Source organism: Citrobacter sp. GW821-FHT02E08, from assembly GCF_059421685.1.
In genome coordinates, this window is the sequence record NZ_JBWKVL010000010.1 from 1 (window position 1) to 57671 (window position 57671).

General features: G+C 53.6%; 55 protein-coding genes and 1 tRNA gene (1 of these 56 running past the window's edge). 41 read left to right on the plus strand and 15 right to left on the minus strand.

The genetic code is table 11. The annotated features are described in order from the left end of the window. The first annotated feature begins 89 nt into the window (after positions 1–89). Positions 90–165 (plus strand) — tRNA-Gly (locus tag AC07UY_RS13695). 269 nt (positions 166–434) lie between these two features. Here AC07UY_RS13695 and queG read toward each other — a convergent pair. Further along, complete coding sequence (gene queG, locus AC07UY_RS13700; protein WP_494701441.1) at positions 435–1574, minus strand: tRNA epoxyqueuosine(34) reductase QueG; 1140 nt, start codon at positions 1572–1574, stop codon at positions 435–437. Here queG and nnr point away from each other — a divergent pair. From nnr to AC07UY_RS13790, 18 genes are all read left to right on the plus strand, one after another. Next, complete coding sequence (gene nnr / locus AC07UY_RS13705) at positions 1573–3120, plus strand: bifunctional ADP-dependent NAD(P)H-hydrate dehydratase/NAD(P)H-hydrate epimerase (RefSeq protein ID WP_494661242.1); 1548 nt, start codon at positions 1573–1575, stop codon at positions 3118–3120. The genes queG and nnr overlap by 2 nt on opposite strands. Then, a complete protein-coding gene (gene tsaE, locus AC07UY_RS13710; RefSeq protein ID WP_192610818.1) occupies positions 3092–3553 on the plus strand; it encodes a tRNA (adenosine(37)-N6)-threonylcarbamoyltransferase complex ATPase subunit type 1 TsaE in 462 nt (153 codons plus the stop codon). The genes nnr and tsaE overlap by 29 nt, the downstream gene beginning before the upstream one ends. A 16-nt stretch (positions 3554–3569) precedes the next feature. Further along, the gene (gene amiB, locus AC07UY_RS13715; RefSeq protein ID WP_494701440.1) at positions 3570–4901 is read left to right on the plus strand and encodes an N-acetylmuramoyl-L-alanine amidase AmiB; all 1332 of its coding nucleotides are present in this window, start codon (positions 3570–3572) and stop codon (positions 4899–4901) included. 9 nt (positions 4902–4910) lie between these two features. Continuing rightward, positions 4911–6770 carry a DNA mismatch repair endonuclease MutL gene (gene mutL / locus AC07UY_RS13720; protein ID WP_494701439.1) on the plus strand — a complete coding sequence of 620 codons (1860 nt, stop codon included), beginning with the start codon at positions 4911–4913 and terminating at the stop codon, positions 6768–6770. Next, positions 6763–7713, plus strand: coding sequence for a tRNA (adenosine(37)-N6)-dimethylallyltransferase MiaA (gene miaA, locus AC07UY_RS13725; protein WP_494701438.1), 951 nt, complete (start codon positions 6763–6765; stop codon positions 7711–7713). The genes mutL and miaA overlap by 8 nt, the downstream gene beginning before the upstream one ends. 83 nt (positions 7714–7796) lie before the next feature. Further along, entirely contained in the window at positions 7797–8105 is a 309-nt protein-coding gene (gene hfq, locus AC07UY_RS13730; protein ID WP_162383027.1) for an RNA chaperone Hfq, read from the plus strand. Between the two features lie 73 nt (positions 8106–8178). After that, positions 8179–9459 carry a ribosome rescue GTPase HflX gene (hflX, locus tag AC07UY_RS13735; protein ID WP_203359174.1) on the plus strand — a complete coding sequence of 427 codons (1281 nt, stop codon included), beginning with the start codon at positions 8179–8181 and terminating at the stop codon, positions 9457–9459. Between the two features lie 125 nt (positions 9460–9584). Then, positions 9585–10847 carry an FtsH protease activity modulator HflK gene (gene hflK, locus AC07UY_RS13740; protein WP_203359173.1) on the plus strand — a complete coding sequence of 421 codons (1263 nt, stop codon included), beginning with the start codon at positions 9585–9587 and terminating at the stop codon, positions 10845–10847. Between the two features lie 2 nt (positions 10848–10849). Continuing rightward, positions 10850–11854: a protease modulator HflC gene (gene hflC / locus AC07UY_RS13745; RefSeq protein WP_192610824.1), complete on the plus strand. Its 1005-nt coding sequence runs from the start codon at positions 10850–10852 to the stop codon at positions 11852–11854. Positions 11855–11932: 78 nt separating this feature from the next. Beyond that, positions 11933–12130 (plus strand): DUF2065 domain-containing protein, encoded by a 198-nt coding sequence (locus AC07UY_RS13750; protein ID WP_192610825.1) that lies wholly within the window; start codon positions 11933–11935, stop codon positions 12128–12130. Positions 12131–12232: 102 nt separating this feature from the next. Further along, positions 12233–13531 (plus strand): adenylosuccinate synthase, encoded by a 1299-nt coding sequence (gene purA, locus AC07UY_RS13755; protein ID WP_162383032.1) that lies wholly within the window; start codon positions 12233–12235, stop codon positions 13529–13531. A 227-nt stretch (positions 13532–13758) separates the two neighbouring features. Next, entirely contained in the window at positions 13759–14184 is a 426-nt protein-coding gene (gene nsrR / locus AC07UY_RS13760; RefSeq protein ID WP_192610827.1) for a nitric oxide-sensing transcriptional repressor NsrR, read from the plus strand. Positions 14185–14222: 38 nt separating this feature from the next. Next, complete coding sequence (gene rnr / locus AC07UY_RS13765) at positions 14223–16673, plus strand: ribonuclease R (protein WP_490468867.1); 2451 nt, start codon at positions 14223–14225, stop codon at positions 16671–16673. An 87-nt stretch (positions 16674–16760) separates the two neighbouring features. Continuing rightward, positions 16761–17492 (plus strand): 23S rRNA (guanosine(2251)-2'-O)-methyltransferase RlmB, encoded by a 732-nt coding sequence (rlmB, locus tag AC07UY_RS13770; RefSeq protein WP_203359170.1) that lies wholly within the window; start codon positions 16761–16763, stop codon positions 17490–17492. Positions 17493–17851: 359 nt separating this feature from the next. Next, positions 17852–18250 (plus strand): DUF350 domain-containing protein, encoded by a 399-nt coding sequence (locus AC07UY_RS13775; RefSeq protein ID WP_192614280.1) that lies wholly within the window; start codon positions 17852–17854, stop codon positions 18248–18250. Positions 18251–18259: 9 nt separating this feature from the next. Further along, positions 18260–18904 (plus strand): DUF1190 domain-containing protein, encoded by a 645-nt coding sequence (locus AC07UY_RS13780; RefSeq protein WP_494701437.1) that lies wholly within the window; start codon positions 18260–18262, stop codon positions 18902–18904. A 2-nt stretch (positions 18905–18906) separates the two neighbouring features. Next, on the plus strand, positions 18907–20073 hold the full coding sequence (locus AC07UY_RS13785) for a glutathionylspermidine synthase family protein (protein WP_494701436.1): 1167 nt from the start codon (positions 18907–18909) through the stop codon (positions 20071–20073). A gap of 84 nt (positions 20074–20157) precedes the next feature. Next, positions 20158–21780, plus strand: a complete 1623-nt coding sequence (locus AC07UY_RS13790) for an isovaleryl-CoA dehydrogenase (protein WP_494701435.1) — start codon at positions 20158–20160, stop codon at positions 21778–21780. Between the two features lie 58 nt (positions 21781–21838). Here AC07UY_RS13790 and yjfN read toward each other — a convergent pair whose 3' ends face one another. Further along, complete coding sequence (gene yjfN, locus AC07UY_RS13795) at positions 21839–22114, minus strand: DUF1471 family protease activator YjfN (protein WP_203359165.1); 276 nt, start codon at positions 22112–22114, stop codon at positions 21839–21841. 146 nt (positions 22115–22260) lie between these two features. After that, the gene (gene bsmA / locus AC07UY_RS13800) at positions 22261–22590 is read right to left on the minus strand and encodes a biofilm peroxide resistance protein BsmA (protein ID WP_192610834.1); all 330 of its coding nucleotides are present in this window, start codon (positions 22588–22590) and stop codon (positions 22261–22263) included. A 183-nt stretch (positions 22591–22773) separates the two neighbouring features. On the opposite strand from bsmA, the gene yjfP reads away from it, so the two are divergent. Then, complete coding sequence (gene yjfP, locus AC07UY_RS13805; protein WP_494661235.1) at positions 22774–23523, plus strand: esterase; 750 nt, start codon at positions 22774–22776, stop codon at positions 23521–23523. A gap of 132 nt (positions 23524–23655) precedes the next feature. Here the strand turns inward: yjfP and yjfY are convergent, their stop codons facing one another. Next, entirely contained in the window at positions 23656–23931 is a 276-nt protein-coding gene (yjfY, locus tag AC07UY_RS13810; protein ID WP_494661234.1) for a DUF1471 family protein YjfY, read from the minus strand. A gap of 303 nt (positions 23932–24234) precedes the next feature. Here yjfY and AC07UY_RS13815 point away from each other — a divergent pair, with 303 nt between their 5' ends. From AC07UY_RS13815 to AC07UY_RS13840, 6 genes are all read left to right on the plus strand, one after another. After that, entirely contained in the window at positions 24235–24999 is a 765-nt protein-coding gene (locus AC07UY_RS13815) for a TSUP family transporter (protein ID WP_494661233.1), read from the plus strand. 169 nt (positions 25000–25168) lie between these two features. Next, on the plus strand, positions 25169–25564 hold the full coding sequence (rpsF, locus tag AC07UY_RS13820; RefSeq protein WP_096758559.1) for a 30S ribosomal protein S6: 396 nt from the start codon (positions 25169–25171) through the stop codon (positions 25562–25564). A gap of 6 nt (positions 25565–25570) precedes the next feature. Continuing rightward, positions 25571–25885, plus strand: coding sequence for a primosomal replication protein N (gene priB, locus AC07UY_RS13825; protein ID WP_096758558.1), 315 nt, complete (start codon positions 25571–25573; stop codon positions 25883–25885). A 4-nt stretch (positions 25886–25889) separates the two neighbouring features. Then, the gene (gene rpsR / locus AC07UY_RS13830; RefSeq protein ID WP_002210155.1) at positions 25890–26117 is read left to right on the plus strand and encodes a 30S ribosomal protein S18; all 228 of its coding nucleotides are present in this window, start codon (positions 25890–25892) and stop codon (positions 26115–26117) included. 39 nt (positions 26118–26156) lie between these two features. Beyond that, a complete protein-coding gene (gene rplI, locus AC07UY_RS13835) occupies positions 26157–26606 on the plus strand; it encodes a 50S ribosomal protein L9 (RefSeq protein WP_192610838.1) in 450 nt (149 codons plus the stop codon). Between the two features lie 141 nt (positions 26607–26747). After that, entirely contained in the window at positions 26748–27680 is a 933-nt protein-coding gene (locus AC07UY_RS13840; RefSeq protein ID WP_494701434.1) for a DMT family transporter, read from the plus strand. 42 nt (positions 27681–27722) lie between these two features. Here the strand turns inward: AC07UY_RS13840 and AC07UY_RS13845 are convergent, their stop codons facing one another. Further along, entirely contained in the window at positions 27723–28376 is a 654-nt protein-coding gene (locus tag AC07UY_RS13845) for an OapA family protein (protein WP_494701433.1), read from the minus strand. Between the two features lie 219 nt (positions 28377–28595). Between AC07UY_RS13845 and bamJ the strand changes: the two genes are divergently transcribed. Together bamJ and cycA are read left to right on the plus strand one after the other, a co-directional pair. Beyond that, positions 28596–29216 carry a BamJ family beta-barrel-assembly machinery protein gene (gene bamJ / locus AC07UY_RS13850; RefSeq protein ID WP_192610841.1) on the plus strand — a complete coding sequence of 207 codons (621 nt, stop codon included), beginning with the start codon at positions 28596–28598 and terminating at the stop codon, positions 29214–29216. A 319-nt stretch (positions 29217–29535) separates the two neighbouring features. Further along, the gene (gene cycA, locus AC07UY_RS13855; RefSeq protein WP_203359160.1) at positions 29536–30945 is read left to right on the plus strand and encodes a D-serine/D-alanine/glycine transporter; all 1410 of its coding nucleotides are present in this window, start codon (positions 29536–29538) and stop codon (positions 30943–30945) included. Positions 30946–31033: 88 nt separating this feature from the next. Here cycA and ytfE read toward each other — a convergent pair whose 3' ends face one another. Next, entirely contained in the window at positions 31034–31696 is a 663-nt protein-coding gene (ytfE, locus tag AC07UY_RS13860; RefSeq protein ID WP_494661229.1) for an iron-sulfur cluster repair protein YtfE, read from the minus strand. 245 nt (positions 31697–31941) lie between these two features. Here ytfE and AC07UY_RS13865 point away from each other — a divergent pair, with 245 nt between their 5' ends. After that, a complete protein-coding gene (locus tag AC07UY_RS13865; RefSeq protein ID WP_494701432.1) occupies positions 31942–33513 on the plus strand; it encodes a methyl-accepting chemotaxis protein in 1572 nt (523 codons plus the stop codon). Positions 33514–33579: 66 nt separating this feature from the next. On the opposite strand, the gene AC07UY_RS13870 is transcribed toward AC07UY_RS13865, so the two are convergent. From AC07UY_RS13870 to AC07UY_RS13880, 3 genes are all read right to left on the minus strand, one after another. Next, complete coding sequence (locus tag AC07UY_RS13870) at positions 33580–34545, minus strand: DMT family transporter (RefSeq protein ID WP_494701431.1); 966 nt, start codon at positions 34543–34545, stop codon at positions 33580–33582. Positions 34546–34620: 75 nt separating this feature from the next. Then, positions 34621–35445: an AraC family transcriptional regulator gene (locus AC07UY_RS13875; RefSeq protein ID WP_494661226.1), complete on the minus strand. Its 825-nt coding sequence runs from the start codon at positions 35443–35445 to the stop codon at positions 34621–34623. Between the two features lie 81 nt (positions 35446–35526). Continuing rightward, positions 35527–36375, minus strand: coding sequence for an SDR family oxidoreductase (locus AC07UY_RS13880; protein ID WP_494701430.1), 849 nt, complete (start codon positions 36373–36375; stop codon positions 35527–35529). Between the two features lie 89 nt (positions 36376–36464). Here AC07UY_RS13880 and AC07UY_RS13885 point away from each other — a divergent pair, with 89 nt between their 5' ends. After that, a complete protein-coding gene (locus tag AC07UY_RS13885; RefSeq protein WP_494661224.1) occupies positions 36465–36845 on the plus strand; it encodes a winged helix-turn-helix transcriptional regulator in 381 nt (126 codons plus the stop codon). A 103-nt stretch (positions 36846–36948) separates the two neighbouring features. On the opposite strand, the gene AC07UY_RS13890 is transcribed toward AC07UY_RS13885, so the two are convergent. After that, complete coding sequence (locus AC07UY_RS13890) at positions 36949–38892, minus strand: bifunctional 2',3'-cyclic-nucleotide 2'-phosphodiesterase/3'-nucleotidase (protein WP_494701429.1); 1944 nt, start codon at positions 38890–38892, stop codon at positions 36949–36951. A gap of 188 nt (positions 38893–39080) precedes the next feature. Between AC07UY_RS13890 and cysQ the strand changes: the two genes are divergently transcribed. Next, entirely contained in the window at positions 39081–39821 is a 741-nt protein-coding gene (cysQ, locus tag AC07UY_RS13895) for a 3'(2'),5'-bisphosphate nucleotidase CysQ (RefSeq protein ID WP_494661222.1), read from the plus strand. Here the strand turns inward: cysQ and AC07UY_RS13900 are convergent. Continuing rightward, on the minus strand, positions 39811–40368 hold the full coding sequence (locus AC07UY_RS13900) for a YtfJ family protein (protein ID WP_494661221.1): 558 nt from the start codon (positions 40366–40368) through the stop codon (positions 39811–39813). The two genes, cysQ and AC07UY_RS13900, sit on opposite strands and share 11 nt — an antisense overlap. Positions 40369–40689: 321 nt before the next feature. Here AC07UY_RS13900 and AC07UY_RS13905 point away from each other — a divergent pair, with 321 nt between their 5' ends. Then, positions 40690–40896 carry a DUF1107 domain-containing protein gene (locus AC07UY_RS13905; protein ID WP_192610851.1) on the plus strand — a complete coding sequence of 69 codons (207 nt, stop codon included), beginning with the start codon at positions 40690–40692 and terminating at the stop codon, positions 40894–40896. A gap of 82 nt (positions 40897–40978) precedes the next feature. On the opposite strand, the gene paeA is transcribed toward AC07UY_RS13905, so the two are convergent. Both paeA and msrA read right to left on the minus strand, forming a co-directional pair. Then, the gene (paeA, locus tag AC07UY_RS13910) at positions 40979–42316 is read right to left on the minus strand and encodes a polyamine export protein PaeA (protein WP_192610852.1); all 1338 of its coding nucleotides are present in this window, start codon (positions 42314–42316) and stop codon (positions 40979–40981) included. A 231-nt stretch (positions 42317–42547) separates the two neighbouring features. Continuing rightward, positions 42548–43186: a peptide-methionine (S)-S-oxide reductase MsrA gene (gene msrA, locus AC07UY_RS13915; protein WP_494701428.1), complete on the minus strand. Its 639-nt coding sequence runs from the start codon at positions 43184–43186 to the stop codon at positions 42548–42550. Between the two features lie 215 nt (positions 43187–43401). Here msrA and tamA point away from each other — a divergent pair, with 215 nt between their 5' ends. Genes tamA through AC07UY_RS13930 form a run of 3 tightly spaced genes read left to right on the plus strand, consistent with a single transcriptional unit; the run spans position 43402 to position 49258 of the window. Continuing rightward, positions 43402–45135, plus strand: coding sequence for an autotransporter assembly complex protein TamA (tamA, locus tag AC07UY_RS13920; protein ID WP_494661219.1), 1734 nt, complete (start codon positions 43402–43404; stop codon positions 45133–45135). Then, positions 45132–48911: an autotransporter assembly complex protein TamB gene (gene tamB / locus AC07UY_RS13925; protein WP_494661218.1), complete on the plus strand. Its 3780-nt coding sequence runs from the start codon at positions 45132–45134 to the stop codon at positions 48909–48911. Before tamA ends, tamB begins: the two co-directional genes overlap by 4 nt. Positions 48912–48913: 2 nt before the next feature. Continuing rightward, positions 48914–49258, plus strand: coding sequence for a gamma-glutamylcyclotransferase family protein (locus AC07UY_RS13930; RefSeq protein WP_203359149.1), 345 nt, complete (start codon positions 48914–48916; stop codon positions 49256–49258). Positions 49259–49360: 102 nt separating this feature from the next. Here the strand turns inward: AC07UY_RS13930 and ppa are convergent, their stop codons facing one another. Then, positions 49361–49891 (minus strand): inorganic diphosphatase, encoded by a 531-nt coding sequence (gene ppa / locus AC07UY_RS13935; protein WP_203359148.1) that lies wholly within the window; start codon positions 49889–49891, stop codon positions 49361–49363. Positions 49892–50199: 308 nt separating this feature from the next. On the opposite strand from ppa, the gene ytfQ reads away from it, so the two are divergent. The 4 genes from ytfQ (at position 50200) to yjfF (ending at position 54794) form a co-directional block, all read left to right on the plus strand. Beyond that, on the plus strand, positions 50200–51156 hold the full coding sequence (gene ytfQ, locus AC07UY_RS13940) for a galactofuranose ABC transporter substrate-binding protein YtfQ (protein ID WP_494701427.1): 957 nt from the start codon (positions 50200–50202) through the stop codon (positions 51154–51156). A 120-nt stretch (positions 51157–51276) separates the two neighbouring features. Continuing rightward, entirely contained in the window at positions 51277–52779 is a 1503-nt protein-coding gene (gene ytfR / locus AC07UY_RS13945) for a galactofuranose ABC transporter, ATP-binding protein YtfR (RefSeq protein WP_494701426.1), read from the plus strand. Positions 52780–52792: 13 nt separating this feature from the next. After that, complete coding sequence (gene ytfT, locus AC07UY_RS13950) at positions 52793–53815, plus strand: galactofuranose ABC transporter, ATP-binding protein YtfT (RefSeq protein ID WP_301702021.1); 1023 nt, start codon at positions 52793–52795, stop codon at positions 53813–53815. Further along, positions 53802–54794, plus strand: a complete 993-nt coding sequence (yjfF, locus tag AC07UY_RS13955; protein ID WP_494661216.1) for a galactofuranose ABC transporter, permease protein YjfF — start codon at positions 53802–53804, stop codon at positions 54792–54794. The genes ytfT and yjfF overlap by 14 nt, the downstream gene beginning before the upstream one ends. 96 nt (positions 54795–54890) lie before the next feature. On the opposite strand, the gene fbp is transcribed toward yjfF, so the two are convergent. After that, the gene (gene fbp, locus AC07UY_RS13960) at positions 54891–55889 is read right to left on the minus strand and encodes a class 1 fructose-bisphosphatase (protein WP_192610863.1); all 999 of its coding nucleotides are present in this window, start codon (positions 55887–55889) and stop codon (positions 54891–54893) included. A gap of 175 nt (positions 55890–56064) precedes the next feature. Here fbp and mpl point away from each other — a divergent pair, with 175 nt between their 5' ends. Both mpl and AC07UY_RS13970 read left to right on the plus strand, forming a co-directional pair. After that, positions 56065–57432, plus strand: a complete 1368-nt coding sequence (gene mpl, locus AC07UY_RS13965; protein WP_494701425.1) for a UDP-N-acetylmuramate:L-alanyl-gamma-D-glutamyl-meso-diaminopimelate ligase — start codon at positions 56065–56067, stop codon at positions 57430–57432. 123 nt (positions 57433–57555) lie between these two features. Then, on the plus strand, positions 57556–57671 hold the 5' end (the start) of the coding sequence (locus AC07UY_RS13970; protein WP_494701424.1) for an amidohydrolase. Its footprint extends 1615 nt past the window's final position; the window shows 116 of its 1731 coding nt (coding positions 1–116); it begins with the start codon at positions 57556–57558; the stop codon falls past the right edge of the window.

A 57671-nucleotide genomic window follows, 5' to 3' on the forward strand; every position in this document is an offset into this window, starting at 1 on the left:
AGCACGACCTTGCCAAGGTCGGGGTCGCGAGTTCGAGTCTCGTTTCCCGCTCCAAAATTTGAAAGTATCGCAAGATACGCACCACCCAAGCGGGAATAGCTCAGTTGGTAGAGCACGACCTTGCCAAGGTCGGGGTCGCGAGTTCGAGTCTCGTTTCCCGCTCCAAATTCTTATCTCAATAAAATTATCCACAACGCGTTATCACGTTGGGGACGATTTCTTTTGCTTCTGACACACTCTTGTAAACAGACTTATCCACAGGCTAGGGCATTATTCCTGGAGTGCGAAAAACTTCGCTGGGTGAATAGTAACTTTGCAATCTGTTGAAAATATTGGATTAATTATCATTTTGAATTGTTAGTGCGATCACTTGACGATTTTTTCCCTCTTGAATCACAATGCATTTTTATTTTTATACACAAGCTGTGGATGATTCAGGCGTCGCGTGGCAGACCTTTTTCAACCACTCTGATCAGTCGCTGTTTCTTCGGTAATTGCACCTCTACCACACAGGCATTGCGCCTCTCAATTTGCTGGGCGACCGCCCATTCTATGTGCTCATCAAGAAGTGGGTGCTCACCTCGGCGACTTTCCAGCGCCTGAATCACCACGTCATCCCACGGCGCATTTCCGAGTGCGACAGCAATATTTCGCAGCCAGCGTAAGTGACCAATACGCCGGATTGCTGAACCCTCTGTAACTTTCAGGAATCTTGCTTCGCTCCAGTTGAACAGTTCAATCAGTTCCGGGGCGTGTAGCGGTTTGCGCGGACTGAAATCATCCTCGGTGGTTAGCTGCGAATAGCGATTCCACGGGCAGATAAGCTGACAGTCATCACAACCATAGATGCGGTTTCCTATCAGCGGGCGAAGTTCTTCAGGGATCGCGCCTTCCAGCTCAATGGTGAGATACGAGATACAGCGGCGGGCATCGACAGTGTAAGGTTCCACAATCGCACCGGTCGGACAAATTGTCAGGCAGGCCACGCATTTTCCACATCCCTCTTCCTGAGGGGCGTCGATGGGCAGGGGTAAATCGATCAGTAGCTCGCCAAGGAAAAAGAACGAACCTGCCTCGCGATTAAGGGTAAGTGAGTGCTTACCTGTCCAGCCGAGACCGGCTTTTTCAGCCAGCGGACGTTCAAGAATGGGCGCAGAGTCGACAAACGGTCTAAAATTCAGCGAGCCACAATGTTGCTGAATCATCTCGCCCAGTTTTTTGAGGCGGTTACGTAAGAGTTTGTGGTAATCGCGGCCCAAAGCATAACGGCTGACGTAGCCCAACCGGGGATTTTTCAGCGTGCTGGCGAAGGCGGCGTTAGCGGGCAGATAGTTCATGCGTACGCTGATCACGCGCAGAGTACCGGGCAATAATTCGTGTGGCCTGGCGCGCATCATGCCGTGGCGGGCCATCCAGTCCATCTCGCCGTGGTATTGTTTGTCCAGCCATGCCTGCAGTTTGGGTTCGGCTTCGCTGAGGTCGGTATCGGTAATACCAACCTGCTGAAAGCCCAGTTCCAGCCCCCACTGTTTGATATTTTGCGCTAACTGATTGAGATCGAGGGGCTCTGACATGACGGACCATACAATGAAGAAATACCCCACAAGTATACCACACTCCATTTGGCCCGCCGATGACATCCAGAGAGTGGAGCGCGAAGCGGCAGACGCTTTTGGATTGACGCTGTACGAACTGATGTTGCGTGCGGGCGAGGCGGCGTTTCAGGTCACCCGCAGTGCGTACCCCGAGTCCCGCCACTGGCTGGTGCTCTGTGGGCACGGCAATAACGGCGGTGATGGCTATGTACTGGCAAGGCTTGCGAAAGCCGCAGGCATGAATGTCACCCTGTTGGCGCAAGAAAGCGATAAACCGCTCCCCGATGAGGCCGTGCAGGCTCGCGAGTCCTGGTTGAATGCGGGAGGCGTTACCCATGCGCCAGATATCGTCTGGCCTGGGGGAATTGACGTCATTATTGATGCGCTGTCAGGTACTGGCCTTAAGCAGGCCCCGCGCCAGTCTCTTGCCACATTGATTGAACATGCTAATGCGCATCCCGCTCCCGTGGTGGCGGTGGATATTCCTTCCGGCCTGCTGGCGCAGACGGGTGCGACGCCCGGCGCGGTGATTAACGCCGCGCATACGGTCACGTTTATTGCGCTGAAACCCGGTTTGCTGACGGGAAAAGCGCGGGATTTCACCGGGCATTTGCATTTTGATGCGTTGGGTCTGGAGAACTGGCTGGCGAGGCAGGAGAGGCAAATCCAACGCCTTGATGCTTCGCAACTCAGGGGCTGGTTGACGCCGCGTCGCCCGACGTCGCACAAAGGCGATCACGGTCGGCTGGCGATTATTGGCGGGGATTATGGTACTGCCGGGGCGATTCGCCTTGCGGGCGAGGCAGCGCTACGAAGCGGCGCCGGGTTAGTCAGAGTGCTGACGCGCGGTGAAAACATCGCGCCACTGCTGACGGCCCGGCCAGAGTTGATGGTTCATGAACTGACCCTGCAATCTCTTGAGGAAAGCCTGTCATGGGCAGATGTGGTGGTGATTGGCCCCGGGCTTGGACAACAGGACTGGGGTAAAAAGGCGCTGCAGAAAGTTGAGAATTTTCGCAAACCAATGCTCTGGGATGCGGATGCGCTCAACCTGCTGGCAATCAATCCCGATAAACGTCACAATCGCGTGATCACCCCGCATCCGGGGGAAGCTGCCCGGCTGCTGGGCTGTTCTGTTGCAGAAATAGAAAGTGATCGCTTACTTTCAGCACGCCGTCTGGTAAAACGGTACGGTGGTGTTGTGGTGCTAAAAGGCGCGGGAACGGTCGTCGACGCAGAGTCAGCTGTGCCAGCTATTATTGATGCCGGTAATGCGGGAATGGCCAGCGGCGGTATGGGCGATGTGCTCTCCGGGATGATTGGCGCATTGCTCGGACAGAAGCTTACCCCGTATGATGCAGCGTGTGCGGGATGTGTTGCCCACGGCGCGGCAGCGGATGTGCTTGCTGCGCGTTTCGGCACTCGCGGCATGCTGGCGTCCGATCTCTTTTCCACGCTCCAGCGTATTGTTAACCCTGATGTGATTGACGTAAACCATGATGAATCGAGTAATTCCGCTACCTGATGAGCAGGCAACATTAGACCTGGGACTGCGGGTAGCTAAAGCCTGTACGGGTTCGACTGTAATCTATTTGTACGGTGATTTAGGTGCGGGTAAAACCACCTTTAGCCGTGGGTTCCTGCAGGCGTTAGGCCATAAAGGCAACGTGAAAAGTCCAACCTACACGCTGGTGGAACCTTATTCACTCGATAACCTAATGGTATATCACTTTGATTTATATCGCCTTGCGGACCCTGAGGAGCTGGAATTTATGGGGATCCGTGATTATTTTGCCAATGATGCCATCTGCCTGGTGGAATGGCCGCAACAAGGTAAAGGTGTACTGCCTGACCCGGATGTCGAAATACACATAGATTACCAGGCGCAAGGTCGTGAGGCGCGCATTAGCGCGGTCTCCTCATCAGGTAATTTGTTGCTGGCGCGTTTAGCCGGTTAACCTTAAGGGTGGCGGGATGATTTTTCGCATCAGAAATTGGTGGGTGGCTACACTGGTCCTGCTGTGCGCGCAGGTCGGGGCTGCCAGCCTCTCCGATATTCAAGTTTCCAACGGTGAACAACAGGCACGGATTACGCTGAGTTTTATTGGCGATCCGGATTATACCTTTTCGCAGGACAGTAAACGTACCGTTGCGCTGGACATCAAACAGAGCGGCGTGATTCAGGGATTACCGTTGCTGTTTAGCGGAAATAACCTGGTGAAGGCGATCCGCTCGGGAACGCCGAAGGATGCTCAGTCACTGCGGCTGGTCGTGGATTTAACCGAGAACGGGAAAACCGACGCCGTGAAGCGGCAAAACGGTGGTAATTATACCGTCGTCTTTACGATTAACGCCGATGCCCCGCCACCACCACCTCCGCCGCCGGTGGTGGTGAAACGCGTTGAGACGCCGGAGATCGCGCCGCGCCCGAGTGAACCTGCACGTAACCCGTTTAAATCCAGTAACGATCGCACGACGGCAGTGGTTAGCAGCAACACGGCGACGCGCCCTGCGGCACGGACTCCGGTGAGTAATAGCGACAAAGTCGTTATTGCCATTGATGCCGGTCATGGTGGTCAGGACCCAGGGGCTATTGGACCTGGTGGTATTCGTGAGAAGAATGTCACTATCGCCGTCGCCCGTAAACTGCGTACGCTGCTCAACGATGATCCGATGTTCAAAGGCGTCTTAACGCGTGACGGAGACTACTTCATCTCGGTGATGGGGCGGTCGGACGTCGCGCGTAAGCAAAATGCCAATTTCCTGGTATCGATCCATGCGGATGCCGCGCCGAATCGTGATGCGACAGGGGCGTCGGTGTGGGTATTGTCAAACCGACGCGCCAACACAGAAATGGCCGGCTGGCTGGAGCAGCATGAGAAGCAATCCGAACTGTTAGGCGGTGCGGGCGATGTACTGGCAAACAGCCAGTCTGACCCATACCTGAGTCAGGCGGTGCTGGATTTGCAATTCGGTCATTCACAACGCGTAGGGTATGATGTGGCGACCAACATGATCAGTCAGTTACAGCGTATTGGTTCGATGCATAAGCGTCGTCCTGAACACGCCAGCCTCGGTGTATTGCGCTCGCCAGACATCCCATCGGTGCTGGTTGAGACGGGCTTTATCAGCAATCACAGCGAAGAGCGTTTGCTGGCAAGCGATGATTATCAGCAGCAGCTGGCTGATGCCATCTATAAGGGACTGCGCAACTACTTCCTGGCGCATCCGGTGCAATCCGGACCGCAGGGGACGCCTGCGCAAACGGCCAGCGCGACTGCGCCGGGCGAGACGCTAACAAACTAAGGAATAGCCATGCCGATTCAGGTTCTTCCGCCGCAACTGGCGAACCAAATTGCCGCAGGTGAAGTGGTGGAACGACCTGCGTCGGTGGTTAAAGAGCTGGTAGAAAACAGCCTTGATGCTGGCGCGACGCGAATTGATATCGATATTGAACGCGGCGGCGCAAAGCTTATCCGCATTCGCGATAACGGCAGTGGCATTAAAAAGGACGAACTGGCGCTGGCGTTAGCGCGTCACGCGACCAGTAAAATCGCCACGCTTGACGATCTTGAGGCGATTATCAGCCTCGGGTTTCGCGGCGAAGCGCTGGCGAGTATCAGCTCGGTGTCGCGGTTAACGCTTACCTCACGCACCTCAGAACAGCCCGAAGCCTGGCAGGCGTATGCTGAAGGGCGTGACATGGACGTGACGGTTAAACCCGCCGCGCATCCGGTGGGCACGACGCTGGAAGTGCTGGATCTGTTCTACAATACCCCGGCGCGGCGCAAGTTCATGCGCACCGAGAAAACCGAATTTAACCATATTGATGAGATTATCCGGCGCATTGCGCTGGCGCGTTTTGACGTCACGATCAATTTGTCGCACAACGGCAAAATGGTGCGTCAGTATCGCGCGGTGGCGCAGGATGGGCAGAAAGAGCGTCGGCTGGGCGCAATCTGCGGCACTCCATTTCTGGAGCAGGCGCTGGCGATTGAGTGGCAACATGGCGATTTGCTGCTGCACGGTTGGGTGGCTGACCCTCATCATACGACGGCGGCGCTGGCGGAAATTCAGTACTGCTATGTGAACGGACGTATGATGCGCGATCGGTTGATCAATCATGCTATTCGCCAGGCCTGTGAAAACAAACTCGGTACCGATCAGCAGCCTGCGTTTGTGTTGTATCTGGAAATCGACCCTCATCAGGTTGATGTCAATGTGCATCCTGCCAAACACGAGGTGCGCTTTCACCAGTCGCGCCTGGTGCATGATTTTATCTATCAGGGGGTTCTCAGTGTGCTGCAACAGCAGCTTGAGACACCGTTGCCGTTGGCAGAAGACGATGAGCCGGCGCCAAGATCTATCCCGGAAAACCGTGTGGCGGCCGGACGCAATCACTTTGCTGAACCTGCGGTCGCGCGTGAACCTGCGACACCGCGTTATTCTTCTCCTTCTCCGGTGAGTCACACTGGTCGTCAGGCAACTGCACAGTGGCCGCAGGCTCAACCGGGCTATCAAAAGCAGGAGGGGGAGGTTTATCGTCAATTGCTACAGACGCCTGCTCCGGCGCAAAAGAAACAACGTCCTGATGCTGTCGAGCCTGCGCTTGCCGGACACAGCCAGAGTTTTGGTCGCGTACTCACCATTATTGGTGCCGATTGTGCGTTACTCGAAGGCAATGGTCGCATCCAGTTACTGTCGCTGCCGGTGGCTGAACGCTGGCTGCGGCAGGCGCAACTGACGCCCGGAAAAGCGCCGGTCTGCGCCCAGCCGTTGCTGATTCCGCTACGCTTAAAAGTGGCGGTTGACGAAAAGACGGCGCTGCAAAACGCGCTCCCCTGTTTGGCGGAGTTAGGGATTGAATTTCAGCTGGATGCGCAGCATGTGACCATTCGAGCTGTGCCTTTACCCTTACGCCAACAAAATTTACAAATCTTGATTCCTGAACTGATAGGCTACCTGGCGCAGCAATCTGGCTTCGAGGCAGACAATATTGCCCAGTGGATTGCGCGTAATCTGATGAGTGAACATCCGCAGTGGACTATGGCGCAGGCCATTACCCTGTTGGCTGATGTCGAGCGGTTATGTCCGCAACTTGTGAAGGCGCCGCCGGGTGGTCTGTTACAACCTGTTGATTTACATTCGGCGATGAACGCCCTGAAACATGAGTGATATTAGTAAGGCGAGCCTGCCAAAGGCGATTTTTTTGATGGGGCCGACGGCCTCCGGCAAGACTGCATTAGCAATTGAATTGCGTAAAGTTTTGCCAGTAGAGTTGATAAGCGTTGATTCCGCCCTTATTTATCAAGGGATGGATATCGGTACGGCCAAGCCTGACGCTGAAGAGTTAAAGGCCGCTCCGCACCGACTGCTGGATATTCGCGATCCTTTGCAGGCGTATTCCGCGGCGGATTTTCGTCGTGATGCCCTGGTGGAGATGGCTGACATCACTGCGGCGGGACGTATTCCGCTGTTGGTGGGCGGTACAATGTTGTATTTCAAGGCGTTGCTTGAGGGATTGTCGCCATTACCGTCGGCGGATCCTGAGGTCAGAGCCAGAATTGAGCAGCAGGCGGCAGAGCAGGGATGGGACGCGTTGCACCGACAACTTCAGGAGATCGATCCTGTTGCGGCCGCGCGAATTCATCCAAATGATCCGCAAAGACTTTCCCGGGCACTGGAAGTTTTTTTCATTTCGGGTAAAACTTTAACGGAACTGACGCAAACGTCAGGAGACGCTCTACCGTACCAGGTGCATCAGTTCGCCATCGCCCCGGCGAGCCGTGAACTGCTCCATCAGCGAATTGAGCAGCGTTTTCATCAGATGTTGGCTTCAGGTTTTGAAGCAGAAGTGCGGGCGCTTTTTGCCCGTGGAGATTTGCATACGGATTTGCCTTCCATTCGTTGCGTGGGATACCGCCAGATGTGGTCATACATTGAAGGCGAAATTTCATACGATGAAATGGTTTATAGAGGTGTTTGCGCCACGAGGCAGTTGGCGAAGCGTCAGATGACCTGGTTACGAGGCTGGGACGGTGTGCACTGGCTTGACAGTGAAAAGCCGGACCAGGCGCGAAACGAAGTATTACAGGTTGTTGGTGCTATCGCAGACTGAATGTGTACAATTGAGACGTATCGTGCGCAATTTTCAGAATCGAAAGGTTCAAAGTACAAATAAGCATATAAGGAAAAGAGAGAATGGCTAAGGGGCAATCTTTACAAGATCCGTTCCTGAACGCATTGCGTCGGGAGCGTGTTCCGGTTTCTATTTATTTGGTGAATGGTATTAAGCTGCAAGGTCAAATCGAGTCTTTTGATCAGTTCGTGATCCTGTTGAAAAACACGGTCAGCCAGATGGTTTACAAGCACGCGATTTCTACTGTTGTCCCGTCTCGCCCGGTTTCTCATCACAGCAACAATGCCACCGGCGGCACCAGCAGTAACTATCATCACGGTAGCAGCGCGCAGGGTTCTTCTGCGCAACAGGACAGCGAAGAAACCGAATAAGGTTTGTCGCTGTTTATCCATGTCGGGGGCGCCATAATAGCGGCCCCCGCTGGTTATTTATGAGGGTTTACGCTTGTTTGACCGTTATGATGCCGGTGAGCAGGCGGTACTGGTACACATCTATTTTTCGCAAGACAAAGATATGGAAGACCTACAAGAGTTTGAATCTCTTGTCTCTTCCGCCGGTGTCGAAGCAATGCAGGTGATTACCGGGAGCCGTAAAGCACCGCACCCGAAGTATTTTGTTGGCGAAGGTAAGGCAATCGAAATTGCGGAAGCCGTGAAAGCGACTGGCGCTGCAGTGGTGATTTTTGATCATGCTTTAAGTCCTGCCCAGGAACGTAACCTGGAACAGTTGTGCCAGTGTCTTGTTATCGACAGGACCGGTCTTATTTTAGATATTTTTGCCCAACGTGCGCGTACCCATGAGGGTAAGTTGCAGGTTGAGCTGGCGCAGTTGCGTCATATGGCCACACGCCTGGTCCGTGGCTGGACCCACCTTGAAAGGCAAAAAGGCGGGATTGGTTTGCGTGGTCCGGGTGAAACCCAGCTCGAAACCGACCGTCGTTTGCTGCGTAACCGCATTTTGCAGATACAGTCGCGCCTGGAGAAAGTTGAGAAGCAACGTGAGCAGGGGCGGCAGTCGCGCAAGAAAGCGGATGTCCCAACCGTATCTCTGGTGGGATATACCAACGCCGGAAAATCCACCCTGTTCAACCAGATAACCGAGGCCCGGGTATTCGCAGCAGATCAACTGTTTGCGACCCTGGACCCGACGCTGCGCCGCATTGACGTTGCGGATGTCGGTGAAACTGTGCTGGCGGATACCGTTGGTTTTATCCGTCATTTACCGCATGACCTGGTGGCAGCCTTTAAGGCTACTTTGCAGGAGACACGTCAGGCCACCCTGTTGTTACACGTAGTGGATGCTGCTGACGTACGCGTACAGGAAAACATCGAGGCAGTGGATACGGTGCTCGAAGAGATCGATGCTCACGAGATCCCGACCCTGATGGTGATGAACAAGATCGACATGCTGGACGACTTTGCGCCGCGTATCGACAGAGATGAAGAGAATAAACCAATCCGTGTCTGGCTATCCGCACAGACCGGTGTTGGCATACCACAGCTTTTTCAGGCTTTGACTGAACGGCTTTCCGGTGAGGTGGCGCAGCACACGTTGCGTTTGCCGCCGCAGGAAGGTCGTCTGAGAAGCCGGTTTTATCAACTTCAGGCAATAGAAAAAGAGTGGATGGAGGAGGACGGCAGCGTAGGTTTGCAAGTTCGCATGCCGATCGTTGACTGGCGTCGCCTCTGTAAACAAGAACCGACCCTGGTGGATTACGTAGTCTGACCAGGAAGAAAGTCCTGAGGATTTTTGCCCAATACTTATCGGATTTTGGGGTGCAGGACGGCGGCAACGCCCCTGTAGTGCAAAAAACGGGGTATCTCACCGCATAACAAATATGGAGCACAAACATGGCGTGGAATCAGCCCGGTAATAACGGACAAGACCGCGACCCGTGGGGGAGCAGCAAACCTGGCGGCAACCCTGAGGGAAATGGAAACAAAGGTGGCCGCGATCAGGGGCCTCCTGATCTGGATGATATCTTCCGCAAACTGAGTAAAAAACTCGGTGGTCTGGGTGGCGGTAAAGGTACTGGCTCTGGCGGCGGCAGCTCATCGCAAGGCCCACGCCCGCAGTTGGGTGGTCGTGTCGTATCCATCGCAGCGGCAGCTATCGTCATTATTTGGGCGGCCAGCGGTTTCTATACCATTAAAGAAGCGGAACGCGGCGTGGTGACACGCTTCGGTAAATTCAGTCATTTGGTTGAGCCGGGTCTGAACTGGAAACCGACATTTGTCGATGTCGTCACCCCGGTGAACGTTGAAGCGGTGCGTGAACTTGCTGCGTCCGGCGTGATGCTGACGTCTGACGAAAACGTCGTACGCGTTGAGATGAACGTGCAGTACCGCGTGACCGATCCGCAGCGTTACCTGTTTAGCGTGACCAGCGCCGATGACAGTTTGCGTCAGGCAACCGACAGCGCCCTGCGTGGGGTTATCGGTAAGTACACCATGGACCGCATTCTGACCGAAGGCCGTACCGTGATTCGTAGCGATACCCAACGTGAACTGGAAGAGACGATTCGTCCTTACAACATGGGTATCACTCTGCTGGACGTCAACTTCCAGGCTGCACGTCCGCCGGAAGAGGTGAAAGCCGCGTTTGACGATGCTATCGCCGCACGTGAAAACGAGCAGCAATACATCCGTGAAGCAGAAGCGTACATCAACGAAGTTCAGCCGCGTGCAAACGGTCAGGCGCAGCGTATTCTTGAAGAAGCGCGTGCTTACAAGACCCAAACCATCCTGGAAGCGCAGGGTGAAGTGGCTCGCTTTGCCAAGCTTCTGCCGGAATATAAAGCCGCACCGCAAATTACTCGCGAGCGTCTGTATATCGAAACGATGGAAAAAGTGTTGAGCCATACCCGAAAAGTTCTGGTCAATGACAAAGGCGGTAATCTGATGGTTCTGCCATTGGATCAGATGCTGAAAGGTGGGAACACCTCCGGGGCAAAGAGCGATAACAGCGGGGCGAACAACCTGCTGCGTCTGCCGCCGGCGTCTTCCTCCAGCAACAGCGGAGCAAGCAACACCTCGTCCCCCAGCCAGGGCGATATTATGGACCAACGCCGCGCTAACGCGCAGCGTAACGACTACCAGCGTCAGGGGGAATAACGATGCGTAAGTCAGTTATTGCGATTATCATCATCGTGCTGGTAGTGCTGTACACGTCTCTCTTTGTTGTCAAAGAAGGCGAGCGCGGGATCAAATTCCAGTTCAGCAGCGTTGTGCGCGACAGCGACAAGAAACCGCTGATTTATGAGCCGGGCCTGCACTTCAAGGTTCCGTTCATTCAGTCGGTGAAAATGCTCGACGCGCGTATCCAGACCATGGACAACCAGGCCGACCGTTTTGTCACCAAAGAGAAGAAAGACCTGATCGTCGACTCTTACATCAAGTGGCGTATCAGTGATTTCAGCCGTTACTTCCTGGCAACGGGTGGTGGTGACGTTTCTCAGGCCGAAGTGCTGCTGAAACGTAAATTCTCTGACCGTCTGCGTTCTGAGATTGGTCGTCTGGACGTGAAAGATATCGTCACCGATTCTCGTGGTCGTCTGACCCTGGAAGTGCGTGATGCGCTGAACTCCGGTACTGCAGGCACCGATGACGAAGTGGCGACGCCAGCCGCGGATAACGCGATTGCCGAGGCCGCTGAGCGCGTAACCGCTGAAACTAACGGTAAAGTGCCAGTCATCAACCCGAACAGTATGGCGGCGTTGGGTATCGAAGTGGTCGATGTGCGTATCAAGCAGATCAACCTGCCTGCTGAAGTGTCTGAGGCGATTTACAACCGTATGCGCGCCGAGCGTGAAGCGGTAGCGCGTCGTCATCGTTCACAGGGCCAGGAAGAAGCGGAAAAACTGCGTGCAACAGCGGATTATGAAGTAACGAAAACGCTGGCGGAAGCCGAGCGCCAGGGCCGCATTATGCGCGGTGAAGGCGATGCCGAAGCGGCGAAACTGTTTGCGGATGCCTTTAGCCAGGATCCCGATTTCTACGCGTTCATCCGTAGCCTGCGTGCTTACGAGACGAGCTTTGAAGGAAATCAGGACGTCATGGTGATGAGTCCGGACAGCGATTTCTTCCGCTACATGAAGACACCGAGCACCACGGCACGTTAAAATAACGTCAGGTTGTAGATGAGCAAAACCACCGGCATCTCCAGGGATGCGGTGGTTTTCTTTTTTTAAGGATAACGGATGAACTCAACAATTTGGCTGGCGCTCGCCCTGGTTTTGGTGTTTGAAGGCCTGGGTCCGATGCTTTATCCCAGGGCCTGGAAGAAAATGATCTCTGCCATGACGCAATTGCCTGAAAATATTTTACGCCGTTTTGGTGGAGGTCTTGTGGTTGCGGGCATTGTTGTCTACTACATGTTGAGGAAAACGATTGGCTGATCAAAAAGTGGGCTGATTACCCGTTTTTAGCCCGCAAAAAGTGCTGTATATCTGAAAAAGCGATGGTAGAATCCATTTTTAAGCAAACGGTGATTTTGAAAAATGGGTAACAACGTCGTCGTACTGGGCACCCAATGGGGTGACGAAGGTAAAGGAAAGATCGTCGATCTTCTGACTGAACGGGCTAAATATGTTGTGCGCTACCAGGGTGGTCACAACGCAGGCCATACTCTCGTAATCAACGGTGAAAAAACCGTCCTCCATCTTATTCCATCAGGTATTCTTCGCGAAAATGTTACCAGCATCATCGGTAACGGTGTTGTGCTGTCTCCAAGCGCGTTGATGAAAGAGATGAAAGGACTGGAAGACCGTGGCATTCCTGTTCGTGAGCGCCTGCTGCTGTCTGAAGCCTGTCCGCTGATCCTGGATTATCACGTTGCGCTGGATAACGCGCGTGAGAAAGCTCGTGGTGAGAAAGCGATTGGTACTACAGGTCGCGGTATTGGGCCGGCGTATGAAGATAAAGTTGCTCGTCGCGGTCTGCGCGTTGGCGACCTGTTCGACAAAGCCACCTTCGCTGAAAAACTGAAAGAAGTGATGGAATATCACAACTTCCAGTTGGTGAATTTCTACAAAGTTGAAGCTGTTGACTACCAGAAAGTGCTGGATGATGTCATGGCGATTGCCGACATCCTGACCTCGATGGTTGTTGATGTTTCCGACCTGCTGGACCAGGCGCGCAAACGTGGCGATTTCGTCATGTTCGAAGGTGCGCAGGGTACTCTGCTGGATATCGACCACGGTACTTATCCGTACGTAACCTCCTCTAACACCACCGCTGGTGGCGTCGCGACCGGTTCCGGCCTGGGTCCGCGTTTTGTGGATTACGTTCTGGGTATCATCAAAGCTTACTCCACACGTGTGGGCGCGGGTCCGTTCCCGACAGAACTGTTTGATGAAACGGGCGAGTTCCTGTGCAAGCAGGGTAACGAATACGGTGCTACCACCGGTCGTCGTCGTCGTACTGGCTGGCTGGATTCCGTTGCGGTGCGTCGCGCTGTACAGATCAACTCCCTGTCTGGCTTCTGCCTGACCAAACTGGACGTACTGGACGGTTTGAAAGAGGTGAAAATCTGTGTGGCTTACCGTATGCCGGATGGCCGTGAAGTAACGACCACTCCGCTGGCAGCTGACGACTGGAAAGGCATTGAGCCGATCTACGAAACCATGCCTGGCTGGTCTGAAACCACGTTTGGCGTGAAGGAGCGCAGCGGTCTGCCGCAGGCAGCGCTGAACTACATCAAGCGTATCGAAGAACTGACCGGTGTGCCGATTGATATTATTTCTACCGGCCCGGATCGTACTGAAACCATGATTCTGCGCGACCCGTTCGACGCGTAATCTATGGTAATGCCCGGTAGCGCTGCGCTGACCGGGCCTACGGTTTGTCCGTTATTCCAGGCCGGATAAGGCGCAAAGCGCTGCCATCCGGCTTAATCATTCGCAAGATCCTCGTTTTTTTCCTTCCCGCACTGAAATAAATTAGCGACCTGGCTGTTGGCTGGTTTATCATCAATATAATTAATACTACCAGGTATATCCCGTTTTCCCCTTTTCCTGAGGTTGATGTGCAGTTAACGAGTTTCACCGATTACGGATTACGCGCGCTAATCTATATGGCGTCGCTACCGGATGGACGTATGACCAGTATTTCTGAGGTGACAGAAGTCTACGGCGTGTCCCGTAATCATATGGTCAAAATAATTAATCAACTTAGCCGGGCGGGCTATGTTACTGCTATTCGAGGAAAAAATGGCGGTATACGCCTGGGCAAACCCGCTGATAAAATTCGTATTGGTGATGTGGTGCGCGAGCTGGAGCCCCTGTCGCTGGTGAACTGCAGCAGCGAATTTTGCCACATAACCCCAGCCTGTCGACTCAAGCAGGCACTTTCTAAGGCAGTGCACAGTTTTCTCACGGAACTGGACAACTATACGCTTGCCGATTTGGTTGAAGAGAATCAGCCACTTTATAAATTATTGCTGGTGGAGTGACGTAAAACTCCACTGGAGCTGACTACGGAGGAACCGAGATGTCACATGATCCTTTCCAGGAACGCGAAGCTGAAAAATACGCGAACCCTATCCCGAGCCGGGAATATATCCTCGAACATTTAACGAAACGCGAAAAACCGGCCAACCGTGATGAACTGGCCGTTGAACTGAATATTGAAGGCGAAGAGCAGCTGGAAGCCCTGCGCCGTCGTCTGCGCGCCATGGAGCGTGACGGGCAACTGGTCTTCACTCGCCGCCAGTGTTATGCGCTGCCGGAACGTCTCGACTTACTGAAAGGCACCGTTATTGGCCATCGTGATGGCTACGGTTTTTTACGCGTCGAAGGTCGTAAAGATGATTTGTACCTTTCCAGCGAGCAGATGAAAACCTGCATTCATGGCGATCAGGTGCTGGCGCAGCCGTTGGGTGCCGACCGTAAAGGTCGTCGTGAAGCGCGTATCGTGCGCGTGCTGGTTCCGAAAACCAGCCAGATTGTTGGTCGTTACTTCACCGATGCTGGCGTGGGATTCGTGGTGCCGGACGACAGCCGCCTGAGCTTTGACATTCTGATCCCACCTGAAGAGGTGATGGGTGCGCGTATGGGCTTTGTGGTGGTGGTGGAACTCACCCAACGCCCGACCCGTCGCACCAAAGCCGTGGGTAAAATTGTCGAGGTCCTGGGTGATAATATGGGCACCGGCATGGCTGTTGATATGGCGCTGCGTACCCATGAAATCCCTTACATTTGGCCAGCAGCGGTTGAAAAACAGGTTGCCGGGCTGAAAGAAGAAGTGCCGGAAGAGGCAAAAGCGGGCCGCGTCGATCTGCGGGACTTGCCGTTGGTGACTATCGATGGTGAAGATGCGCGTGACTTTGACGATGCAGTCTATTGCGAGAAAAAACGCGGCGGCGGCTGGCGTTTGTGGGTCGCGATTGCTGACGTAAGCTATTACGTGCGTCCGCCAACACCGCTGGATCAGGAAGCGCGCAATCGCGGGACGTCGGTTTACTTCCCGTCGCAGGTCGTGCCAATGCTGCCGGAAGTGCTCTCGAACGGTTTGTGTTCGCTGAACCCGCAGGTTGATCGCCTGTGTATGGTCTGCGAAATGACCGTGTCTACCAAAGGGCGTCTGACCGGCTATAAATTCTATGAAGCGGTGATGAGCTCTCATGCGCGACTGACCTATACCAAGGTTTGGCATATGCTGCAGGGCGATCAGGATCTGCGTGAGCAGTATGCGCCGCTGGTGAAACACATCGAAGAGCTGCACAACCTTTACAAGGTGCTGGACAACGCGCGTGAAGAACGCGGCGGTATCTCTTTTGAGAGCGAAGAAGCGAAGTTTATCTTCAACGCCGAACGCCGTATCGAACGCATTGAGCAGACGCAGCGCAACGACGCGCACAAGCTGATTGAAGAGTGCATGATTCTGGCAAATATCTCAGCGGCACGCTTTGTTGAGAAAGCCAAAGAGCCAGCGCTGTTCCGTATCCACGACAAGCCGACGACGGAAGCGATCACCTCTTTCCGCTCGGTACTGGCGGAACTGGGGCTGGAACTGCCGGGTGGTAACAAACCAGAACCGCGTGACTACGCGGAGCTGCTGGAGTCGGTCGAAGGCAGACCCGACGCAGAAATGCTGCAAACCATGCTGCTGCGCTCAATGAAGCAGGCGATTTACGATCCAGAAAACCGCGGGCACTTTGGTCTGGCACTGCAACAATATGCGCACTTTACGTCGCCTATCCGCCGTTATCCGGACCTCTCATTGCACCGTGCAATCAAGTATTTGCTGGCGAAAGAGCAGGGTCATAAAGGTAACAGCACCGAGACGGGTGGCTACCACTACTCGATGGAAGAGATGCTACAACTGGGCCAGCACTGTTCCATGACCGAACGCCGTGCTGATGAAGCCACGCGTGACGTTTCTGACTGGCTGAAGTGCGACTTTATGCTGGATCAGGTCGGTAACGTCTTTAAGGGCGTGATTGCCAGCGTGACAGGCTTTGGGTTCTTCGTCCGTCTTGATGAACTGTTTATTGATGGTCTGGTGCACGTATCATCGCTGGATAACGACTATTATCGTTTCGATCAGGTTGGGCAACGTCTGACCGGCGAATCCAGTGGCCAGATGTATCGTCTGGGCGATCGCGTGGAAGTTAAGGTCGAAGCGGTCAATATGGATGAGCGTAAAATCGACTTTAGCCTGATCTCCAGCGAGCGCGCACCGCGCAACGTCGGGAAAACGGCGCGTGAGAAAACGAAAAAAGGCGATAACGGAAAACCCGCGGGCAAACGCCGTCAGGCTGGCAAAAAGGTGAATTTCGAGCCGGACAGCGCCTTCCGTGGTGAGAAGAAAGGCAAACCGGCTAAACCGAAAGCTGAGAAAAAAGGCGATAAAAAAGCGAAAAAGCCGTCGGCAAAAACGCTTAAAATCGCTTCTGCCACCAAGGCAAAACGCGCGGCAAAGAAGAAAGTCGCTGAATAACGACATGACACTGTAGGCCGGGCGCGTGCATCGCCGCCCGGCGTTACATGCCGATGACGGCAACATTAACCATTAACGAGTACATTCATGAGTGAAATGATTTACGGCATCCACGCGGTGCAGGCCCTGCTGGAGCGTGCTCCTGAGCGTTTTCAGGATGTCTTTATTTTGAAAGGCCGTGAAGACAAGCGCCTGCTGCCGCTGATCCATGCTCTGGAAGCGCAGGGTGTTGTCATCCAGTTGGCGAACCGCCAGTTCCTGGATGAGAAAAGTGAGGGTGCGGTACATCAGGGAATTATTGCGCGTGTGAAGCCTGGCCGTCAGTATCAGGAAAACGATTTGCCGGATCTGATTGCCTCACTCGATCAACCGTTTCTGTTAATTCTTGACGGCGTGACCGACCCGCACAACCTGGGTGCGTGTCTGCGTAGCGCTGATGCGGCTGGCGTCCATGCGGTGATTGTGCCGAAGGATCGCTCCGCGCTGTTGAATGCGACGGCCAAAAAAGTCGCCTGTGGCGCTGCCGAGAACGTGCCGCTGATCCGTGTGACCAACCTGGCGCGCACCATGCGCATGTTACAGGAAGAGAACATCTGGATCGTGGGTACGGCCGGTGAAGCTGACCATACGCTGTACCAGAGCAAAATGACCGGCCGTCTGGCGCTGGTGATGGGCGCGGAAGGCGAAGGTATGCGTCGCCTGACCCGTGAACACTGTGATGAGTTGATCAGCATCCCAATGGCGGGTAGCGTTTCGTCGCTTAACGTTTCCGTTGCGACGGGGATCTGCCTGTTTGAGGCCGTACGCCAACGCAGTTAAGGCTATTTTTGCAGAAAAACCATCCAAATTAGGGATGGTTTTTTTTTATCCGAAACGGATAATGTGAGCCGTAAATTTGAGCTTTACTGGATTCATCATTTAATAGTTAATTTATGGAAGAATGTATGGCATGGACAGCACCGGCGCGAATCGACGCGCTACTGAATTTCCCTTCTAAGAATATGGTTAAAGTAAATAATGAGCATGCTTTACTTATTAAAATACGTCATTGCGGCAACCGCCTTGCGTAGTTAACGCCCCATAACGATAGTGGAAAATCAGGTGTGAAACCTGTCTGTCTGCTGTTTTTATCTTATTGATATTAAAGCGTGTTATTGATTAATTTCAGGAAGAATATAATGCATATACTGGATTCATTAGTGGCTTTTTGCGCGTATTTTTTTATCGGTGCAGCCATGGTGATACTTTTCCTTTTTATCTATTCAAAAATTACGCCTCACAATGAATGGCAGCTGATTAAAAACAATAATACGGCAGCAGCGCTGGCGTTTAGCGGGACGTTGCTCGGCTACGTCATTCCATTATCCAGTGCGGCAATCAATTCGGTCAGCATACCGGACTATTTTGCCTGGGGTGGAATTGCTCTGGTTATCCAACTGATGGTTTACGGCGGCGTGCGTTTGTATATGCCGACACTGAGCGAAAAAATTATTAATCACAATACTGCGGCGGGAATGTTCATGGGCACTGCCGCGCTGGCAGGGGGCATTTTCAACGCCGCCTGCATGACATGGTAATGGACGATCATGGCGAAAAAACGTAAATCCAGGCAGAAAAAAACGGCAGCGGGGCGTATTGATACTCTGCAAAGCGGCAATCCGGTTAGCGCTTCCCTGCCACAACAGAATCGCTATGGGGGCAAATTTCTGACGCTGGCGATCATGGGCGGTGCCGCATTTTTCGGCCTCAAAAGCTGTGGTGATGAGGGGAGTGCGGATGATGATGGCGACGGCGTTTATTACTCTACAGTGAGCGATTGCATTGATGACGGGAATAGCGCCACCGTGTGTGCAGATGGCTGGAATAACGCAAAGGCCAACTTTTACGCGAATGTGCCCGCGAACATGAGCCAGGAACGCTGTCAGTCACTTTATTTAAACTGCTATTTTGACAGCGTTGATCATAGCTGGATCCCCGTGATCTCCGGTTTTCTGCTCAGCCGTTCGATTCGTAATGAAGGCGATGAACAGTACGTTTACAGCAGCGGCGGTTCCTCGTATGTCTCTCGCCCAGCATGGCGGGTTGCCTCGGGTAATTATGTCTGGAGCGGTAAAAGAAATGCCACCACCTATCGTGATACCTCCCACCATGCCATAGCGCCGAGGGTCCCGACGGAATCTCGTGGGGGATTTGGCCGCTTCTTTAGCTCACATGGTTCCAGGGGAGGTTAACCATGCTGCGACATGCTGTCCCTGTGCGCAGAGATCTGGACAAGATCGCCTGCGATCACGGTTTCGATTTTCATATTATCGACAACGAAATTTACTGGGATGAGAGCCGGGCATACCGGTTTACGCTGCGACAGATTGAAGAGCAGATCGAAAAACCGACCGCTGAGCTCCATCAGATGTGTCTGGAGGTGGTTGAGCGGGCGGTGAAGGACGAACACATTATGCAGCAACTGGCGATCCCGCCATTGTACTGGGATGTTATCGCAGAAAGCTGGCGCAGCCGCGATCCTTCGCTGTACGGGCGGATGGATTTCGTCTGGTGTGGTAACAACGCACCGGTCAAACTGCTGGAGTACAACGCAGATACGCCCACCTCGCTTTATGAGTCTGCCTATTTCCAGTGGCTGTGGCTGGAAGATGCCCGGCGCAACGGCATGATCCCGCGCGATGTCGATCAGTACAACGCGATTCAGGAAAGGCTGATCTCCCGCTTTGGCGAACTTTACAGTCGGGAGCCGTTCTACTTCTGCTGTTGTCAGGAAAGCGATGAGGATCGCTCCACGGTGCTGTATTTGCAGGACTGCGCACAGCAGGCGGGGCAGGAGACGCGGTTTATCTATATTGAGGATCTTGGCCTTGGTGTCGGTGGCGTGCTGACCGACCTTGACGACAACGTGATTAAACGTGCTTTTAAGCTCTACCCGCTGGAGTGGATGATGCGCGACGATTACGGTCCCTTGTTACGAAAACGCCGTGAACAGTGGATTGAGCCGCTGTGGAAGAGTGTTCTCAGTAATAAAGGGTTGATGCCGCTACTGTGGCGCTTTTTCCCCAATCATCCCAACCTGTTACCGGCCTGGTTCGACGGTGAAAAGCCGTGTATTCAGCCTGGTGAAAGCTACGTGCGCAAACCTGTCTACTCCCGTGAAGGCGGTAACGTCACTATCTTTGATGGCAAGAACAAGGTTGTTGAACACGCTGAGGGGGATTACGCGGATGAACCGATGATCTACCAGGCGTTTCAGCCGTTGCCACGTTTTGGCGAGAGCTACACGCTGATCGGCAGTTGGATTGTTGATGATGAGGCGTCAGGCATGGGAATCAGAGAAGATAATACCTTGATTACGAAAGATACTTCGCGTTTCGTCCCCCATTATATCTCGGGGTGATCCCGCTTTTGTGATCTCCCTCCGCAGTCGGCGGCGCGGTACTGACCATACTTACAGTCACTGCCATTGGAGGAGGGAGACATCATGCACTGGCAAACGCATACCGTTTTTAATCAACCCGTTCCACTCAATAACAGCAATTTATTTCTGTCGGATGGCGCGCTGTGCGAAGCCGTCGCCCGGGACGGCGCTGGCTGGGATAGCGATCTGCTCGCCAGCATTGGCCAACAGTTAGGCACCGCAGAATCGCTGGAATTGGGACGTCTGGCGAACATGTATCCCCCTGAGTTATTGCGCTACGACCCACAGGGACAGCGTCTGGATGATGTGCGTTTTCATCCTGCCTGGCACCTTCTGATGCAGGGGTTGTGCGCGAACCGCGTACATAATCTGGCCTGGGAAGACGATGCCCGCGCGGGGTCGTTTGTTGCCCGTGCGGCGCGCTTTATGCTGCATGCTCAGGTGGAAGCGGGAACGCTTTGCCCCATCACGATGACCTTTGCGGCGACGCCGCTGTTGCGACAGATGTTGCCCGCTCCCTTCCATAACTGGCTGACGCCTCTTGGTAGCGATCGCTACGACTCTCATCTTCTCCCCGGCGCGCAAAAACGTGGTCTGCTGATTGGCATGGGAATGACGGAAAAGCAGGGTGGATCTGATGTTCTGAGCAATACCACTTTCGCGGAACGTCTTGACGATGGCGCATACCGGCTGGTGGGGCACAAATGGTTCTTTTCCGTTCCGCAAAGCGATGCGCATCTTGTTTTGGCTCAGGCAAAAGGCGGACTCTCTTGCTTCTTCGTACCGCGCTTTTTACCCGATGGGCAGCGAAATGCCATCCGTTTTGAACGGCTGAAAGAGAAGTTGGGCAACCGTTCTAATGCCAGTTGCGAAGTGGAGTTTCAGGATGCGATTGGCTGGCTGCTAGGCGAAGAAGGCGAGGGGATCAGGCATATCCTGAAGATGGGCGGGATGACACGTTTTGATTGCGCGCTGGGCAGCCATGGGATGATGCGCCGGGCATTTTCTGTCGCTATCTATCACGCCCATCAACGGCAGGTATTTGGCAAACCGCTGGTTGAACAGCCAATGATGCGTCAGGTGCTGAGCCGTATGGAGTTACAACTTGAAGGCCAGACGGCGCTGTTGTTTCGACTGGCACGAGCGTGGGATCGTCGCCGCGATGAGAAAGAAGCGCTCTGGGCGCGTTTATTCACGCCTGCCGCGAAGTTCGCGGTGTGCAAAAGCGGTATTTCGTTTGTCGCCGAGGCGATGGAAGTGCTCGGTGGAATAGGTTATTGCGAAGAGAGCGAGTTGCCACGTTTGTACCGGGAAATGCCGGTGAACAGTATTTGGGAGGGTTCTGGCAACATCATGTGCCTTGACGTGCTTCGGGTGTTGAACAAACAAAGCGGCGTTTACGAGTTACTGGCCGACGCCTTTGCCGAAGTCAAAGGCCAGGATCGTTATTACGATCGCGCAGTGCGTCAACTCCAGCAGCGATTGCGCAAGCCTTCAGAGGAACAAGGGCGGGAGGTAACGCAGCAACTTTTCCTGCTCGGTTGTGGGTCGCAAATGTTACGGTATGCATCTCCGCCGGTGGCGCAGGCCTGGTGTCAGATGATGCTGGACACGCGCGGCGTGGCGCGTTTGTCCGCTCAGGTACAGAACGATTTGCTCCTGAGAGCGACAGGGGGATTACGTTAGAGGCCAGGCTCGCAGGCCGGGTTAAGCGCAAACGCTGCTACCCGGCCTACGCGAAGAATCAGGCATACAGGATGGCTTGTACGCGCCAGTTATCTGGCTGCTGATCTTCGTACATCTGAATAATGCGGTACCAGGAGGCGCCTTGCTCATCGGCTTTTAACGCCACGATACGTTCCACATCCTGCGGGTTCCCTGCAATATTGCTGACGGAAATCTGGCCAATTTCGTTCAGGCCTGTGACGCAGTCAGCACTGGCGAATTCGGCAGACTGTGCCGTGGTACTCACCAGTCCGGCAGGAACCAGCAGTGAGGATAAGGCAATAGATTGTTTCATCGTCAGCTCCATTTTACGTTTCCCCACCTGGGTAGGGCATTCCGTCGCGGTAATAAACCTCCAGCACCCTGCTCTCGGTTCATTGTGCACAGGTAAACGCATAGGCACGCAAAGCAATGTAAAACTGACTAAAAATCAATCTACTGTTATTTACGATATAAAATGGCCTGTGAATACCACTGACCTGTCACGATGGTTTCATCGACCAATACAATAACGTAATAATCTGCTTTGGCGGCGATGGCCTTTGCTCTGATTTCCGCCACGGCGTCATCCGGGGAACCCCGAACCAGGGCGCTCACCGCCCCCATTCGTTGCAACCCATGTGACTGGTCGCGGCGAATTTCCTGAGGTTGGTCAGTGACGGGTGGTGCAGGTTGCGGCGTACCCTGAAGTACACTGCAGCCGCTTAAGAATAAAACCAGCATCAAAGAGGCAAACCGGCGCATAACTCTATCTCGTTTCCTGATAGCCATAGTGTAGTGCCTTATTAATTTCCCTTTAGGGGGAATGTTCCCGAATTGTTATCTCTCACGCGATTTTCGAATGAAAATGTTGCGAAAGCGTAACCCAGTTCTCAACATTGTGAATCATTGTCGAACACATAAACTTGCGCTATGAATTTTGCCGTGGCATACCAGAATAAAAGAGGTGTAAAAATGATAGAGATTGAATCACGGTATCTGGCAGAGACTCCCGTTCTTCATGCGTTTCCGCAGGGAAAACGTGAGACTCTGCTGCCTTGTCTCATTTTTTATCATGGGTTCACCTCTTCCAGCCTCGTGTATAGCTACTTCGCTGTTGCACTGGCGCAGGCCGGGTATAGAGTTATTATGCCTGATGCGCCGGAACACGGTGTGCGATTTACCGGTGATGCACAGTGGCGAACCTGGCAATTCTGGCAAATTCTGCAGCAAAATATGCAGGAATTCGCTGCGTTACGTGCGGCAGCACAGACGGAAAACTGGATTCTGAACGAACGCCTGGCAGTAGGAGGGGCGTCGATGGGCGGCATGACTGCGTTGGGTATTATGACGCGTCATCCAGAGGTGAAATGTGTCGCCAGTCTGATGGGATCAGGGTATTTCACTCAACTGGCGCAGACGCTCTTTCCTCCGTCCTCACTGGAAACACCTTCGCAGCAGGCCGAATTCGACAAGATACTTGCCCCGTTGGCCGAGTGGGAAGTAACGGATCAACTGACCCATGTGGCAAATCGACCGCTGCTGCTGTGGCATGGGCAGGAAGATGATGTGGTTCCTGCCACAGAATCATTACGCTTGCAGCAAGCGTTGAGCCAACGGGGGCTGGATAAGAATCTGACCTGTTTATGGCAAGCGGGAGTACGTCACCGTATTACGCCAGAAGCCCTGGCAGCCACGGTCTCCTTTTTTCGCCAGCATCTTTAAATACGCCGAACGTTAACCCTTTGCGCTCCATTGTGTTGCAGGATTATGGGGGCGACAGCGCCCAAAAAAAAGCCCCCTGAAGAGGGGGCAAATCAAACTATGGCAATGTTCTCGTTGGTTGTTTCTGAATGGCTAGCGATAAATGTCTGAGCTGGCATGCATGTTACCGTTGCTACCTGGCTCCCGGATCAGGATGACGTGGTAGTACGTTGCGCCTTGCGCATCTGTTTCTTCGTTCAGAGCTTGATCTGCTTCACTTTCAGTGGCGAAGTTATGATTAATGTAAATCACGCCTAAGCTCTGCACATCATCCATATTCCTGGCTTGTTGGTTATCGATTTTAATGGCTGCCGTCGCATTTGCACTGAGCAAAAGTGCAGCCAGAAAGGTCAAAACACGGGCTCGCATACTGTACCTCCTCGACTGCTGTGTCTGGTCGGCGATATCTCCTGTGAATGGATTACTTCTGATTTAATTCTAATCGCTACTTGAGAAGGGGATAGCGACCATTTCTGATGCAGTTGTTCAAAAAATTACCGCATTACCCACTTCATCTTCATTTATAAGTCACTTGCGTATGCCGTTGCGCTCAAAAAAATACCTGTCTTTTAAGAATGAACTCTTACGCAATAATCAATTTTAATGCCGAAATTCGCCCCTTATAGTGATCGCTAACATAAAGATAACTTTATGATATTAAGGCAAAAACTAATGGATACTTCATTCATGGATTTCAGCTATTTCACGATCATGTTTATGGTTGCGCTAATAGCAGGTTTTATCAATGTGGTTTCGGGCGGCGGTGGTTTTCTCTCCATCGGTGCGCTGCTGATTTCCGGTTTGCCGCCCGCCAATGCATTAGCAACGAATAAACTTCAGGCACTGGGCAGCTCACTCACCTCTGGTATTTACTTTTTGCGTCAGGGTCATATTAATGTTCAACAACATAAATATGTGTTTTTATCCGCTTTTGCCGGTTCAGCAGTGGGGACCACGCTGATCCAATTTATCGAGCCAGAGTTACTGAAAAAGCTGTTGCCGGTGTTAATTATCGCCGTTGCCATTTATTTCATTTTTGCCCCCAACCTGAGCGAGCCGAAAAAGCGGCAGCAGGTATCGCTGTTTCTCTTTTCGTTGGTTTGCGGTGTCGGTGTCGGATTTTATGATGGGTTTCTCGGGCCGGGAGCCGGTTCGTTTTACACGCTGTGCTACATCCTGATGTGGGGATACAGCATTGATAAGGCGCAGATCCACTCTAATTTCATCAACCTTGCGTCTAACATTGCCTCCATTATGTTCTTCATCGCCGGAGGGAAAATGATTTGGTCACTTGGGTTGGTGATGTTTGTCGGGCAGTCTCTCGGTGCTCGCCTGGGTGCGACGGTTGTGCTGACGCGCGGTAAGAAAGTCATCAGGCCGATGATTGTGATTGTCTCCATCTGCATCAGCGTCAAGATGCTGCTGGACATGTACTAATGGCGCGATCATGACGCGCTGATAAATAATCGTACAATCACCTTGAGTTTACCGGCCACCGCCAGTATTATGACGCGTCATTTTTCAGCCGACCTTTAACACGTTCCTTGCCTCCATGGGCCTCGGCTGACCCAGACAGGAGGCTGAATAATCCGTAAGGAGCAATTCGATGCGTCATTACGAAATCGTTTTTATGGTCCATCCTGACCAGAGCGAACAGGTTCCGGGTATGATCGAACGCTACACTGGTGCAATCACTGCAGCAGAAGGCACGATCCACCGTCTGGAAGACTGGGGCCGCCGTCAGCTGGCTTACCCGATCAACAAACTGCACAAAGCTCACTACGTTCTGCTGAACGTTGAAGCGCCGCAGGAAGTGATCGATGAGCTGGAAACAAACTTCCGCTTCAACGATGCCGTTATCCGTAGCATGGTAATGCGTACTAAGCACGCTGTTACCGAAGCATCTCCGATGGTTAAAGCGAAAGACGAGCGTCGTGAACGTCGCGATGATTTCGCAAACGAAACCGCAGATGATGCTGAAGCTGGGGATTCTGAAGAGTAATTTCTGATGACCAACCGTTTGGTGTTGTCTGGCACAGTGTGCAGGACGCCGCTTCGCAAGGTCAGCCCATCAGGAATTCCTCATTGCCAGTTCGTGCTTGAGCATCGTTCTGTGCAGGAGGAAGCCGGTTTTCACCGGCAGGCGTGGTGTCAAATGCCCGTTATTATTAGCGGACACGAAAACCAGGCCATTACTCACAGTATAACGGTCGGTAGCGCAGTGACCGTTCAGGGGTTCATCTCTTGCCATAAGGCAAAGAACGGCCTGAGCAAAATGGTTCTGCATGCCGAGCAGATTGAATTGATAGATTCTGGAGACTAGCCATATGGCACGTTATTTCCGTCGTCGCAAGTTCTGCCGTTTCACCGCGGAAGGCGTTGTTGAGATTGATTACAAAGACATCGCAACGTTGAAAAACTACATTACCGAAAGCGGTAAAATTGTCCCGAGCCGTATCACCGGTACTCGTGCAAAATACCAGCGTCAGCTGGCTCGCTGCATCAAGCGCGCTCGCTACCTGTCCCTGCTGCCGTATACCGATCGTCATCAGTAATCGGCCGCTGTCTATTAACGACTTTAAGAGGATAAGGTAATGCAAGTTATTCTGCTTGATAAAGTAGCAAACCTGGGTAGCCTGGGTGATCAGGTTAACGTTAAAGCGGGCTACGCTCGTAACTTCCTGGTACCACAGGGTAAAGCTGTTCCTGCTACCAAGAAAAACGTTGAATTCTTCGAAGCGCGCCGCGCTGAACTGGAAGCTAAACTGGCTGACGTTCTGACCGCTGCTAACGCACGTGCTGAAGCAATCAACGCACTGGAAACCGTAACCATCGCGTCTAAAGCTGGCGACGAAGGTAAACTGTTCGGTTCCATCGGTACTCGCGACATCGCTGACGCTGTTACTGCAGCTGGCGTTGCCGTTGCTAAGAGCGAAGTTCGTCTGCCGAACGGCGTTCTGCGTACCACTGGTGAGCACGAAGTTGACTTCCAGGTTCACAGCGAAGTCTTCGCTAAACTGGTTGTAAACGTTGTTGCTGAGTAATTAATTACTCATCACCACGACAAATCGCCGGCCCTGTGCCGGCGTTTTGCTTTTCAGAAAACCCCTCTGTTTCTCTCTGGCTATTCTTTATCCTTTTCGGGATAATCAAAAAATAAAACATAATTTCAAAGTGATACTGGAATGGACGTTACCCATCAACAGCCTCTGTTTGCCCGCAAAAATGTGGTTTACCTGAGTGCCGCCTTTTGTTGTTTGCTATGGGGAAGCGCTTACCCGGCGATAAAGAGCGGGTATGAGATCTTCCAGATTGCAACGGATGATATCCCCTCAAAAATTGTTTTTGCTGGCTACCGATTTTTATTTGCGGGCGTGTTACTGCTGTTGCTGGCGATGATGCAGCGAAAACCCATCGCCCGCTTAAGCCCGCGACAGTTTGGTCAGTTAACCCTGCTGGGGCTGACGCAAACGTCGCTGCAATACATTTTTTTCTATATCGGCCTCGCCTTCACGACAGGGGTAAAAGGGTCGATCATGAATGCGACGGGCACATTTTTTAGCGTACTGCTGGCGCACTTTATCTATCAGAATGACAAACTCAGCTACAACAAAACGCTCGGTTGCATCCTGGGATTTATGGGCGTGATGGTGGTCAACTTCAACAACGGCCTGATGGACTTTAACTTTAGTTTGTTAGGGGATGGCTCGGTGGTGATGGCGGCCTTTATCCTTTCCGCCGCGACGCTTTACGGTAAACGTATCTCTCAGACGGTAGACCCGACAGTCATGACGGGCTATCAGTTAGGGATAGGCGGCCTGGCGCTGGTCATTGGTGGTTATGCTTGCGGTGGCTCACTGACCGTACACGGACTCTCTTCCGTGGCGATCCTGGGCTATCTGACGCTGCTCTCATCGGTGGCGTTTGCGCTGTGGAGTATTTTGCTCAAATACAACCGCGTGGGGATGATTGCCCCGTTTAATTTTCTGATCCCCGTCTCCGGCGCGGTTTTGTCGGCGATTTTCCTCGGCGAAAATATCCTGGAGTGGAAATACGCACTGGCGCTGGTGCTGGTGTGCTCGGGGATTTGGTGGGTGAATAAGATTCGTAAAGCCTGAACGTTATAGGCCCGGTAAGCGTTAGCGCCACCGGGCACGCATTTACCGCACGCGAATAAAATTTCCATTTGGCTGACGGGTAAACAGAACCTGCTGGTTATTACCGGTATCAATAGTTAAGCCTGTGACCACGCCGTTAGCGTTCTGGCGGATCTGTACCATCTGACCATCTTTAAGGTTGCTGAGTGGTTTACCCGCGCCCTCTGCCTGCGCCATGGCGTATACATCCGTAGGCGGAAGCCCATGATCGCGAAACACTTGCGCCAGGGTTTTACCTGAATCCACGCGATAAGAACGCCACTGTTGGTCAATCCCGCTATCCTGCTGGAAGGGTTGGGATTGCGTCGGCGCTTGTGTTTGCGGCGCCGTTTGTTCCTCTGGCTGCTCGTCCTGAATAGGTTCAGGGGCGACGGGTGCTACTTGCCCTGGGTCATTTTGCGGGGCAACCAGCTGCGCCTGAAGCTGAGCTTCCGTGGGCGGTTGCGACTGCGACTGGAGATCCAACTGGGCGTTTCGCGTGACGACTGGCGTCTCGCGGGTGCCATTTGAAGGAAGCAGGAAGCCAATCACCAGCACAATGGCCGCGGCGATAATGCCACGACGGTGCATGGGTGGCAGTGGATCCATGATGCGAAAATTGTCCGGTGCATGCCAGATTTTCGCCAGGGTTGGTTTTAGTTCAAAGCGCCCGGGCATGGCTTTCCTCCTGCTCCGCTTATCGTTCCTCGATCATAGAGTATAGATGGCTAACGCTATGATGTTCGTCATAATGCCCGCTTTCGTGACCTCAGCGCGGGATACACCTATTGTTTATGTTTCCCTGCGATTTGTCATCTCTTCCCGAGACAAAGTTTTACCGGATGCAGCGTGGCTGATATGCTTCCCGCTTCTTGAAATCCGATGAAAGGAAATATGATGGCAACCCCGACTTTTGACACTATCGAAGCGCAAGCAAGCTACGGCATTGGTTTGCAGGTAGGCCAGCAACTGAGCGAATCTGGTCTGGAAGGGCTGTTGCCTGAAGCGCTGGTTGCAGGTATTGCTGACGCGCTGGAAGGTAAACACCCGGCAGTGCCTGTTGATGTGGTTCACCGCGCGCTGCGCGAGATCCACGAACGTGCTGATGCGGTACGTCGCGAACGTTTCCAGGCCATGGCCGCTGATGGTGTGAAATACCTGGAAGAAAACCGTGAGAAAGACGGCGTGAACAGCACCGAGTCTGGTCTGCAATTCCGCGTGATCAACCAGGGTGAAGGCGCTATCCCGGCGCGTACCGATCGTGTACGTGTGCATTACACCGGCAAACTGATTGACGGTACCGTGTTTGACAGTTCTGTTGCGCGTGGCGAACCGGCTGAATTCCCGGTAAATGGCGTGATCCCAGGCTGGATCGAAGCGCTGACGCTGATGCCGGTTGGCTCCAAATGGGAACTGACTATTCCTCAGGAACTGGCGTACGGCGAGCGCGGCGCTGGCGCGTCCATCCCTCCGTTCAGCACGCTGGTGTTTGAAGTGGAACTGCTGGAAATCCTGTAAGCAGTGACTTCTGTTCCCCTCTTCATTGAGGGGGACAGAAAAAAGAGTGAAAAACCTACAATGAGCGAGATGTCGATATTTTATTTTGCAAATATGCTCGCTGCGTGTATTTTTGTGAACTGATTCTCGTTGTCAGAGTGATATGACACTCACTTTAAACATAAAATTAACATTTTATTTAAATCTAAGTATTCATCCCGCCAATTCTTACCTAATATCGATGAGTCCCGATAACGGGTTCGTCGTAGCATAGATGTACGACAGACGCATTAAAGGCCGTAGAGCCTAACAACACAGACAGGTACAGGAAGAAAAAAACATGGTAGATCAGGTAAAAGTCGTTGCCGACGAAGAGGCATCGTCTGAACAGTCGCTACGGCGCAATCTTACAAACCGCCATATTCAGCTTATCGCCATCGGCGGCGCTATTGGCACTGGTTTGTTCATGGGGTCCGGTAAAACCATCAGCCTTGCAGGGCCGTCGATCATTTTCGTGTATATGATCATCGGTTTTATGCTCTTTTTCGTGATGCGCGCAATGGGAGAATTGCTGCTCTCGAATCTCGAGTACAAATCATTTAGTGATTTCGCCTCCGATTTGCTCGGACCGTGGGCGGGATATTTTACCGGCTGGACCTACTGGTTCTGCTGGGTGGTTACCGGAATGGCCGACGTCGTCGCCATTACGGCTTATGCGCAATTCTGGTTCCCTGGGCTATCAGACTGGGTGGCCTCACTGGCGGTGATTGTCCTGCTGCTGAGCCTCAACCTCGCCACCGTAAAAATGTTCGGCGAGATGGAGTTCTGGTTTGCGATGATCAAAATCGTTGCCATCGTCGGGCTGATTGTGGTCGGACTGGTGATGATTATGATGCACTTTCAATCGCCGACGGGCGTTGAAGCCTCATTCACCCACCTGTGGAATGACGGCGGTTGGTTCCCGAAAGGCTTAAGCGGCTTCTTTGCCGGTTTCCAGATTGCCGTCTTTGCCTTCGTGGGTATTGAGCTGGTGGGGACGACGGCTGCGGAAACCAAAGATCCGGAGAAATCTCTGCCGCGCGCCATTAACTCGATTCCAATCCGTATCATCATGTTCTACGTTTTCGCGCTGATCGTGATTATGTCCGTAACGCCGTGGAGCTCGGTCGTACCGACCAAGAGCCCGTTTGTGGAGCTGTTTGTGCTGGTCGGTTTGCCTGCTGCTGCCAGCCTGATTAACTTTGTCGTGCTGACGTCTGCCGCATCGTCCGCGAACAGCGGCGTGTTCTCCACCAGCCGTATGTTATTCGGCCTGGCGCAGGAAGGGGTTGCACCGAGCGCGTTTGCGAAGCTGTCTAAACGTGCTGTTCCGGCAAAAGGGCTGACCTTCTCCTGTATCTGCCTGCTGGGCGGTGTAGTGATGCTGTACGTTAACCCGAGCGTGATTGGTGCATTCACCATGATCACCACCGTGTCGGCCATTCTGTTTATGTTCGTCTGGACCATCATTCTGTGCTCGTACTTGGTGTACCGTAAACAGCGCCCTCATCTGCATGAGAAATCGATTTACAAGATGCCGTGGGGCAAGGTGATGTGCTGGGTGTGCATGGCGTTCTTCGTGTTTGTACTGGTGCTGCTGACGCTGGAAGAAGATACCCGTCAGGCGCTGATCGTCACACCGCTGTGGTTCATCGCGCTGGGTCTCGGCTGGCTGTTTATCGGTAAGAAACGTATGGCAGGCGTGCGTTAAGTCTGTTGCCGGATGGCGCTATCGCTTATCCGGCCTACAGAGGCACGAAGTGTAGGCCCGGTAAGGCGAAGCCGCCACCGGGCTTTTTTTATTCCCCGGATAAGGCGCGCGGGAACAGTACGTTGTTTTCCAGACTGATGTGTTCCATCAGATCGTCAATCAGTTCGTTAATACCGTTATACATCGCTTTCCATGTCGTGCAGGCTTCCGGCGGCGGTGTCACGTTGTTGGTCGTGTGTTTGATCACTTCCAGCAGTTCACCCGCGTCATCGTGTTCGCTTTCCATGACGCTTATCGGGCCCATCGCCTGACTTCCCATTCTCTGTTTGATCATCGGGAACAGGATCTGCTCTTCTTTCATCATGTGGCTGGAAAGTTCCTGATGCAGCATGGTCAGATATTTCGCCAGACCCTTCGGTACGCTGGGTTTATCTGCGTGTACGCGTTCGACTTTGCTCGCCTGCAGAATAAGTTCCGGCAGTTGCTCACGGTGGCGATCATGATAACGCACGATGATGTGGTCGATGATTTCGGGGAGTTTTGCGGTACGCCAGTCTTTCTCAATCGGCTGTTCAGCAAGCGTAGCCAGTTGCGCTTCAATAGCGTCAACATCCAGCTCTTTACGCGCGGCCGCGCGCGCCAGCGTCTGCTTACCACCGCAGCAGTAATCCATATCGTACTTACGAAACAGCGCCGAAGCGCGAGGGATCGAGAGCGCCAGTTCACCTAAAGGTTGATCGCGATAAGACATAGCTGTTACCTCATTCTCAGTAATATAAGATGTATATTAAATACATCTTTAAAGCGAAGATATACCTCTTTCGAGTCAGAACGAAATGTGATGATTGTCACGAAATTTTCTTATTCTCTTAAGGTGCTGAATCTTATTAAAAAGAACTGAAAATCCGCTTTGGTCGCCGACGGCGGGATTAAATAAGCTGGCGGCACTGCCGATAGTTAGACCTCAGGCAATACTTGCATAAGAAAAGGCAACAGATGTTCAAACGGATCAAAGTCATCACCTTACTGATAATCGTGCTACTCACCCTGGGCGCGATGCAGATCATTTCCGCAGGCGTTTTTATCGGCGCGCTCAACCACGACAAACAAAACTTCACCGTGTCACAGCTTTCCAGTCAGAACGTGGCTGAATTTACCGATGCGTGGATCAGCCTGAACCAGGCGCGCGTGACGCTCAACCGGGGTATGCTGCGACTGCAAGGTAACATGGCAAACCAGATCAATGGCGGGCAGCTGAATGAACTGGTGAACGCCGCGAACCGCATGCTGGTAGAGGCAAAGCGCCATTACGACAATTACTACGCATTGCCGGAAACGCCGGGTCTGGATGAACAACTGGCCGACAGACTGGAAGAGCAATATGGCCTCTACTCGGCAACCCTGGAGAAAATGAACGTACTGCTGGCTGAAGGCAAGCTGGAAGAGATGTTCAGGCAGAATGCCGAGAAAAAACAGTCCGCCATGCAGGCGGTTTACCATGAGTGGCGTACCGCGCAGGCAGAACTGGCGAATGCGGGGATGCGGGATAACGAAAACGACTATCAGCGTATCATGTGGATCCTGACCCTGATTATGTTGGCGGTCGTGGCGGTGATTGTCATCAGCTGGATTGCCATGCAGCGCGTGTTGCTGAAACCGCTGCACGATGTGATGGCGCATATTCGTCATATTGCAGCAGGCGATCTGACCCACAGCATCCACACGGACGGCAGCAACGAAATGGCGTTGTTGGCGCACAATCTGCACGAGATGCAGCAGGCGCTGGCGACCACCGTCAGCGTGGTACGCGACGGGGCCGATACCATCTACACCGGCGCAGGGGAAATTTCGGCGGGCAGCAACGATCTCTCTTCACGGACTGAACAGCAGGCGGCATCACTGGAAGAAACAGCAGCCAGCATGGAGCAGCTTACCGCGACCGTGAAGCAAAATGCGGACAATGCGCGCCAGGCGACCAATCTGGCGCGAAATGCCTCTGAGACGGCGCAGAAAGGCGGCAAGGTGGTGGATGGCGTGGTGCGTACCATGGATGAAATTGCCACCAGTTCCAGCAAAATTGCCCAGATCACCAGCGTGATTGACGGCATTGCATTCCAGACCAATATTCTGGCGTTGAATGCGGCAGTAGAAGCAGCAAGGGCGGGGGAGCAGGGGCGTGGGTTTGCCGTGGTTGCAGGCGAAGTGCGTACCCTGGCGCAGCGTAGCGCGCAGGCGGCAAAAGAGATTAAGGCGTTAATTGATGACTCGGGCAATCGGGTGACTGCTGGCGCGGCGCTGGTGAATGAAGCCGGTGAAACCATGGCGGAGATTGTGAGTGCGGTCACCCGTGTCACCGACATCATGGGCGAAATCGCTTCTGCTTCCGATGAGCAAAGTCGGGGTATTGATCAAGTCGGTCAGGCGGTTGCAGAAATGGATCGCGTGACGCAGCAGAACGCTTCGCTGGTGGAAGAATCGGCCTCCGCTGCCGCGGCGTTGGAAGAGCAGGCTGCGCGTCTGAACCAGACGGTGGCGGTGTTTAACGTTTCGCGCCGGACGGCGGCGTAAACATCTTATGCGGCCTACGCGCGATGACGTCGTAGGCCGCATAAACGCCGCACCCTTTTGGTAACATCACGACTCTGAAACCGCGACGACGCAGGGCTTCTCTGGTTTCGCTCGCACTGCAATCACCACCCCAACCACCAGCAGTGCAATCCCGCTCAACGTCAGCAGTGGGGGCATTTCTTCACGCAGAATAAAGGTGTAGAGCAGACCTGCCAGCGTCTCGAAGACAATCAAGGGGCCGAGGATAACCGTTGGCAAACGCTGGCTGGCCACGTTCCAGCATAACGCGCCTACCCATGAACAGAGGATCGCAATGGCCACCATCAGGCAGAGAAACACCGCCGGGTGCGGCCCAAAGGGCAGATCAAACAGGGGCGTTTGCCCCTTCAGCCAGAGGCAGGCAGCGACATACCCAAGCAAAGAAACCGGCAGAGTGACCAGCGCCTGAGCCGTTGCCCACATCATCGGATGTTTATCCGGATTTTCGCGTAACCAGCGGGCGTTACGCAGCGCATACCATGCCCAGCACACCACGGAGATCAGCGCCAGTGCGATACCTGAACCATAGCGCCAGCCGTTAAAATCGGGCATTCCCTGATCCAGCTCCGCAACATTCACGCAGAGCAGCCCAATGGCGATAAGTACCAGTGCGGGCGTTAAGCGTAGCCAGGATAATTTGCCGTCACGCTGGCTATAAAGCAGGTTGGCAAATACCGGGATCACCACCGGCAGCGTTCCGATGATCATCGTTGAAACGGGGGCGCCGGTGCGCTGAATGGCGCTTGCCAGGCAGAAGTAATAAATCAGATTGCCCATCATCGTCAGCGCCAGCGCGGTCAGCCAGTCTTTACGTGTTAACTGGCGAAGCCGCACGCGGCCAAGCCAGGCGATGGGTAATGCGATCAACCCCAGGGCCAGATAACGCCCCATTGCCTGCAATACCGCCGGGTATTCCGGCACGATCAACGGCCCGACAAAAATCAGCCCCCACATCAGCCCCGCCAGCAGGGCATACAACACACCGCTAATCATTTTTACATCCACATTATTGAACGTAGTGAGAAGTGTAGGCAGGGAATCCACGCCCGTATTGTATGAGGTTGCTGATTAACCGGAAAACACCTGCTTTTGGTAGCGTACCGGGGTGATGCCGTAGCGATGGGTAAAGGTACGGGTGAGATGGGATTGATCGGTCAACCCGGTGGCCGCCGCCACCTCTGCTGCGGGCATACCGTGGGTGAGAAACGTCTTTGCCCGCCACAGCCGAATCGCCATCAGCATCTGGTGCGGCGTCACGTGGAAATGGGCTTTGAACTGGCGCTGAAAGTGCCAGGGGCTTAGCGACGCGACGTTCGCCAGTTCGTCCAGCGTGACAGAATGCATATAGTTATCATGCAGATACTCGCGTACGCGATCAAAACGGTGTGCGCCTTCGCGCGGCGTCGGCGCATGACGCGCCAATGGCTGGAACGTGTCGATAAGAGAGAGCAGCAGACCTTTTTGCGCCAGCGGATCGTCCGCGTGCCAGAGTCCCTGGATCAGCGAACAAATCTGGCGCGATCGTAACGGATCGTGGCGCGTAACGTCCTGAAACCACCAGTGACGGATCCCGGTCACCTTTTCCAGCAGATCGGGTTCGAGATAGATCATTCGGTAACGCCAGCCGTCGGCTGTGTCAGCCTCGCCGGTATGCAGCTCATCGGGATTCATCGTGACGACGGACTGGGCGGGGGCAACATATTGCGTACCGCGATAGCGAAAGCGTTCGGCTCCGGCTTCTATCGCACCGATACCGAACGCTTCATGGGTATGGGGTTCAAAGGCGTAACGCGAAATGTGGGCATGATAAAGTTCAACGCCGGGAACCTGCGCCAGATGGCGAAAACGGGCGCTGTCTTTCTCATCAATAAACTGTTCTGGTACGCCTTGCACATTGTCTCTCCCCATGAACCCGCTTTTTATTATTAAAGAGGGTTCCCGGGGACGCCACTGCAATTCGCGAATTTTTAGCACTTACAGGATGTTTTTGACGCTCTCAGCCAGTGGGGGGGTCGACCGTCCAGTCAGTGTGCTCAATGTCTTGCTGTCGTCAAACAGGCCACCGTTTGAGGCGCCCACATCGGAATCCGCCAGCATATCCGCCAGTCCCGCAGGCAGCCCCACACCTTTCAGCGCCGCGGCAAAATCCGCTTCGCTCAGATTCTGATACACCACGTTTTTTCCGCTCTGTTTTGCCAGTTCGACGGCCAGTTGGCTGAGCGTCCAGGCTTCATCGCCCGCCAGTTCGTAAACCTGACCGGCATGGCCCTCTTCGCTAATCACGCGGGCGGCAGCGGCGGCATAATCAGCACGGGTGGCGGAGGCGATTTTGCCTTCACCTGCGGCACCGATAAACACGCCGTGTTCAAGCGCTGCGGGCGCACTGGCCAGGTAGTTTTCGGTATACCAGCCGTTACGTAGCAAGGTGTGGGGAATGCCTGAGTCTGCCAGCATTTTTTCGGTTTCAACGTGCTCGGCATGCAGTTCCAGCGGGGAGCGGTCGGCATGAAGAAGGCTGGTGTACGCGATAAATTTTACATCAGCTGCCATTGCGGCATTAATCACATTGCGATGCTGTGCGCTACGTTGCCCGACTTCGCTCGACGAGATCAGCAGCAGTTTATCAATACCCTGTAGCGCGGTGGTGAATGCCGCTTCGTTGTTGTAATCCGCCTCACGTACGGTAATGCCTTGCTGACGCAGGGCCGTGGCTTTCGCCGCGTTACGAACGATAGCGACAATCTGGTTGGCAGAAACGGTTTTCAGTAAGGATTCGATAACGTGTTGACCCAGTTGGCCAGTGGCACCGGTAATTGCGATCATGGGATGACTCCTCGTCTTTGTCTTGTGTTTAATTACGCTAACACCTAAACTTACTTTTAGTAAGTACGTACAAAAAGGTAAGTATAAAAATGACAAACTCAACGCTTTCTCAGCAATTGCGCGAGGGGAATTTGTTCGCCGAACAGTGCCCGTCGCGAGATGTGTTAAAGCACGTGACCAGCCGCTGGGGGGTATTGATTCTGGTGGCGCTGCGTGACGGAACGCATCGCTTCAGCGATTTACGCCGCAAGATGGGCGGCGTGAGCGAAAAAATGCTGGCGCAATCGTTACAGGCGCTGGAGCTGGACGGTTTTGTTAATCGGGTGTCGTATCCGGTGGTTCCACCGCACGTAGAGTACAGCCTGACGCCGCTGGGTGAGCAGGTCAGCGATAAAGTGACCGCGCTGGCGGACTGGATAGAACTGAATCTGCCGCAGGTCCTGGCGGTACGGGATGAGCGTGCGGCGTGAGTATTTGCCGGATGGCGGCTGACGCCTCTCCGGCCTACAGATAGCATTGACCCGTAGGCCGGATAAGACGCTCTGGCGTCGCCATCCGGCAATGAAGGGAGCGTTAGTGGCGCAAATCCACCTGATAAATTGCAAAACCGATATCATCGGTGGCGACTTTCTTCAGCGGATATTGTCCTTTCTCTTTGATAAACGCGGCAGCCTTATCGGTCGGGGATGTCTCAAAACGGATATCCAGCGTCGTCTTACTGCTGATGGGCGCCAGACGCCAGTTATTGTCCGCTGCCGGATGGATTGCGCCTGCACGCTTCGTTTCTGCGCCTATCCACGCGGCCAGCACTGAACGGTTCTCATCCGGTGAAGCAAAAGCGATATGGTTTTCGCCGGTGCCCGCAAACTTACCACCGTAAGCGCGATAGTTATTGGTGGCGACCAGGAACATTGCGTTAGGGTCAATCGGTTTGCCGTTGAAGGTCAGATTCTTGATACGCTCTGCGTTGGGGTTGACGGTCTGGCATTCGCCGTCATAGCGGGCGGGCTGCGAAACATCCACCTGATAATTGACCCCATCGATCACATCGAAGTTATAGGTGCGGAATCCATCCCAGTTAATCAGCGACTGCGGCTTGCTGCTGTGGATATCAATCTGATTGAACTGTCCTGCCGAGCATTCAAGCCACTCTTTCACCTCTTTGCCGCTGGCTTTGACGACCACCAGGGTATTGGGGTAAAGATAGAGGTCGGCGGCGTTACGGAAGGTGAGTTGCCCTTTTTCCACCTCAACAAAGCTGGCGGGATCGTTTTTACGACCACCGACTTTAAACGGTGCGGCGGCGGAAAGCACAGGCAGTTTTGCCAGATCCGGATCGCCCTGAATAAAGTGTTCAACGTAGGCTTTTTGCGCCATATTCACTACCTGAACGGTCGGATCATCTTGTACCAGCGCCAGATAGCTGTACATGTTATCTGCGGATTGACCAATCGGTTTACCGACAAATTTGCGCGTGGCGTCATGATCGGCTTTCAGGATATCGGCCAGCTTACGGTCTTCCGCTGCCAGCGATTTTTTCGCCGTCGCGTCATAAATCGGGCGCGCCTCGGCTTTCGCCTGCGTCACCTGCCATTTCCCGCTGTCGTTGTTGAGCACCAGATCCACCACGCCCAGATGATCGCCCCACATGCCCGGCATGACGGCCGGTACACCGTTAAGGGTACCTTTGGCGATATCCGCGCCCTTAATGCTGGCGAAATCTTTACCCGGGAAGACGGCATGTGCGTGACCAAACATAATGGCATCCACGCCCGGGACTTCGCTGAGGTAGTAAACCGAGTTTTCCGCCATGCTCTGGTAGGGATCGGCTGAAAGACCGGAGTGCGCAATGACGACCACCACATCGGCGCCGTTGGCGCGCATTTCAGGGACATACTTGCGGGCGGTTTCGGTGATGTCATTCACCGTCACTTTGCCGCTGAGGTTAGTTTTATCCCAGGTCATGATTTGGGGCGGCACAAAACCGATATAGCCGATTTTGAGCGTTTGCTTATGACCGTCCTTATCGATGACGTCAGTCTCTTTGATCAGATAAGGGGTAAACAGCGGCTTTTGGGTTTTAACGTCGATGATATTGGCGTTAACGTAAGGGAATTTTGCGCCAGACAGCGCTGCGTGGAGATAATCCAGACCATAGTTGAATTCATGGTTGCCAAGGTTGCCGACGGCATAATCAAGCGTATTCAGTGCTTTGTAGACAGGATGAATATCGCCTTTTTGCAGCCCTTTGTCTGCCATGTAATCGCTCAGCGGACTCCCCTGAATCAGATCGCCGTTATCGACCAGTACGCTGTTTTTCACTTCATTTCTGGCGGCATTAATCAAACTTGCCGTGCGTACCAGGCCGAACTTTTCCGTCGCGGTATCTTTGTAATAATCAAAATCCATCATGTTGCTATGCAAATCAGTGGTTTCCATGATTCGCAGATCGACGGTCGCCGCATTCACGCTGGCCGCGATCAGCGTGGCCAGGAGCGTTGCGCTAAACTTAATCATCAGGGGCATCCTTTTAAGATCTAAGCCACAAAAGAAAATGTATCTATATCTTCTTGCTTACAGAATCGTGAATCATGCCATGAATTTACCTGCCAAAACCGCAGTCATTATCACAGTTGGCGGATCCCCTGACGATCGGGTATAAGTAAAACAACGAGTTAACGCCACGGCCACAAACGAGGTGGAGAATGTTAGAACATGTATGCCAGCTTGCACGGAATGCGGGTGATGCCATTATGCAAATTTACGATGGAGTCAAACCGATGGAGATCACCAGCAAGCAGGATGATTCTCCGGTCACTGCGGCGGATCTTGCCGCGCATGCCGTGATACTCGAAGGATTACAGGCACTGACGCCAGATATTCCGGTTCTTTCGGAAGAAGACCCGCAGGGTTGGGACGTGCGCCAGCACTGGCAGCGTTACTGGCTGGTAGACCCACTGGATGGCACGAAAGAGTTCATTAAACGTAACGGGGAATTCACCGTCAATATTGCGCTGATCGACAAGGGCAAGGCGGTATTGGGCGTGGTTTACGCTCCCGTCATGAAGGTGATGTACAGCGCGGCAGAAGGTAAAGCCTGGAAAGAAGAGTGCGGTATACGCAAACAAATTCAGGTACGCGACGCCCGCCCGCCGCTGGTGGTGATTAGCCGCTCCCATGCAGACAACGAAATGAAAGAGTATTTGCAGCAGTTGGGTGAGCACCAGACAACCTCGATTGGATCTTCCCTCAAGTTCTGCCTGGTGGCAGAAGGGCAGGCTCAGCTGTATCCACGCTTTGGTCCTACTAACGTCTGGGATACCGCTGCGGGCCACGCTGTTGCCGCTGCCGCCGGGGCGCATATTCACGACTGGCAGGGTAAACCACTGGATTACACGCCGCGCGAATCATTCCTTAACCCCGGCTTCCGGGTCTCTATTTACTGAGTAATTTATGCAGCAGGGCGATCACCTGCTGCACCTCTTCCTGCGTTAATGCGCCATCTTTTGCCCACTGAACACGGCCATCTTTATCAAGTACGGCGATAGCTGAACTCTCTTCATCCAGTTGCCAGGTTTTACGCGCAATGCCGTCGCTGTCGACAATAAACTGCGACCAGGGGTAGAGCTTCTTATTACTCTCAAGGCTACTGCGCACGAACATACCGGAGCCGGGAATGGCGTCATCCGTGTTGACGATAGTGGTGGTCTGGTATTTGTCGTGCGGCAGTTTTGCCGCTTTGATTGCCTCGATCAACGTCGCGTTTTTCTCTTTGGCAGAAGTGCGTCCGGCGATGTGTTGCAGAATGCGTACTTTCCCAGGCAACTGCGCGCTATTCCAGTTTTTGTAGCTAAACTTATCACTATCAAGAATCAATTCACCGCGATCGGCAATCCCCACTGGTGACACGCGCTGGTGCGTTTCGAAGTTATGTGCGGAGGCCATCATCGGCAGTAGCAGGCATGAGAGCGCCAGAAGCTTACGTAAGGTCATGGTGTTTCCTTATTATTTGCAGGTGATCCGACCACTTGGGTCTGAGATTTAATCATATGTGCGAATAATGCTTTTTCCCGCAAGCGCGATGCCAGTTTGCGGACGGGCGCACAAATCCTGCGAAAAATGAAGGCTTATACTGAATCCAGCGTATCAGTGAAGAGATAATTCTGAATAAGTGTAATGGAAAGGTAAATAAACTTATACACGCTGGAAACATCGTCGCGATAGTCTATAGTCATATGGCATTAAAATTTGCGCCTTAGAACAGTTGGGCTGATTGTGGCACCGCAAAGGCGTAATGCTCAGCAGGAGACAACAATGAAAATTTTCCAACGGTACAACCCGCTGCAGGTGGCGAAGTACGTGAAGATCCTGTTTCGTGGACGGTTATATATCAAGGACGTAGGCGCTTTTGAGTTTGATAAGGGTAAGATTCTTGTCCCAAAAGTGAAGGACAAACAGCATTTTTCTGTGATGTCCGAAGTTAACCGTCAGGTTTTGCGTCTGCAAACTGAGATGGCTTAACCGAAGTGCTATGCGATAGTTAAAGCAGTATAAAAAAACGGCTCCTTAAACAGGAGCCGTTGATGTTTCTAAGGCGCGTAACTTATGCCGCGTTCTCTTCTTTGGCATCGGGCAGCTTCGGCACCAGCGTCGTGGGTTTTGTGCCGAGTCGCGTGACCAGCAACTGATCGATACGGTAGTTATCGATATCCACCACTTCAAACTTGTAGCCGGAAAACTTCACCGAGTCGGTACGTTTCGGGATTTTTCGCAGCATAAACATCATAAAGCCGCCGATAGTTTCGTAGTTACCCGACTGCGGAAACTCGTCGATATCCAGTACGCGCATGACGTCGTCGATAGGCGTACCGCCATCAATCAGCCATGAATTCTCATCACGGGCGACAATCTGTTCTTCCAGACCCTGACCCACCAGGTCGCCCATTAATGTCGTCATCACATCATTGAGGGTGATAATACCCACCACCAACGCGTACTCGTTCATGATAACGGCAAAATCTTCGCCCGCGGTTTTGAAGCTTTCCAGCGCTTCAGAGAGGGTTAAGGTGTCCGGAACGATCAGCGTATTGCGGATCTGGACGCCGCTGTTAAGCGCCATGCTCTGGTTCGCCAGCACGCGGTTGAGCAGGTCTTTTGAGTCAACGTAGCCAATGATGTGGTCGATGTCTTCGTTACAGACCAGGAATTTCGAGTGCGGATGCTCCGCCACTTTGTTTTTCAGGCTCTGTTCATCTTCATGCAGATCAAACCAGATCACGTTTTCTCGCGAGGTCATGGAAGACGGCACGGTACGAGATTCCAGCTCGAACACGTTTTCAATCAGTTCGTGTTCCTGTTTACGCAGTACGCCTGCTAACGCACCGGCTTCAACGACCGCATAGATATCATCAGACGTAATGTCGTCTTTACGCACCATCGGCAGTTTGAAGATGCGAAAGATGGTGTTTGCCAGACCGTTGAAGAACCACACCAATGGGCGAAATACAAACAGGCAGAAGCGCATCGGGTTGATGATACGCAAAGCAACAGCTTCTGGCGCAATCATACCGATGCGTTTCGGGGTTAAATCCGCGAACAAAATAAACAGACCGGTGACCAGCGAGAAAGAGAGAATAAAGCTCAGTTGCTCGGACAGCTCTGCTGAGAAGTAGGTAGAGAACAGGGAATAAAATGCCGGAGAAAATGCGGCGTCGCCCACGATACCGCCGAGAATGGCGACTGCGTTCAGGCCAATTTGCACCACGGTAAAGAACATCCCCGGGTTTTCCTGCATTTTCAAAACGCGCTGCGCGTTGATATTGCCATCATCCGCTAACAACTTAAGTTTAATTTTACGTGAGGCGGCAAGCGAGATCTCGGATATCGAGAAGAACGCACTTACAGCGATCAAGCAGAGTATGATTAAAATACTGTTTAACATATCTTATCCGGCGTTACGCCAGATCCTCGGAAGGGAGAAGTTGATAAATCCGTGTGAAATACACATTGAAAACCGGCCCGAAGGAAGTGAGCCGGTAATTTCAGTCGCTAGTATAGCGTAAGGTACTGTAATGCCGCCAGAGGGTCCGATTTCGACACTCCCGGAGGCCAGATACGCGTCGCGGCATCAGGCGTGGCAAGGGGCTGTCAAAACGCCTGTCTGCTCACAACATCACGCATCAGGCGGCAGACATACGCCAATTCCGCCAATGCCGCAGTAGCCGTACGGATTCTTGTGCAGATACTGCTGGTGGTCATCCTCGGCGTAGTAGAACGGGGTGGCGTGGCTAATCTCGGTAGTGATGTGGCGATTGTCATTTGCTGCGGCCATCGCCGCCTGAAAGCGTTCAAGACTGGCGTGGGCGGCGGCGTCCTGTTCCGGCGTTAACGGATAGAGAGCGGAACGGTACTGTGTCCCCTGATCGTTGCCCTGACGCATACCCTGCGCCGGGTCGTGATTCTCCCAGAACACCTGTAACAACTGCTCATAGCGGATAACCTGGGGATCGTAGACCACACGAACGGCTTCGGCGTGACCGGTTTGCCCGGAGCAGACTTCCCGGTAGGTGGGATTTGGCGTATAGCCGCCGGTATACCCCGCCGCCGTGCTATATACCCCCGGCAATTGCCAGAATAAACGCTCAACGCCCCAAAAGCAGCCCATAGCAAAAAGGGCAATTTCCATCCCTTCGGGCACATTTGTCATGGAGTGTTCGTTTACCGCATGCAGAGTGGCTACCGGCATCGGGGTATTGCGTCCGGGCAATGCATCTGATTGAGTAACCAGATGCTTTTTATCAAATATGCTCATGGTGCGGTCCTCCCAAAAACTGTCATTTGGTTTAAGGTTGTAACAAGACGCTTCTTTGCACACAATAACTACTGTGAATGTGTCTAAAGTAAACATAAGAAATATTTGGGTTGTCGTCTGTTTTTCAACCTCGATTGTTGAATTTTTGTTAAGCCATTGGATGGTGTAGTGTTCTTTTTCCAGGGTCAGGAAAAAAAGGATATTCAGGAGAAAATGTGCCACATATCCGTCAGTTATGCTGGGTCGGTTTGCTATGCTTGAGTGGCTCTGCCGCCGCCGCGAATGTCCGTCTACAGGTTGAAGGTTTGTCGGGAGCGCTGGAAAAAAACGTCCGTGCTCAATTGTCGACGATTCAGGGTGACGAAGTCACGCCCGACCGGCGCTTTCGCGCGCGCGTTGATGATGCTATCCGCGAAGGGTTAAAAGCGCTGGGCTATTACGAGCCGACCATTGAATTTGATTTACGTCCACCTCCGGCGAAAGGGCGTCAGGTATTGATTGCCAAAGTCACGCCGGGTCAGCCGGTGTTGATTGGCGGCACTGAAGTCATTTTACGCGGTGGCGCGCGGACTGATAAAGATTATCTGTCCTTGCTGAAAACGCGGCCGGCACTGGGAACCGTGCTGGATCACAGTGACTATGACAACTTCAAAAAGTCGTTAACCAGCGTTGCGCTGCGTAAAGGGTATTTCGACAGCGAATTTAAAAAGAGCCAGTTGGGCATTGCGCTGGATCGCCATCAGGCGTTCTGGGACATCGACTATGATAGCGGTGAACGTTACCGCTTCGGGCATGTCACGTTTGAAGGTTCGCAGATTCGTGACGAATACCTGCAACATCTGGTGCCGTTCAAAGAGGGCGATGAGTACCAGTCGAAAGATCTGGCGGAGCTGAACCGCCGCCTCTCAGCCACCGGATGGTTTAACTCCGTGGTTGTCGCCCCTGAGTTCGATAAGGCCCGCAAAACGAAAGTCCTGCCGCTGAAAGGCGTTGTGTCACCGCGCGTAGAAAACACCATCGAAACCGGTGTGGGCTATTCGACCGACGTTGGACCGCGCGTGAAAGCCACGTGGAAAAAACCGTGGATGAACTCTTACGGCCACAGCCTGACGACCAGTACCAGTATTTCGGCGCCGGAACAGGTGCTTGATTTCAGTTATAAAATGCCACTGCTGAAGAACCCGCTGGAGCAATATTATCTGGTTCAGGGCGGCTTTAAGCGCACGGATCTCAACGATACCGAATCAGACTCCACCACGCTCGCCGTCTCCCGCTATTGGGATCTTTCCAGCGGCTGGCAGCGTGCCATCAATCTGCGCTGGAGTCTTGACCACTTTACCCAAGGGGAAGTCACTGACACCACCATGCTGCTTTATCCTGGGGTGATGATAAGCCGGACGCGCTCACGCGGCGGTCTGATGCCGACGTGGGGGGATTCGCAGCGCTATTCTATTGATTATTCCAATACGGCCTGGGGTTCCGATGTCGATTTCTCGGTCTTTCAGGCGCAAAACGTCTGGATACGCACCCTGTACGATCGCCATCGTTTTGTAACGCGTGGCAATTTCGGTTGGATCGAAACCGGCGACTTTGACAAAGTGCCACCGGATCTGCGTTTCTTCGCCGGGGGCGACCGCAGTATTCGCGGCTATAAATACAAATCTATCTCGCCAGAATACAGCAACGGCGATCTGAAAGGGGCCTCGAAGCTGGTGACCGGCTCGCTGGAGTACCAGTACAACGTGACCGGGAAATGGTGGGGCGCGGTGTTCGTTGATAGCGGCGAAGCGGTCAGTGATATTCGTAAAAGCGACTTCAAAACGGGCGCTGGCGTGGGCGTACGCTGGCAATCTCCTGTCGGGCCAATCAAGCTCGATATCGCTGCTCCCGTCGGCGATAAAGAAGAAAATGGTATGCAGTTTTACATCGGTCTGGGGCCAGAATTATGAGTCTATGGAAGAAAATAAGCCTCGGCGTACTGATTTTTATTCTGCTGCTGTTGGGAACAGTGGCGTTTCTGGTGGGGACCACAACGGGGCTGCACCTGATCTTCAATGCGGCGAATCGTTGGGTGCCGGGGCTGGAGATCGGTCAGGTCACGGGAGGCTGGCGTGATTTGTCGCTGAAGAACCTGCGCTATGATCAACCCGGCGTGGCGGTCAATGCGGGCGAGGTGCATCTGGCCCTCAAACTCGACTGTCTGTGGAACAGCAGCCTGTGCGTTAACGATCTGTCGCTGAAAGACATTCGCGTTGCCATCGACAGTAAAAAAATGCCGCCGTCTGAAGCGGCGGTGGAAGAAGAGGACAGCGGCCCGCTGAACCTTTCCACGCCTTATCCGATCACGCTTTCACGCGTGGCGCTCAATAACATCAACCTCAAAATTGATGACACGACGGTCTCGGTGCTGGATTTCACCTCCGGCCTGAACTGGCAGGAGAAAACCCTGACCCTGAAGCCGACATCGCTTCAGGGACTGCTCATCGCCTTGCCAAAGGTGGTGGAGGTCGCGAAGGAAGAGGTGGTTGAGCCGAAGATCCAGAACCCGCAACCCAATGAAAAACCGCTGGGCGAGACGCTGAAAGATCTCTTCTCCAGGCCGGTGCTGCCGGAAATGACCGATGTGCATTTGCCGCTCAATCTTAACATCGAAGAATTTCGCGGCGAGCAGTTGCGTATTACCGGTGATACCGATCTGACGGTACACACTCTGCTGCTGAAGGTGAGCAGTATCGATGGCAATATGAAGCTGGATGCGCTGGATATCGACTCCAGCAAGGGGAGCGTCAATGCCACCGGCAGCGCGCAACTGAGCGACACCTGGCCGGTAGATTTCACCCTTAACAGCACGCTGAATATCGACCCGCTCAAAGGCGAAAAGGTGAAGCTGAAAGTGGGCGGCGCGCTGCGCGAGCAACTGGAGCTTGGCGTTAATCTTTCAGGTCCGGTCGATATGGTTCTGCGCGGCCAGACGCGTCTGGGGGAAGCGGGATTACCGCTGAATCTGGAGATCGTTAGCCAGCAACTCTCCTGGCCATTTACCGGCGACAAGCAGTTTCAGGCAGACGATCTTAAACTCAAGCTCACCGGCAAGATGACCGACTATACGCTGTCGATGCGTACGGCGGTGAAGGGGCAGGATATTCCTCCGGCCACCATTACTCTGGATGCGAAAGGCAACGAGCAGCAGGTAACTCTCGATAAACTTACCGTTGCGGCGCTGGAAGGCAAAACCGAACTGAAGGCGCTGCTCGACTGGCAGAAGGCGATCAGCTGGCGCGGTGAACTGATGCTGGATGGCATCAATACGGCAAAAGAGATCCCCGACTGGCCTTCGAAGATCAATGGGTTGATTAAAACCCGGGGGAGCCTGTACGGCGGAACCTGGCAGATGGAAGTGCCAGAGCTCAAACTGACCGGCAACGTGAAGCAGAACAAACTTAACGTGAATGGTTCACTGAAGGGGAACAGCTACCTGCAGTGGATCATTCCGGGGCTGCATCTGGAACTGGGGCCAAACAGTGCGGATGTGAAAGGCGAGCTGGGGGTAAAAGATCTCAATCTTGACGCCGCCATCGACGCGCCTGGGCTTGATAATGCGCTGCCGGGGCTGGGCGGGACGGCAAAAGGGCTAGTGAAAATACGCGGTACGGTTGACGCGCCGCAACTGCTGGCGGATATCACAGCACGCGGTCTGCGCTGGCAGGAGCTTTCGGTGGCGCAGGTTCGTGTGGAAGGCGACGTCAAATCCACCGACCAGATTGCCGGAAATCTCAATGTTCGCGTTGAGCGAATTGTGCAGCCTGACGTCAATATCAATCTTGTGACGCTGAATGCCAAAGGCAGTGAAAAGCAACATGAACTGCAACTGCGGATTCAGGGTGAGCCGGTTTCCGGGCAGCTTGATCTGGCGGGAAGCTTCGACCGTAAGGAAGAACGCTGGAAAGGCGCCCTCAGCAATACACGCTTTCAGACGCCGGTTGGCCCGTGGTCTCTGAACCGCGCCATCGCGCTGGATTACCGCAATCAGGAACAGAAGATCAGTATTGGGCCGCACTGCTGGACGAACCCGAATGCCGAACTGTGCGTACCGCAAACCATTGATGCGGGCGCAGAAGGGCGGGCGGTGGTCAACCTTAACCGTTTTGACCTCGCGATGCTGAAACCGTTTATGCCGGATGCCACGCAGGCCAGCGGCGTATTTAGCGGCAAGGCCGACGTGGCCTGGGACACCACCAAAGAAGGGCTACCTCAGGGACAGATTACGCTCAACGGTCGTAATGTGAAGGTGACGCAAACCGTCAACGACGCGCCGCTGCCGGTGGCGTTTGAAACGCTGAACCTGACTGCCGATCTCCACAACAATCGCGCGGAACTGGGCTGGCTGATTCGCCTGACCAACAACGGTCAGTTAGACGGGCAACTGCAGGTGACTGACCCACAAGGCCGACGCAATCTTGGCGGTAACGTCAATATCCGTAATTTCAACCTGGCGATGGTGAACCCCATTTTCTCGCGGGGTGAGAAAGCGGCGGGAATGTTGAATGCCAACCTGCGGTTAGGCGGCGATGTGCAAAGCCCGCAGATGTTTGGTCGATTGCAGCTCAGTGGTCTGGATGTCGATGGCAACTTTATGCCGTTTGATATGCAGCCGAGCCAGCTTTCGATGAACTTCAACGGCACACGTTCCACGCTCGCCGGGGTGGTGAGTACCCATCAGGGGCAAATTAACCTGAGCGGCGATGCGGACTGGAGCCAGATCGACAACTGGCGTGCGCGTGTCGCGGCGAAAGGCAGTCGGGTGCGGATCACCGTACCGCCGATGGTGCGCCTCGATGTCTCGCCGGATGTGGTGTTTGAGGCGACGCCGAGTCTGTTCACCCTCGATGGTCGGGTGGATGTGCCGTGGGCGCGTATTGTCGTGCATGATCTACCGGAAAGTGCGGTGGGCGTCTCCAGCGATGAGGTGATGCTTAACAATAACCTGCAGCCCGAGAAGCCGCAGAGCACCGCAATTCCGATCAACAGCAACCTGACTATTCATGTCGGTAATAACGTTCGTATGAGTGCGTTTGGGCTGAAAGCGCGTCTGACCGGCGATCTGAAAGTCGCGCAGGACAAGCAAGGTCTGGGGCTGAACGGGCAGATCAACATTCCGGAAGGCCGCTTCCATGCCTATGGTCAGGATCTCATTGTGCGTAAAGGCGAGCTGTTGTTCTCGGGTCCTCCGGATCAGCCGCTGCTCAACATCGAAGCCATCCGTAATCCGGAGGCCACCGAAAACGATGTGATCGCCGGTGTGCGTGTTACCGGAACGGCCGATGAACCGAAGGCGGAGATCTTCTCTGACCCGGCGATGTCCCAACAGCAAGCGCTCTCTTATCTGTTGCGCGGCCAGGGGCTGGACAGCGATCAAAGCGACAGTGCGGCGATGACATCGATGCTTATTGGTCTGGGGGTTGCACAAAGTGGTCAGGTTGTGGGTAAAATCGGGGAGACGTTTGGCGTAAGCAATCTGGCGCTGGACACGCAGGGGGTAGGCGACTCATCCCAGGTGGTGGTCAGCGGGTATGTACTGCCAGGTCTACAGGTGAAATATGGTGTGGGTATATTTGACTCTTTAGCGACACTCACGCTACGTTATCGTCTGATGCCCAAGCTATATCTGGAAGCGGTGTCTGGCGTAGATCAGGCACTGGATTTGCTCTATCAGTTCGAGTTTTAGCAATGCGAATATTTGTCTACGGCAGTTTACGACGCAAACAGGGCAACAGCCACTGGATGACCAACGCCCAGTTGCTGGGCAACTACAGTATCGATAACTACCAGTTGTACAGTCTGGGCCACTATCCAGGCGCAGTTCCGGGAAACGGGACGGTACACGGTGAAGTTTATCGTATTGATAATGCTACGCTGGCCGAGCTTGATGCCTTGCGCACCAGGGGCGGTGAATACGCACGCCAGTTGATCCAGACGCCGTACGGGAGTGCATGGATGTATGTGTACCAACGTTCGGTTGACGGTTTAACGTTGATTGAAAGCGGCAACTGGTTAGATAAAGACCAGTACTAAGATGAACACGCCACCTTCGGGTGGCGTTGTTTTTTTCGCGTACTGCTTCTGCAAGCATAAAAAAACACCGCCGAAGCAGTGTTTTTTAATTCGCGGTAAGAATTACTTCTTCGCAGCGCGCTCGAAGGACGCAACGATTTCAGCTTTCGCTGCTTCTGCGTTGTCCCAACCGTCAACTTTAACCCACTTGCCTTTTTCGAGGTCTTTGTAGTGCTCGAAGAAGTGAGTGATTTGGGCTTTCAGCAGTTCCGGCAGATCGTTCACATCTTTGATGTGATCGTATTCTTTGCTCAGCTTGGTGTGCGGCACTGCAACCAGTTTCGCATCTTCACCGGCTTCGTCGGTCATTTTCAGAACGCCAACTGGACGGCAACGAATGACAGAACCCGGCTGCAGCGGGTACGGCGTCGGGACCAGAACGTCTACCGGATCACCGTCCAGGGACAGGGTGTGGTTGATGTAGCCGTAGTTGCACGGATAGAACATCGCGGTAGACATGAAACGGTCAACGAACAGTGCGCCGCTCTCTTTGTCAATTTCGTATTTGATCGGATCGGCATTTGCCGGGATCTCGATAACAACGTAGATATCTTCAGGCAGGTCTTTACCCGCTGGGACGTTGAGTAAGCTCATGTCTGTTTCCTTTAAAATGTATGGCAAACAAGTGGCAAGTATTATAGCCAACTCGTGGCGAAAGTCTTCGCTTGTTTTCGTATCCATCCATGATCCCCCGCTGTTTTTAGCGCGTTCGCATGACAGAAAAATCCATAACAACAGCTGCATTTTTCATAAGAAAATGGAAGCGATTACAAACTTGTGATTAACGTTTTATTTACTTTTTTGAAGTGTGATGTAACGCAATTCGTTACATGTTCCATTGTCTATAGTTTTTCCGCGACTGTTTGTTAATCAACGATAACTCACCCGACGAGGACGCACTTATGTGGAAGCGCTTACTTTTAGTCACAGCAGTTTCGGCAGCTATGTCGTCTATGGCGATGGCAGCCCCTTTAACCGTAGGATTTTCGCAGGTCGGCTCTGAGTCTGGCTGGCGCGCCGCTGAAACAAACGTGGCGAAAAGTGAAGCTCAGAAACGCGGCGTTACGTTAAAAATCGCCGACGGTCAGCAAAAACAGGAAAACCAAATTAAAGCGGTGCGCTCATTTGTGGCCCAGGGCGTGGATGCTATTTTCATCGCGCCGGTGGTGGCAACGGGTTGGGAACCGGTGTTGAAAGAAGTCAAAGATGCCGGGATCCCCGTGTTCTTGCTCGATCGTTCCATTGATGTCAAAGACAAATCTCTCTATATGACCACCGTGACCGCCAACAACGTGCTGGAAGGGCAACTGATTGGCGACTGGCTGATTAAAGAGGTGAATGGTAAGCCATGTAACGTGGTGGAACTGCAGGGGACGGTCGGTGCCAGCGTGGCGATAGATCGTAAGAAAGGGTTTGCGGAAGCCATCGCCAAAGCGCCAAACATCAAAATCATTCGCTCGCAGTCTGGCGACTTTACCCGCAGTAAAGGTAAAGAGGTGATGGAAAGCTTTATCAAGGCGGAAAACAACGGCAAGAACATCTGCATGGTCTACGCCCATAACGATGACATGGTGATCGGCGCGATTCAGGCGATTAAAGAAGCCGGTCTGAAGCCAGGCAAAGATATCCTTACTGGCTCTATCGACGGGGTTCCGGATATCTTTAAAGCGATGATGGACGGAGAAGCGAACGCCAGCGTTGAGCTGACGCCGAACATGGCGGGGCCCGCTTTTGACGCGCTGGAGAAATATAAGAAAGACGGCACTATGCCTGAGAAGCTGACCATTACTAAATCGGTCCTCTACCTGCCGGATACCGCCAAAGAAGAGTTAGAGAAGAAGAAAAAGATGGGTTACTGATTTAGCCCCAGGTCGCCCGTAGGCCGGATAAGGTGTTTACACCGCCATCCGGCATAACATTGCCTGATGGCGCTTCGCTTATCAGGCCTACGGGGCGCCACGCGTTGTACCGGAGGAACCATGACTATCGAACAACATCAGGAAATCCTCCGTACAGAAGGATTAAGCAAATTTTTTCCCGGCGTCAAAGCGCTGGATAATGTCGATTTTAGTCTGCGTCGCGGCGAAATTATGGCGCTGCTGGGGGAAAACGGCGCGGGGAAATCGACGCTGATCAAGGCGTTGACCGGTGTGTACCATGCGGAACGCGGCACTATCTGGCTGGAAGGTCAGACTATCTCGCCTAAAAATACCGCCCACGCCCAACAGCTGGGTATCGGTACGGTCTATCAGGAAGTGAATCTGCTGCCGAACATGTCGGTGGCGGATAACCTGTTTATCGGACGCGAACCTCGTCGTTTTGGCCTGTTGCGGCGCAAAGAGATGGAAAGGCGCGCCACCGAGCTGATGGCTTCTTACGGATTTTCTCTCGATGTTCGCGAGCCGCTGAACCGTTTTTCAGTGGCGATGCAGCAAATCGTGGCGATTTGTCGGGCCATCGATCTTTCCGCGAAGGTGCTGATCCTCGACGAACCGACCGCCAGTCTGGATACCCAGGAAGTCGACATGCTGTTTGGGCTGATGCGCCATCTGCGCGATCGCGGCGTCAGCCTGATTTTCGTGACGCATTTTCTCGATCAGGTGTATCAGGTCAGCGATCGGATCACCGTACTGCGCAATGGCAGCTTTGTCGGCTGCCGTGAAACGCGCGAACTCCCGCAGATCGAACTGGTGAAAATGATGCTGGGGCGTGAGTTAGATACCCATGCCTTGCAGCGTGCAGGAAGAACCCTGTTGAGTGACAAACCGGTAGCGGCATTCAAAAACTATGGCAAAAAGGGGACCATCGCACCTTTTGATCTGGAAGTTCGCCCAGGGGAGATCGTCGGCCTGGCGGGGCTTTTAGGATCAGGGCGTACGGAAACCGCAGAGGTGATCTTCGGGATCAAACCGGCAGACAGCGGCAGCGCGATGTTCAAAGGCAAACTGCAAACGCTACGCTCGCCGCACCAGGCATCGTGTCTGGGAATCGGCTTCTGCCCGGAGGACAGGAAAACGGATGGCATTATTGCTGCCGCCAGCGTACGGGAAAATATTATTCTGGCGTTACAGGCGCAGCGTGGCTGGTTACGACCGATTCCCCGCAAAGAGCAAAATGACATTGCCGAACGCTTTATTCGCCAGTTGGGTATTCGCACCCCGAGTGCCGATCAACCGATTGAATTTCTTTCCGGCGGCAATCAGCAAAAAGTGCTGTTGTCACGCTGGCTACTGACCAAACCGCAGTTCCTGATCCTCGATGAACCCACGCGCGGTATTGACGTTGGCGCCCATGCGGAGATCATCCGCCTGATCGAAACGCTGTGCGCAGACGGTCTGGCGTTGTTGGTGATTTCGTCCGAACTGGAAGAGCTGGTGGGGTATGCGGATCGCGTGATTATCATGCGCGATCGCAAACACGTGGCGGAGATCCCGCTGGCAGAACTGTCCGTACCGGCGATCATGAACGCCATTGCGGCCTAAGGAGGTAATCGTGATGCCTCAATCTCTCCCTCAGTCTACCCCGCCGAAAAAGCGCTTTCGCTGGTCGACGGGGATGCCGCAACTGGTGGCGTTAGCGTTGGTGCTGCTGGTGGATAGCGTTGTGGCGCCGCACTTCTGGCAGGTGATATTGCAGGATGGGCGTCTCTTCGGTAGTCCGATTGATATTCTCAACCGCGCCGCGCCTGTGGCGCTGTTGGCGATCGGTATGACGCTGGTGATTGCCACCGGGGGTATCGATCTTTCTGTCGGGGCGGTGATGGCGATAGCCGGGGCAACCACTGCCGCCATGACGGTCGCCGGGCACAGTTTACCTGTCGTTCTGCTTGCTGCGCTGGGAACGGGGGTTCTCGCGGGGTTATGGAACGGCATTCTGGTGGCGATCCTGAAAATTCAGCCGTTTGTCGCGACGCTGATCCTGATGGTCGCCGGGCGTGGGGTCGCGCAACTGATTACCTCCGGACAGATCGTGACCTTCAACGCGCCGAATCTCTCGTGGTTTGGCAGCGGCTCGCTGTTGCTGTTGCCGACGCCGGTCATTATCGCCGTATGTACGCTGGTGCTGTTCTGGTTGTTGACCCGCAAAACGGCGCTGGGGATGTTTATTGAAGCCGTAGGAATCAACATCCGGGCAGCCAAAAATGCCGGGGTAAACACGCGAATTATTGTCATGCTCACCTATGTTCTGAGCGGCGTGTGCGCCGCCATCGCCGGGATCATTGTCACCGCAGACATTCGCGGAGCAGACGCCAATAACGCCGGATTATGGCTGGAGCTGGACGCCATTCTGGCGGTGGTGATTGGCGGCGGGTCGCTGATGGGAGGGCGGTTTAATCTGCTGCTTTCGGTAATAGGCGCGTTGATTATCCAGGGGATGAATACCGGGATTTTACTGTCTGGCTTTCCGCCGGAGATGAATCAGGTCGTTAAAGCCGTCGTCGTACTGTGTGTGCTGATTGTGCAGTCTCAGCGCTTTATCAGCGTGATAAAAGGAGTGCGTGGTCATGATAAAACGTAATTTGCCGTTAATGATCACCCTCGGGGTCTTTGTGCTGGGTTATCTCTGGTGCCTGACGCAGTTTCCCGGTTTCGCCTCCACGCGAGTTATCTGCAACATCCTGACCGATAACGCGTTCTTAGGGATTATCGCCGTTGGGATGACCTTTGTGATCCTCTCCGGCGGGATCGATCTCTCCGTCGGGTCGGTGATCGCCTTCACCGGTGTGTTTCTGGCGAAAGCCATCGGTGACTGGGGAATTTCGCCGCTGTTGGCGTTTCCGCTGGTGCTGACGATGGGCTGTGGGTTTGGGGCATTCATGGGACTGCTGATTGATGCGCTGAAGATCCCGGCGTTTATCATTACCCTCGCGGGGATGTTCTTCCTGCGCGGCGTCAGCTATCTGGTTTCCGAAGAGTCGATTCCGATCAACCATCCCGTGTATGACACGCTCTCGAGTCTGGCGTGGAAAATCCCCGGCGGCGGTCGTCTGAGCGCGATGGGGCTGCTGATGCTGGCGGTGGTGGTGGTAGGGATCTTTCTGGCTCATCGTACGCGGTTTGGTAATCAGGTTTACGCCATTGGCGGGAGTGCGATTTCGGCGAACCTGATGGGCATTTCAACGCGCAGCACGACCATTCGCATCTATATGCTCTCGACCGGGCTGGCGACGCTCGCCGGTATTGTGTTCTCTCTCTATACCCAGGCCGGTTACGCGCTGGCGGGTGTTGGCGTCGAGCTGGATGCCATCGCTTCGGTGGTGATAGGCGGCACGCTGTTGAGTGGCGGAGTGGGTACGGTGTTAGGCACACTCTTTGGTGTGGCAATCCAGGGGCTGATTCAGACCTACATTAACTTTGACGGGACGCTCAGTTCCTGGTGGACGAAAATCGCCATCGGCATTTTGTTGTTTATCTTTATTGCGTTACAACGAGCGCTGACGGTGTTGTGGGAGAATAGGCAGAATGCGGTGGTGACGCGTGTGGCGACAAAACCATAACGTGTCGGGCGGCGCTAACGCTTAACCGACCTACCGTTCGACATCAGAGACAGGCCCGATAAGCGAAGCGCCATCGGGCCTTTTCAACGACAGGGATTACGCGTCCGGGTACTCACGGATAAAGCGTTCGACGTCTTCCACCATATGGTTGTTACCCACGAAGAACGAACGACGCTGGTGCAGGCTTTCCGGGGTGATATCCAGAATGCGCTCTTTGCCGTCACTGGCTTTGCCGCCGGCTTGTTCAGCCAGGAACGCCATCGGGTTGCATTCGTACAGCAGGCGCAGTTTCCCGTCCGGGTGGCTAGCGGTGCTTGGGTAGAGGTAGATCCCGCCTTTGAGCAGGTTACGATGGAAATCCGCCACCAGAGAACCAATGTAGCGCGAGGTGTACGGGCGCTGTGTTGGCTTGTCTTCTTCCTGGCAGAACTTGATGTATTTCTTCACGCCCATCGGGAAACGAATGTAGTTGCCTTCGTTAATGGAATAGGTGCTTCCTTTTGCCGGAAAACGCATACGCTCCTGGCTGAGGCAGAAAACGCCGAGAGAGGGATCGTAGGTAAAGGCATGTACGCCGCAACCGGTGGTATAGACCAGCATGGTTGAGGAACCGTAAACGACGTAACCCGCAGCGACCTGCTTGTTGCCGGGTTGCAGGAAATCTTCTTCGGTAACCGGGGTGCCAACAGGCGTAACACGGCGGTAAATGGAGAAAATTGTGCCGACAGAGACGTTCACATCGATGTTGGAAGAGCCATCCAGGGGATCCATCAGGACAACATACTTCGCGTGTTCACACCCTTCAAAGACGACAATCTCATCTTCTTCTTCAGAGGCGATACCCGCAACAATATCACGCGCCTTCAGTGCAGCTTTCAGTTTTTCGTTCGCAAACAGGTCGAGTTTTTGTTGAACTTCGCCCTGTACGTTCTCAGCACCGCTGGCACCCAGGATATCGACCAGTCCGGCCTTGTTGATATCGCGGTGGATGATCTTGGCGCCCAGTTTTATCGCCGACAGCAAAGCAGTGAGTTCACCCGTAGCATGAGAAAACTCGTGCTGCTTTTCGACAATAAATTCACCTAACGTTTTCATAACACTTTCCCTGCAATCAATGTGGAGTAAAGCGACCGAGGCAATCTTAACAAATATTCGCGGTGCCGCGCTTAGGTGAATCGCGCCAGCAAACTACGGAATCGCCTGAAATACATTTCTCAGTCGCATAACATGTGCGTAAAATGGCCCCCAGATTAAAAAAGGACAGTGACGTATGCGCATTCATATTTTGGGAATTTGTGGCACTTTCATGGGCGGTCTGGCGATGCTGGCGCGCTCGCTCGGTCATGAAGTAACGGGTTCGGACGCCAATGTGTATCCGCCGATGAGTACCTTACTTGAGAATCAGGGCATCTCTCTGATTCAGGGATATGATGCCAGCCAGCTCGACCCACAGCCGGATCTGGTCATTATCGGCAATGCGATGACCCGTGGTAATCCATGCGTTGAGGCGGTGCTGGAAAAAAACATTCCCTTCATGTCTGGCCCACAGTGGCTGCATGACTTTGTTCTGCGCGATCGCTGGGTGCTGGCAGTTGCGGGGACGCACGGCAAAACCACCACGGCGGGGATGGCGACCTGGATTCTGGAAGTCTGCGGTTACAAACCGGGCTTCGTGATTGGCGGCGTACCGGGCAACTTTGACGTCTCCGCTCGTCTCGGCGAGAGCGAGTTCTTCGTCATCGAGGCTGACGAGTACGACTGCGCGTTCTTCGACAAGCGCTCCAAGTTCGTTCACTACTGCCCGCGTACGCTGATCCTTAATAACCTTGAGTTTGATCACGCGGATATCTTTGACGACCTGAAAGCGATCCAGAAACAGTTCCACCATCTGGTCCGTATCGTCCCGGGACAAGGGAAGATCATCTGGCCTGAAAACGACATCAACCTGAAGCAGACGATGGCGATGGGATGCTGGAGTGAACAGGAACTGGTTGGCGAGCAGGGCCACTGGCAGGCGAAAAAACTGAACACCGAAGCCTCTGAGTGGGAAGTATGGCTGGACGGTGAGAAAGTGGGCGAAGTGAAGTGGGCGCTGGTTGGCGAACACAACATGCATAACGGGCTGATGGCGATTGCCGCCGCACGTCACGTGGGTGTGCTGCCGGCTGACGCGGCTAGCGCGCTGGGATCGTTTGTGAATGCGCGCCGCCGTCTGGAACTGCGCGGACAGGCCAATGGCGTGACGGTATATGATGATTTTGCGCATCATCCAACGGCCATTCTCGCGACCCTTGCTGCTCTGCGCGGTAAAGTGGGCGGCACTGCGCGGATCATCGCCGTACTGGAACCTCGCTCGAACACCATGAAGATGGGGGTCTGCAAAGACGATCTGGCACCGGCGTTAGGTCGTGCGGATGAAGTGTTCCTGCTGCAACCGCAACATATTCCGTGGCAGGTCGCGGAAGTCGCAGAAGCGTGTGTACAGCCTGCGCACTGGCATGCCGATGTGGAGACATTAGCGGATATGGTGGTGAAAACCGCCCAGCCAGGCGACCATATTCTGGTGATGAGCAACGGTGGATTCGGTGGGATCCATCAAAAACTGTTGGACAAACTCGCGGCGAAAGCGCAGCAGTGATCAACCGAATGTAATGTCATAATGGCCAGCGTAATCCTGCTGGCCTTTTTTATTCCTTCGCCCTGGCTGCGAAGGCTTTTTTTACTCGTTTTACGATGAATAACGGATCCCGGAACACTCTTCATGATGCCTGACTCCCTGAATCCCGATGTGATTTACCATAACGGTAAAATTTATACGGCAGATAAGTCCGATCAATTTTGTGAAGCTATCGCCATCAAACAAGGCTATATCACCGC

Coding starts and splice junctions, on each gene's coding strand:
- cysQ (WP_494661222.1), top strand. CDS start 39,081: ATGTTAGAACATGTATGCCAGCTTGCACGGAATGCGGGTGATGCCATT.
- purA (WP_162383032.1), top strand. CDS start 12,233: ATGGGTAACAACGTCGTCGTACTGGGCACCCAATGGGGTGACGAAGGT.
- msrA (WP_494701428.1), bottom strand. CDS start 43,186: ATGAGCATATTTGATAAAAAGCATCTGGTTACTCAATCAGATGCATTG.
- AC07UY_RS13790 (WP_494701435.1), top strand. CDS start 20,158: ATGCACTGGCAAACGCATACCGTTTTTAATCAACCCGTTCCACTCAAT.
- AC07UY_RS13905 (WP_192610851.1), top strand. CDS start 40,690: ATGAAAATTTTCCAACGGTACAACCCGCTGCAGGTGGCGAAGTACGTG.
- hflK (WP_203359173.1), top strand. CDS start 9,585: ATGGCGTGGAATCAGCCCGGTAATAACGGACAAGACCGCGACCCGTGG.
- AC07UY_RS13870 (WP_494701431.1), bottom strand. CDS start 34,545: ATGATTAGCGGTGTGTTGTATGCCCTGCTGGCGGGGCTGATGTGGGGG.
- bsmA (WP_192610834.1), bottom strand. CDS start 22,590: ATGGCTATCAGGAAACGAGATAGAGTTATGCGCCGGTTTGCCTCTTTG.
- AC07UY_RS13775 (WP_192614280.1), top strand. CDS start 17,852: ATGCATATACTGGATTCATTAGTGGCTTTTTGCGCGTATTTTTTTATC.
- bamJ (WP_192610841.1), top strand. CDS start 28,596: ATGGCAACCCCGACTTTTGACACTATCGAAGCGCAAGCAAGCTACGGC.
- yjfY (WP_494661234.1), bottom strand. CDS start 23,931: ATGCGAGCCCGTGTTTTGACCTTTCTGGCTGCACTTTTGCTCAGTGCA.
- nnr (WP_494661242.1), top strand. CDS start 1,573: ATGACGGACCATACAATGAAGAAATACCCCACAAGTATACCACACTCC.
- miaA (WP_494701438.1), top strand. CDS start 6,763: ATGAGTGATATTAGTAAGGCGAGCCTGCCAAAGGCGATTTTTTTGATG.
- AC07UY_RS13780 (WP_494701437.1), top strand. CDS start 18,260: ATGGCGAAAAAACGTAAATCCAGGCAGAAAAAAACGGCAGCGGGGCGT.
- mutL (WP_494701439.1), top strand. CDS start 4,911: ATGCCGATTCAGGTTCTTCCGCCGCAACTGGCGAACCAAATTGCCGCA.
- AC07UY_RS13885 (WP_494661224.1), top strand. CDS start 36,465: ATGACAAACTCAACGCTTTCTCAGCAATTGCGCGAGGGGAATTTGTTC.
- paeA (WP_192610852.1), bottom strand. CDS start 42,316: ATGTTAAACAGTATTTTAATCATACTCTGCTTGATCGCTGTAAGTGCG.
- ytfR (WP_494701426.1), top strand. CDS start 51,277: ATGACTATCGAACAACATCAGGAAATCCTCCGTACAGAAGGATTAAGC.
- AC07UY_RS13890 (WP_494701429.1), bottom strand. CDS start 38,892: ATGATTAAGTTTAGCGCAACGCTCCTGGCCACGCTGATCGCGGCCAGC.
- cycA (WP_203359160.1), top strand. CDS start 29,536: ATGGTAGATCAGGTAAAAGTCGTTGCCGACGAAGAGGCATCGTCTGAA.
- ytfE (WP_494661229.1), bottom strand. CDS start 31,696: ATGTCTTATCGCGATCAACCTTTAGGTGAACTGGCGCTCTCGATCCCT.
- ppa (WP_203359148.1), bottom strand. CDS start 49,891: ATGAGCTTACTCAACGTCCCAGCGGGTAAAGACCTGCCTGAAGATATC.
- queG (WP_494701441.1), bottom strand. CDS start 1,574: ATGTCAGAGCCCCTCGATCTCAATCAGTTAGCGCAAAATATCAAACAG.
- AC07UY_RS13785 (WP_494701436.1), top strand. CDS start 18,907: ATGCTGCGACATGCTGTCCCTGTGCGCAGAGATCTGGACAAGATCGCC.
- rplI (WP_192610838.1), top strand. CDS start 26,157: ATGCAAGTTATTCTGCTTGATAAAGTAGCAAACCTGGGTAGCCTGGGT.
- yjfP (WP_494661235.1), top strand. CDS start 22,774: ATGATAGAGATTGAATCACGGTATCTGGCAGAGACTCCCGTTCTTCAT.
- AC07UY_RS13900 (WP_494661221.1), bottom strand. CDS start 40,368: ATGACCTTACGTAAGCTTCTGGCGCTCTCATGCCTGCTACTGCCGATG.
- yjfF (WP_494661216.1), top strand. CDS start 53,802: ATGATAAAACGTAATTTGCCGTTAATGATCACCCTCGGGGTCTTTGTG.
- AC07UY_RS13845 (WP_494701433.1), bottom strand. CDS start 28,376: ATGCCCGGGCGCTTTGAACTAAAACCAACCCTGGCGAAAATCTGGCAT.
- AC07UY_RS13880 (WP_494701430.1), bottom strand. CDS start 36,375: ATGATCGCAATTACCGGTGCCACTGGCCAACTGGGTCAACACGTTATC.
- ytfT (WP_301702021.1), top strand. CDS start 52,793: ATGCCTCAATCTCTCCCTCAGTCTACCCCGCCGAAAAAGCGCTTTCGC.
- hflC (WP_192610824.1), top strand. CDS start 10,850: ATGCGTAAGTCAGTTATTGCGATTATCATCATCGTGCTGGTAGTGCTG.
- fbp (WP_192610863.1), bottom strand. CDS start 55,889: ATGAAAACGTTAGGTGAATTTATTGTCGAAAAGCAGCACGAGTTTTCT.
- tsaE (WP_192610818.1), top strand. CDS start 3,092: ATGATGAATCGAGTAATTCCGCTACCTGATGAGCAGGCAACATTAGAC.
- tamB (WP_494661218.1), top strand. CDS start 45,132: ATGAGTCTATGGAAGAAAATAAGCCTCGGCGTACTGATTTTTATTCTG.
- priB (WP_096758558.1), top strand. CDS start 25,571: ATGACCAACCGTTTGGTGTTGTCTGGCACAGTGTGCAGGACGCCGCTT.
- AC07UY_RS13930 (WP_203359149.1), top strand. CDS start 48,914: ATGCGAATATTTGTCTACGGCAGTTTACGACGCAAACAGGGCAACAGC.
- AC07UY_RS13750 (WP_192610825.1), top strand. CDS start 11,933: ATGAACTCAACAATTTGGCTGGCGCTCGCCCTGGTTTTGGTGTTTGAA.
- rpsF (WP_096758559.1), top strand. CDS start 25,169: ATGCGTCATTACGAAATCGTTTTTATGGTCCATCCTGACCAGAGCGAA.
- AC07UY_RS13815 (WP_494661233.1), top strand. CDS start 24,235: ATGGATACTTCATTCATGGATTTCAGCTATTTCACGATCATGTTTATG.
- rpsR (WP_002210155.1), top strand. CDS start 25,890: ATGGCACGTTATTTCCGTCGTCGCAAGTTCTGCCGTTTCACCGCGGAA.
- AC07UY_RS13840 (WP_494701434.1), top strand. CDS start 26,748: ATGGACGTTACCCATCAACAGCCTCTGTTTGCCCGCAAAAATGTGGTT.
- amiB (WP_494701440.1), top strand. CDS start 3,570: ATGATTTTTCGCATCAGAAATTGGTGGGTGGCTACACTGGTCCTGCTG.
- rlmB (WP_203359170.1), top strand. CDS start 16,761: ATGAGTGAAATGATTTACGGCATCCACGCGGTGCAGGCCCTGCTGGAG.
- ytfQ (WP_494701427.1), top strand. CDS start 50,200: ATGTGGAAGCGCTTACTTTTAGTCACAGCAGTTTCGGCAGCTATGTCG.
- mpl (WP_494701425.1), top strand. CDS start 56,065: ATGCGCATTCATATTTTGGGAATTTGTGGCACTTTCATGGGCGGTCTG.
- AC07UY_RS13865 (WP_494701432.1), top strand. CDS start 31,942: ATGTTCAAACGGATCAAAGTCATCACCTTACTGATAATCGTGCTACTC.
- rnr (WP_490468867.1), top strand. CDS start 14,223: ATGTCACATGATCCTTTCCAGGAACGCGAAGCTGAAAAATACGCGAAC.
- yjfN (WP_203359165.1), bottom strand. CDS start 22,114: ATGAAACAATCTATTGCCTTATCCTCACTGCTGGTTCCTGCCGGACTG.
- hfq (WP_162383027.1), top strand. CDS start 7,797: ATGGCTAAGGGGCAATCTTTACAAGATCCGTTCCTGAACGCATTGCGT.